This window comes from Cytobacillus gottheilii, from assembly GCF_900166665.1.
Lineage (GTDB): Bacteria > Bacillota > Bacilli > Bacillales > Cytobacillaceae > Cytobacillus > Cytobacillus gottheilii_A.
Genome location: NZ_LT800494.1, coordinates 984947 through 1042359 on the forward strand (window position 1 = coordinate 984947; position 57413 = coordinate 1042359).

General features: G+C 39.6%; 54 protein-coding genes, 15 tRNA genes, 1 riboswitch and 1 other annotated feature (1 of these 71 cut by a window edge). Of the genes, 50 read left to right on the forward strand and 19 right to left on the reverse strand.

The window, feature by feature from the left end; all coding sequences use genetic code 11:
• Positions 1-29: 29 nt before the first annotated feature.
• From B7E07_RS04850 to B7E07_RS04920, 15 genes are all read left to right on the forward strand, one after another.
• A tRNA-Leu gene (locus B7E07_RS04850) sits at positions 30-118 on the forward strand.
• A 15-nt stretch (positions 119-133) separates the two neighbouring features.
• A tRNA-Arg gene (locus tag B7E07_RS04855) sits at positions 134-210 on the forward strand.
• A gap of 7 nt (positions 211-217) precedes the next feature.
• A tRNA-Pro gene (locus tag B7E07_RS04860) sits at positions 218-294 on the forward strand.
• Between the two features lie 20 nt (positions 295-314).
• Positions 315-390, forward strand: a tRNA-Ala gene (locus tag B7E07_RS04865).
• Between the two features lie 24 nt (positions 391-414).
• Positions 415-491, forward strand: a tRNA-Met gene (locus B7E07_RS04870).
• A gap of 13 nt (positions 492-504) precedes the next feature.
• Positions 505-581 (forward strand) — tRNA-Ile (locus B7E07_RS04875).
• Positions 582-593: 12 nt separating this feature from the next.
• Positions 594-686: transfer RNA gene (locus B7E07_RS04880), tRNA-Ser, on the forward strand.
• A 183-nt stretch (positions 687-869) separates the two neighbouring features.
• Positions 870-943 (forward strand) — tRNA-Met (locus B7E07_RS04885).
• 3 nt (positions 944-946) lie between these two features.
• Positions 947-1023: transfer RNA gene (locus B7E07_RS04890), tRNA-Asp, on the forward strand.
• Between the two features lie 118 nt (positions 1024-1141).
• Positions 1142-1217 (forward strand) — tRNA-Phe (locus tag B7E07_RS04895).
• Positions 1218-1238: 21 nt separating this feature from the next.
• Positions 1239-1312, forward strand: a tRNA-Gly gene (locus B7E07_RS04900).
• A 7-nt stretch (positions 1313-1319) separates the two neighbouring features.
• Positions 1320-1396, forward strand: a tRNA-Ile gene (locus B7E07_RS04905).
• Between the two features lie 9 nt (positions 1397-1405).
• A tRNA-Asn gene (locus B7E07_RS04910) sits at positions 1406-1480 on the forward strand.
• 3 nt (positions 1481-1483) lie between these two features.
• Positions 1484-1574, forward strand: a tRNA-Ser gene (locus tag B7E07_RS04915).
• Between the two features lie 4 nt (positions 1575-1578).
• Positions 1579-1650: transfer RNA gene (locus B7E07_RS04920), tRNA-Glu, on the forward strand.
• A 69-nt stretch (positions 1651-1719) separates the two neighbouring features.
• On the opposite strand, the gene B7E07_RS04925 is transcribed toward B7E07_RS04920, so the two are convergent.
• A complete protein-coding gene (locus tag B7E07_RS04925; RefSeq protein ID WP_080844319.1) occupies positions 1720-1917 on the reverse strand; it encodes a hypothetical protein in 198 nt (65 codons plus the stop codon).
• A gap of 255 nt (positions 1918-2172) precedes the next feature.
• Between B7E07_RS04925 and glgB the strand changes: the two genes are divergently transcribed.
• From glgB to B7E07_RS04955, 6 genes are all read left to right on the forward strand, one after another.
• On the forward strand, positions 2173-4110 hold the full coding sequence (gene glgB / locus B7E07_RS04930) for a 1,4-alpha-glucan branching enzyme (RefSeq protein ID WP_080844320.1): 1938 nt from the start codon (positions 2173-2175) through the stop codon (positions 4108-4110).
• Entirely contained in the window at positions 4052-5191 is a 1140-nt protein-coding gene (locus tag B7E07_RS04935; RefSeq protein ID WP_080849108.1) for a glucose-1-phosphate adenylyltransferase, read from the forward strand. The genes glgB and B7E07_RS04935 overlap by 59 nt, the downstream gene beginning before the upstream one ends.
• A gap of 34 nt (positions 5192-5225) precedes the next feature.
• Positions 5226-6257 carry a GlgC family sugar phosphate nucleotidyltransferase gene (locus B7E07_RS04940; RefSeq protein WP_139785573.1) on the forward strand — a complete coding sequence of 344 codons (1032 nt, stop codon included), beginning with the start codon at positions 5226-5228 and terminating at the stop codon, positions 6255-6257.
• The gene (gene glgA, locus B7E07_RS04945; RefSeq protein WP_080844321.1) at positions 6254-7705 is read left to right on the forward strand and encodes a glycogen synthase GlgA; all 1452 of its coding nucleotides are present in this window, start codon (positions 6254-6256) and stop codon (positions 7703-7705) included. The genes B7E07_RS04940 and glgA overlap by 4 nt, the downstream gene beginning before the upstream one ends.
• Complete coding sequence (locus B7E07_RS04950) at positions 7695-10103, forward strand: glycogen/starch/alpha-glucan phosphorylase (protein WP_080844322.1); 2409 nt, start codon at positions 7695-7697, stop codon at positions 10101-10103. Before glgA ends, B7E07_RS04950 begins: the two co-directional genes overlap by 11 nt.
• Positions 10104-10366: 263 nt before the next feature.
• Positions 10367-10579: a hypothetical protein gene (locus B7E07_RS04955; RefSeq protein ID WP_080844323.1), complete on the forward strand. Its 213-nt coding sequence runs from the start codon at positions 10367-10369 to the stop codon at positions 10577-10579.
• A 74-nt stretch (positions 10580-10653) separates the two neighbouring features.
• On the opposite strand, the gene B7E07_RS04960 is transcribed toward B7E07_RS04955, so the two are convergent.
• Positions 10654-11412 carry a TraR/DksA C4-type zinc finger protein gene (locus B7E07_RS04960; protein WP_080844324.1) on the reverse strand — a complete coding sequence of 253 codons (759 nt, stop codon included), beginning with the start codon at positions 11410-11412 and terminating at the stop codon, positions 10654-10656.
• Between the two features lie 179 nt (positions 11413-11591).
• Positions 11592-12524, reverse strand: a complete 933-nt coding sequence (locus B7E07_RS04965; RefSeq protein WP_080844325.1) for a 1,4-dihydroxy-2-naphthoate polyprenyltransferase — start codon at positions 12522-12524, stop codon at positions 11592-11594.
• A 369-nt stretch (positions 12525-12893) separates the two neighbouring features.
• Here B7E07_RS04965 and B7E07_RS04970 point away from each other — a divergent pair, with 369 nt between their 5' ends.
• From B7E07_RS04970 to B7E07_RS04990, 5 genes are all read left to right on the forward strand, one after another.
• Positions 12894-14300: an isochorismate synthase gene (locus B7E07_RS04970; RefSeq protein WP_080844326.1), complete on the forward strand. Its 1407-nt coding sequence runs from the start codon at positions 12894-12896 to the stop codon at positions 14298-14300.
• Positions 14297-16051, forward strand: coding sequence for a 2-succinyl-5-enolpyruvyl-6-hydroxy-3-cyclohexene-1-carboxylic-acid synthase (menD, locus tag B7E07_RS04975; RefSeq protein ID WP_080844327.1), 1755 nt, complete (start codon positions 14297-14299; stop codon positions 16049-16051). The genes B7E07_RS04970 and menD overlap by 4 nt, the downstream gene beginning before the upstream one ends.
• Complete coding sequence (gene menH / locus B7E07_RS04980) at positions 16048-16866, forward strand: 2-succinyl-6-hydroxy-2,4-cyclohexadiene-1-carboxylate synthase (RefSeq protein ID WP_080844328.1); 819 nt, start codon at positions 16048-16050, stop codon at positions 16864-16866. The genes menD and menH overlap by 4 nt, the downstream gene beginning before the upstream one ends.
• A gap of 75 nt (positions 16867-16941) precedes the next feature.
• The gene (menB, locus tag B7E07_RS04985) at positions 16942-17763 is read left to right on the forward strand and encodes a 1,4-dihydroxy-2-naphthoyl-CoA synthase (protein WP_080844329.1); all 822 of its coding nucleotides are present in this window, start codon (positions 16942-16944) and stop codon (positions 17761-17763) included.
• Positions 17764-18097: 334 nt separating this feature from the next.
• Complete coding sequence (locus B7E07_RS04990) at positions 18098-19579, forward strand: o-succinylbenzoate--CoA ligase (RefSeq protein ID WP_080844330.1); 1482 nt, start codon at positions 18098-18100, stop codon at positions 19577-19579.
• A gap of 522 nt (positions 19580-20101) precedes the next feature.
• Here B7E07_RS04990 and B7E07_RS04995 read toward each other — a convergent pair.
• On the reverse strand, positions 20102-20746 hold the full coding sequence (locus B7E07_RS04995) for a pentapeptide repeat-containing protein (protein ID WP_080844331.1): 645 nt from the start codon (positions 20744-20746) through the stop codon (positions 20102-20104).
• A 512-nt stretch (positions 20747-21258) separates the two neighbouring features.
• Positions 21259-22245: a metal ABC transporter solute-binding protein, Zn/Mn family gene (locus B7E07_RS05000; RefSeq protein WP_080844332.1), complete on the reverse strand. Its 987-nt coding sequence runs from the start codon at positions 22243-22245 to the stop codon at positions 21259-21261.
• Positions 22246-22547: 302 nt separating this feature from the next.
• Here B7E07_RS05000 and B7E07_RS05005 point away from each other — a divergent pair, with 302 nt between their 5' ends.
• Positions 22548-23111 (forward strand): beta-class carbonic anhydrase, encoded by a 564-nt coding sequence (locus B7E07_RS05005; RefSeq protein ID WP_080844333.1) that lies wholly within the window; start codon positions 22548-22550, stop codon positions 23109-23111.
• Here the strand turns inward: B7E07_RS05005 and yidD are convergent.
• A complete protein-coding gene (gene yidD / locus B7E07_RS05010) occupies positions 23089-23352 on the reverse strand; it encodes a membrane protein insertion efficiency factor YidD (protein ID WP_373886043.1) in 264 nt (87 codons plus the stop codon). The genes B7E07_RS05005 and yidD overlap by 23 nt on opposite strands.
• A 191-nt stretch (positions 23353-23543) precedes the next feature.
• Between yidD and B7E07_RS05015 the strand changes: the two genes are divergently transcribed.
• Positions 23544-24017 (forward strand): S-ribosylhomocysteine lyase, encoded by a 474-nt coding sequence (locus tag B7E07_RS05015; protein ID WP_080844334.1) that lies wholly within the window; start codon positions 23544-23546, stop codon positions 24015-24017.
• 75 nt (positions 24018-24092) lie between these two features.
• Here B7E07_RS05015 and cls read toward each other — a convergent pair whose 3' ends face one another.
• Together cls and ytzI are read right to left on the reverse strand one after the other, a co-directional pair.
• Entirely contained in the window at positions 24093-25541 is a 1449-nt protein-coding gene (gene cls, locus B7E07_RS05020) for a cardiolipin synthase (protein WP_080844335.1), read from the reverse strand.
• 21 nt (positions 25542-25562) lie between these two features.
• Entirely contained in the window at positions 25563-25736 is a 174-nt protein-coding gene (gene ytzI, locus B7E07_RS05025; protein ID WP_257391399.1) for a YtzI protein, read from the reverse strand.
• 135 nt (positions 25737-25871) lie between these two features.
• Here ytzI and B7E07_RS05030 point away from each other — a divergent pair, with 135 nt between their 5' ends.
• Positions 25872-26309 (forward strand): Dps family protein, encoded by a 438-nt coding sequence (locus B7E07_RS05030; protein WP_080844336.1) that lies wholly within the window; start codon positions 25872-25874, stop codon positions 26307-26309.
• 459 nt (positions 26310-26768) lie between these two features.
• On the opposite strand, the gene B7E07_RS05035 is transcribed toward B7E07_RS05030, so the two are convergent.
• Positions 26769-27026: a DUF6154 family protein gene (locus B7E07_RS05035; RefSeq protein WP_080844337.1), complete on the reverse strand. Its 258-nt coding sequence runs from the start codon at positions 27024-27026 to the stop codon at positions 26769-26771.
• A gap of 189 nt (positions 27027-27215) precedes the next feature.
• Here B7E07_RS05035 and B7E07_RS05040 point away from each other — a divergent pair, with 189 nt between their 5' ends.
• Positions 27216-27539, forward strand: coding sequence for a hydrolase (locus B7E07_RS05040; protein WP_080844338.1), 324 nt, complete (start codon positions 27216-27218; stop codon positions 27537-27539).
• A gap of 56 nt (positions 27540-27595) precedes the next feature.
• On the opposite strand, the gene B7E07_RS05045 is transcribed toward B7E07_RS05040, so the two are convergent.
• A complete protein-coding gene (locus tag B7E07_RS05045; RefSeq protein WP_257391400.1) occupies positions 27596-28456 on the reverse strand; it encodes a DUF6612 family protein in 861 nt (286 codons plus the stop codon).
• Positions 28457-28653: 197 nt separating this feature from the next.
• Between B7E07_RS05045 and ytkD the strand changes: the two genes are divergently transcribed.
• Complete coding sequence (gene ytkD, locus B7E07_RS05050; RefSeq protein ID WP_080844339.1) at positions 28654-29121, forward strand: RNA deprotection pyrophosphohydrolase; 468 nt, start codon at positions 28654-28656, stop codon at positions 29119-29121.
• 100 nt (positions 29122-29221) lie between these two features.
• Here the strand turns inward: ytkD and B7E07_RS05055 are convergent, their stop codons facing one another.
• The 3 genes from B7E07_RS05055 to B7E07_RS05065 all read right to left on the reverse strand — a co-directional run bounded on the left by B7E07_RS05055 (position 29222) and on the right by B7E07_RS05065 (position 31938).
• A complete protein-coding gene (locus tag B7E07_RS05055) occupies positions 29222-30016 on the reverse strand; it encodes an ABC transporter permease (RefSeq protein ID WP_139785700.1) in 795 nt (264 codons plus the stop codon).
• Positions 30006-30785 (reverse strand): ABC transporter ATP-binding protein, encoded by a 780-nt coding sequence (locus tag B7E07_RS05060; RefSeq protein ID WP_080844341.1) that lies wholly within the window; start codon positions 30783-30785, stop codon positions 30006-30008. The genes B7E07_RS05055 and B7E07_RS05060 overlap by 11 nt, the downstream gene beginning before the upstream one ends.
• A 157-nt stretch (positions 30786-30942) precedes the next feature.
• Complete coding sequence (locus B7E07_RS05065) at positions 30943-31938, reverse strand: ABC transporter substrate-binding protein (RefSeq protein ID WP_080844342.1); 996 nt, start codon at positions 31936-31938, stop codon at positions 30943-30945.
• Positions 31939-32062: 124 nt separating this feature from the next.
• Between B7E07_RS05065 and B7E07_RS05070 the strand changes: the two genes are divergently transcribed.
• Together B7E07_RS05070 and B7E07_RS05075 are read left to right on the forward strand one after the other, a co-directional pair.
• On the forward strand, positions 32063-32842 hold the full coding sequence (locus B7E07_RS05070; protein ID WP_080844343.1) for an alpha/beta hydrolase family protein: 780 nt from the start codon (positions 32063-32065) through the stop codon (positions 32840-32842).
• A gap of 40 nt (positions 32843-32882) precedes the next feature.
• Positions 32883-33125: a DUF2584 domain-containing protein gene (locus B7E07_RS05075; RefSeq protein ID WP_080844344.1), complete on the forward strand. Its 243-nt coding sequence runs from the start codon at positions 32883-32885 to the stop codon at positions 33123-33125.
• A 119-nt stretch (positions 33126-33244) separates the two neighbouring features.
• Here the strand turns inward: B7E07_RS05075 and pckA are convergent, their stop codons facing one another.
• On the reverse strand, positions 33245-34831 hold the full coding sequence (pckA, locus tag B7E07_RS05080) for a phosphoenolpyruvate carboxykinase (ATP) (protein ID WP_080844345.1): 1587 nt from the start codon (positions 34829-34831) through the stop codon (positions 33245-33247).
• Between the two features lie 212 nt (positions 34832-35043).
• On the opposite strand from pckA, the gene B7E07_RS05085 reads away from it, so the two are divergent.
• From B7E07_RS05085 to asnB, 3 genes are all read left to right on the forward strand, one after another.
• Entirely contained in the window at positions 35044-35418 is a 375-nt protein-coding gene (locus tag B7E07_RS05085; RefSeq protein WP_080844346.1) for a thiol-disulfide oxidoreductase DCC family protein, read from the forward strand.
• Between the two features lie 99 nt (positions 35419-35517).
• Positions 35518-35633, forward strand: a riboswitch (SAM riboswitch).
• Positions 35634-35877: 244 nt separating this feature from the next.
• Positions 35878-37077, forward strand: a complete 1200-nt coding sequence (gene metK / locus B7E07_RS05090) for a methionine adenosyltransferase (RefSeq protein ID WP_080844347.1) — start codon at positions 35878-35880, stop codon at positions 37075-37077.
• Positions 37078-37869: 792 nt separating this feature from the next.
• Positions 37870-39765 (forward strand): asparagine synthase (glutamine-hydrolyzing), encoded by a 1896-nt coding sequence (gene asnB / locus B7E07_RS05095; RefSeq protein ID WP_080844348.1) that lies wholly within the window; start codon positions 37870-37872, stop codon positions 39763-39765.
• Between the two features lie 32 nt (positions 39766-39797).
• Here the strand turns inward: asnB and B7E07_RS05100 are convergent, their stop codons facing one another.
• Together B7E07_RS05100 and B7E07_RS05105 are read right to left on the reverse strand one after the other, a co-directional pair.
• Positions 39798-40664 (reverse strand): C39 family peptidase, encoded by an 867-nt coding sequence (locus tag B7E07_RS05100; RefSeq protein WP_080844349.1) that lies wholly within the window; start codon positions 40662-40664, stop codon positions 39798-39800.
• A 227-nt stretch (positions 40665-40891) separates the two neighbouring features.
• Positions 40892-41404: a gamma carbonic anhydrase gene (locus B7E07_RS05105; protein WP_080844350.1), complete on the reverse strand. Its 513-nt coding sequence runs from the start codon at positions 41402-41404 to the stop codon at positions 40892-40894.
• 161 nt (positions 41405-41565) lie between these two features.
• Between B7E07_RS05105 and B7E07_RS05110 the strand changes: the two genes are divergently transcribed.
• Positions 41566-42372 carry an alpha/beta hydrolase gene (locus B7E07_RS05110; RefSeq protein ID WP_080844351.1) on the forward strand — a complete coding sequence of 269 codons (807 nt, stop codon included), beginning with the start codon at positions 41566-41568 and terminating at the stop codon, positions 42370-42372.
• 29 nt (positions 42373-42401) lie between these two features.
• Positions 42402-43502 carry a tetraprenyl-beta-curcumene synthase family protein gene (locus B7E07_RS05115; RefSeq protein WP_080844352.1) on the forward strand — a complete coding sequence of 367 codons (1101 nt, stop codon included), beginning with the start codon at positions 42402-42404 and terminating at the stop codon, positions 43500-43502.
• Positions 43503-43564: 62 nt separating this feature from the next.
• Here the strand turns inward: B7E07_RS05115 and B7E07_RS05120 are convergent, their stop codons facing one another.
• Both B7E07_RS05120 and B7E07_RS05125 read right to left on the reverse strand, forming a co-directional pair.
• Positions 43565-44149, reverse strand: coding sequence for a tRNA 5-(aminomethyl)-2-thiouridylate-methyltransferase MnmM (locus B7E07_RS05120; protein ID WP_080844353.1), 585 nt, complete (start codon positions 44147-44149; stop codon positions 43565-43567).
• On the reverse strand, positions 44146-45111 hold the full coding sequence (locus B7E07_RS05125) for a tRNA modification radical SAM protein MnmL/YtqA (RefSeq protein WP_080844354.1): 966 nt from the start codon (positions 45109-45111) through the stop codon (positions 44146-44148). The genes B7E07_RS05120 and B7E07_RS05125 overlap by 4 nt, the downstream gene beginning before the upstream one ends.
• Before the next feature lie 347 nt (positions 45112-45458).
• Here B7E07_RS05125 and B7E07_RS05130 point away from each other — a divergent pair, with 347 nt between their 5' ends.
• From B7E07_RS05130 to B7E07_RS05185, 11 genes are all read left to right on the forward strand, one after another.
• Positions 45459-45722: a YtzC family protein gene (locus tag B7E07_RS05130; protein WP_080844355.1), complete on the forward strand. Its 264-nt coding sequence runs from the start codon at positions 45459-45461 to the stop codon at positions 45720-45722.
• A 13-nt stretch (positions 45723-45735) separates the two neighbouring features.
• Positions 45736-45918 (forward strand): glycogen biosynthesis protein GlgD, encoded by a 183-nt coding sequence (locus B7E07_RS05135; RefSeq protein ID WP_080844356.1) that lies wholly within the window; start codon positions 45736-45738, stop codon positions 45916-45918.
• A gap of 418 nt (positions 45919-46336) precedes the next feature.
• Positions 46337-47065 (forward strand): MurR/RpiR family transcriptional regulator, encoded by a 729-nt coding sequence (locus tag B7E07_RS05140; protein WP_080844357.1) that lies wholly within the window; start codon positions 46337-46339, stop codon positions 47063-47065.
• Positions 47066-47188: 123 nt separating this feature from the next.
• Complete coding sequence (locus B7E07_RS05145) at positions 47189-48664, forward strand: glycoside hydrolase family 1 protein (protein WP_080844358.1); 1476 nt, start codon at positions 47189-47191, stop codon at positions 48662-48664.
• Positions 48661-48969 carry a PTS sugar transporter subunit IIB gene (locus B7E07_RS05150; protein ID WP_080844359.1) on the forward strand — a complete coding sequence of 103 codons (309 nt, stop codon included), beginning with the start codon at positions 48661-48663 and terminating at the stop codon, positions 48967-48969. Before B7E07_RS05145 ends, B7E07_RS05150 begins: the two co-directional genes overlap by 4 nt.
• Before the next feature lie 24 nt (positions 48970-48993).
• Positions 48994-50340 carry a PTS sugar transporter subunit IIC gene (locus tag B7E07_RS05155; RefSeq protein WP_080844360.1) on the forward strand — a complete coding sequence of 449 codons (1347 nt, stop codon included), beginning with the start codon at positions 48994-48996 and terminating at the stop codon, positions 50338-50340.
• A 74-nt stretch (positions 50341-50414) separates the two neighbouring features.
• Entirely contained in the window at positions 50415-50648 is a 234-nt protein-coding gene (locus tag B7E07_RS05160) for a hypothetical protein (RefSeq protein WP_080844361.1), read from the forward strand.
• Between the two features lie 14 nt (positions 50649-50662).
• A complete protein-coding gene (locus tag B7E07_RS05165; protein ID WP_218970400.1) occupies positions 50663-51574 on the forward strand; it encodes an ROK family protein in 912 nt (303 codons plus the stop codon).
• Positions 51562-51873 (forward strand): PTS lactose/cellobiose transporter subunit IIA, encoded by a 312-nt coding sequence (locus B7E07_RS05170; RefSeq protein WP_066442941.1) that lies wholly within the window; start codon positions 51562-51564, stop codon positions 51871-51873. The genes B7E07_RS05165 and B7E07_RS05170 overlap by 13 nt, the downstream gene beginning before the upstream one ends.
• A 12-nt stretch (positions 51874-51885) precedes the next feature.
• Positions 51886-53214: a 6-phospho-beta-glucosidase gene (locus tag B7E07_RS05175; protein ID WP_080844363.1), complete on the forward strand. Its 1329-nt coding sequence runs from the start codon at positions 51886-51888 to the stop codon at positions 53212-53214.
• Between the two features lie 708 nt (positions 53215-53922).
• On the forward strand, positions 53923-55101 hold the full coding sequence (locus B7E07_RS05185) for an MDR family MFS transporter (protein ID WP_080844365.1): 1179 nt from the start codon (positions 53923-53925) through the stop codon (positions 55099-55101).
• A gap of 80 nt (positions 55102-55181) precedes the next feature.
• Here B7E07_RS05185 and B7E07_RS05190 read toward each other — a convergent pair whose 3' ends face one another.
• Positions 55182-55517, reverse strand: coding sequence for a hypothetical protein (locus B7E07_RS05190; RefSeq protein WP_080844366.1), 336 nt, complete (start codon positions 55515-55517; stop codon positions 55182-55184).
• Between the two features lie 256 nt (positions 55518-55773).
• Positions 55774-56001 (forward strand) — a binding site (T-box leader).
• A gap of 198 nt (positions 56002-56199) precedes the next feature.
• Here B7E07_RS05190 and leuS point away from each other — a divergent pair.
• On the forward strand, positions 56200-57413 hold the 5' portion of the coding sequence (leuS, locus tag B7E07_RS05195) for a leucine--tRNA ligase (RefSeq protein ID WP_080844367.1). Its footprint extends 1204 nt past the window's final position; 1214 of the gene's 2418 nt are visible here — the first part of the coding sequence; the start codon lies at positions 56200-56202; the stop codon falls past the right edge of the window.

A 57413-nucleotide genomic window follows, 5' to 3' on the forward strand; every position in this document is an offset into this window, starting at 1 on the left:
CGAATCCCGTCTTCCGCTCCAAGTATTTTGCCGGGGTGGCGGAACTGGCAGACGCACAGGACTTAAAATCCTGCGGTAGGTGACTACCGTACCGGTTCGATTCCGGTCCTCGGCACCAGTAACATTTTAATATGCGCCCGTAGCTCAATTGGATAGAGCGTCTGACTACGGATCAGAAGGTTATGGGTTCGACTCCTTTCGGGCGCGCCATATATTTCGGGGAGTAGCTCAGCTTGGTAGAGCACTTGGTTTGGGACCAAGGGGTCGCAGGTTCGAATCCTGTCTTCCCGACCATTCATTTAAATACCCAATATGGGGCCTTAGCTCAGCTGGGAGAGCGCCTGCCTTGCACGCAGGAGGTCAGCGGTTCGATCCCGCTAGGCTCCACCATAAAATATCCTTTATATTTATTTTGGCGGTGTAGCTCAGCTGGCTAGAGCGTACGGTTCATACCCGTGAGGTCGGGGGTTCGATCCCCTCCGCCGCTACCAAAATAATATAAATGGACCTTTAGCTCAGTTGGTTAGAGCAGACGGCTCATAACCGTCCGGTCGTAGGTTCGAGTCCTACAAGGTCCACCATTTTCGAAATGCGGAGGAATACCCAAGTCCGGCTGAAGGGATCGGTCTTGAAAACCGACAGGCGGGTTAAACCGCGCGGGGGTTCGAATCCCTCTTCCTCCGCCATAATTTTATATGTGGCAATACAAGATTTTTAATTATTATTATCGCGGGGTGGAGCAACGAGCAAAACATCGTTGAAATCACTGCGAGTTGTACCGATTGATCTACTTCTTGAATTCACTTTCTGAAATCGGGACAGTCATTTGGTAACATTGGGCATAAAAAAAATTATGCAAATATTATTATCGCGGGGTGGAGCAGTCCGGTAGCTCGTCGGGCTCATAACCCGAAGGTCACAGGTTCAAATCCTGTCCCCGCAATTTGGTCCGGTAGTTCAGTTGGTTAGAATGCCTGCCTGTCACGCAGGAGGTCGCGGGTTCGAGTCCCGTCCGGACCGCCATTTTAAATATAGTATGGCTCAGTAGCTCAGTCGGTAGAGCAGATTGCTCACATCACTGAATATGCTGCTTAAGCAAAGGACTTACTATTTAAGAGTTTAGGAAGAAAAATATAAGTATGGCTCAGTAGCTCAGTCGGTAGAGCAAAGGACTGAAAATCCTTGTGTCGGCGGTTCGATTCCGTCCTGAGCCACCATTTGAATATATTAAAACATATGCGGGTGTAGTTTAGTGGTAAAACCTCAGCCTTCCAAGCTGATGATGAGGGTTCGATTCCCTTCACCCGCTCCAATTGTATGGGCCTATAGCTCAGCTGGTTAGAGCGCACGCCTGATAAGCGTGAGGTCGATGGTTCGAGTCCATTTAGGCCCACCATACAATTATTCCGCAGTAGCTCAGTGGTAGAGCATTCGGCTGTTAACCGAACGGTCGTAGGTTCGAGTCCTACCTGCGGAGCCATATGGGGAAGTACTCAAGAGGCTGAAGAGGCGCCCCTGCTAAGGGTGTAGGTCGCGTAAGCGGCGCGAGGGTTCAAATCCCTCCTTCTCCGCCATATTGGCCCCTTGGTCAAGCGGTTAAGACACCGCCCTTTCACGGCGGTAACACGGGTTCGAATCCCGTAGGGGTCATATTGTTATAAAAAGCTGTCAACTTATGTTGACAGCTTTTTTGTGCGTAAAGGAAATATAAATAAGGGTTCAATCTATATTTTCCTCTTTTTTTACTAGTTTTTGCCCTGGGTTATTTAAATCAATCTCCGACGTTACACCCGTGTATGGTCCCCTAAACATATCCCCGGTCGCCATTATTTTTCCATCTGGTGCATCAAAGATAGGAATTTTGGTTTGATTTTTATTTGCTTCGTGTAAAAGATATTCTTCTTCTTGATTGCTCATCAACGGTCACGCTCCTTTCAATCTCTTCTATTTATTATGTAATGAATAACAAAATTTATCCTCCAAGAAAGGACACCCTTGTACGAAACTGACTATTTATAAAAAAGTTCAGTTGCATTTTGATGAAAGCTGCCGAAAAATGCTCTAAATTGTCAAAAAATTATGATAGATAATAGCAAGGGTTTTGGCGTTTCTTATCGAATACATCTTTTAAGAGGATACGTGACTTAGAAAAAGGCAGAGGTGATAAAAAGCATGAATACAGTATATCCTACCGATTATGAATTGCATTTGTTTCATGAAGGTACATTGTTTGAAGCCTATAAGCTTTTTGGTTCGCATCTGCTTGAAAGTGAGGAGGGAATTCAAACTAGATTTTGTGTGTGGGCTCCAAATGCAGCGGAAGTAAGACTAGTGGGGGATTTTAATCATTGGAACGGTGAAAATCATCCGCTTGAAAAGGTAAATAATGAAGGTGTTTGGTATACCCTTCTTGAAATGAATTTAGAGGGTCAGCTTTACAAATATGAAATTGTTACAAAGGAGGGAAATGTAATATTAAAGTCAGACCCGTACGCATATTTTTCAGAGCTGCGTCCCAAAACAGCATCAATAGTATACGGGTTAAATGATTATGCATGGAATGATGTGAAATGGCTTCAAAAAAGAGAAAAAAGCAATTCACTGGCAAAGCCCATTGTTATTTATGAAGTCCATCTAGGAACTTGGAAAAAGAAAAATGGAAAATATTTAAGTTATCAGGAATTAGCATTAGAACTCATACCATATATTAAAGAACATGGTTTTACTCATATTGAAATTTTACCGCTAGTTGAGCATCCGCTCGATATTTCATGGGGATACCAAGGTACAGGTTATTATGCAGCAACTAGCAGGTATGGGTCGCCTAAAGATTTAATGTATTTCATTGATCAATGTCATCAGCATGATATCGGAGTCATACTGGATTGGGTTCCTGGGCACTTCTGTAAAGACGCACATGGTTTATACAGGTTTGATGGTGACAATGTATATGAATATGAAACGGAAGCCGATCGTGAAAATCATGTTTGGGGGACCGCAAATTTTAATCTTGCTAAAAATGAAGTTCAAAGTTTTTTGATTTCGAATGCTATTTTCTGGCTTGAGAAATATCATATTGACGGATTTCGCGTTGATGCTGTGTCCAATATTATTTACTGGCCAAATCGCCAGAGAACGGAGGAAAATCCTTTTGGAACAGCATTTTTGCGTAAATTGAATGAACAGGTGGAATTGTACGATCCCAGTGTACTAATGATTGCAGAAGATTCAACTGACTGGCCGCAAGTAACCGCTCCAGTTCATTACGGGGGGTTAGGGTTCAGTTATAAGTGGAATATGGGCTGGATGAATGACGTGCTTTCTTACATGGAAACTCATGCAGCTGATCGAAAGTATAAGCATGAGAAGATGACCTTTTCTCTTATGTACGCTTTCTCGGAAAATTTTATATTACCTTTTTCACATGATGAGGTCGTGCATGGTAAGAAGTCTTTATTGGATAAAATGCCGGGAGACTATTGGCAGAAGTTTGCACAAATGCGGCTGCTTTTGGCTTTTATGTTTGCCCATCCGGGGAAAAAACTTCTATTTATGGGGTTTGAGCTTGCGATGTTTTCAGAATGGAAGGATCAGGAGCAATTGGATTGGCATTTGCTGCAATATGATATGCACAAAAAAATGAACGGATATGTGAAAGAGCTTGTTAAATTGTATAAAAGGTCAAAGCAGCTGTACGAGGTTGAGCATCGTCATGAGGGTTTTGAATGGATTGATGCAGATAATGCTGAGCAATCAATCTTCTCTTTTATTAGAAAAGCTGAGAATCCAGAGGAGTGTTATATTGTTGTTTGTAATTTTACAGAGCGATCTTATGAGGATTATTTAATTGGAGTTCCATATGGCGGGGAATATCGTGAAATCTTCAATAGTGATTTGGAGGATTATGGAGGATCAAATCAAATCAATAAGAAATTGCTCAAGGCCATTGAAGTTTCTTTTCATGGAAAGCAATGGGGTATTCAAATGACAATTCCTCCTTTTGGGGTTTCCATTTTAAGACATGTAAAAAAAAGAAAGGGGAGAAAAGGAAATGGGAAAGAAAAACTGCGTAGCCATGTTGTTAGCAGGGGGACAGGGGAGCAGGCTTAATTCATTAACAAAAAACTTGGCAAAGCCGGCTGTCCCTTTTGGAGGAAAATACAGAATTATTGATTTTGCTCTCAGCAACTGTACAAATTCAGGTATTGATACAGTTGGTGTTTTAACACAATATCAGCCTCTTATTCTGAATTCATACATTGGCATTGGCAGTGCATGGGACTTGGATCGAAAAGATGGCGGTGTAACCGTTCTGCCGCCGTATAGTGAGTCATCAGAGGTGAAGTGGTATACAGGTACAGCAAGTGCTATTTACCAGAATTTAAATTACTTAGAGCAATATGATCCCGAGTATGTCCTCATTTTATCTGGTGATCACATTTATAAAATGGATTATGATCATATGCTTGAATTTCATAAGAGCAAAGGTGCAGATGCAACCATTTCCGTTATTGAAGTCCCATGGCATGAGGCACCTCGATTTGGCATCATGAACACGAATAAAGAAATGAATATTATTGAATTTGATGAAAAGCCTGCGAATCCCAAAAACAATTTGGCATCAATGGGGATCTATATTTTCAACTGGAATGTTTTAAAAAGATTATTAAGAGAAGATGATCTAAATCATAATTCCAGTCATGATTTCGGCAAAGACATCATTCCTCATATGCTTAAGGAGCAATGTAAATTATTTGCCTATCCCTTTAAAGGATATTGGAAGGATGTTGGTACAGTCGAAAGCCTGTGGGAGGCCAATATGGATCTGCTGGAAGAAAACAGCGAGTTAAACCTTTTTGATTATGATTGGCGGATATACTCTGTTAATTCAAATCATCCTCCACAATACATTTCACCTGATGCTGCTGTCTCTCAGTCCTTAATCAACGAAGGCTGTGTGATTGAAGGCGATATCCATAAATCTGTTCTATTTCAAGGAGTCTCTGTCGGCAATGGAACGATCATTAAGGAGTCTGTTGTGATGCCCGGGGCAATTGTAGGCAGAAATGTTTTAATTGAAAAAGCGATTGTACCGCCTGATATCGTCATTCCAGATGGTGCAGTAATCAGATCGCTGGATGGCAAGATTGTTCTAGTGACAGAGGATATGCTCGAATTGCTTGCAAACTAATCTTATAGGCAGAACAAAAGAAGGAGGGATTCATGTGAATAATATGTTACTTGGCGTTATTGATGCTACTACCTACCATGATGGGCTTGAGGAGTTATCTCTTCACCGCTCTTTAGCTGCGATTCCCTTCGCAGGGCGTTACCGTCTAATTGACTTCATTCTTTCAAATATGGTGAACTCAGGAATTGTCAGTGTTGCAATATTCCCCAAATACCAATATCGTTCTCTTATGGACCATCTGGGGTCAGGAAAGAATTGGGATTTAAACCGTAAACGGGATGGTCTTTTCTTCTTCCCTTCCCCTAATTTAGACAGTCACAATAATGGCATCGGATCATTTATCCATTTCGCTGCTAATATGGATTACTTTTACAGAAGCAGACAAGAATATGCTCTTATTTCTAACTGCTTTACAGTCTTTAATATGGACTTTAAGCCCGTTCTTGATCGTCATATCAATACCGGATGTGATATTACAGTCATTTATAAAGAAGAGCAATCATTAGACGTGTTTTTAGTAAAAAAATCCCTATTAATTGAGCTGATCAATTCAAGAGATGAAACAGGCTACACCTGTATGTGTGACGTTGTGGCAGATCTACAGCAAAACAACTATACACTTTGTTCGTATGAATATACAGGATCATTTGTAGCGATTGATTCAATTGAAACTTATTTTCAAGCAAATATGCAGCTCCTGCAGCCTCAAACATGGAAAAACCTCTTTTTAAAGGATCAGCCTATTTATACAAAAGTCAAAGATGAACCGCCAACTAGGTATTTATCAGGAAGCTCTGTACGCAATTCCATCATTGCGAATGGCTGCCGGATTGAAGGAACGGTAGAAAACAGCATTATTTCCCGCGGTGTTGTCATTGGCAAAGGAACTGTTGTAAAAAACAGCATTATTATGCAAAAGTGTGAGATAGGCGAAAACTGTGTATTAGAGAATAGCATTTTAGATAAAGATGTAAAGGTACAACCAAATACCAGCCTGATCGGAACAGAAGCGAATCCATTTGTCGTCCGAAAAGGTACGGTACAAGGAGCGCTGATGAATTCGTGAATGTATTATTTGTCGTGTCAGAGTGTGTGCCTTTTGTAAAATCAGGAGGCCTTGCCGATGTAGCAGGCTCACTGCCTAATGAATTAATTAAGCAAGGAACAGATGTAAGAGTGATTCTTCCGAAATATGGAATAATCCATCAGCAGTATAAAGAAAAAATGAGTCCTTTAAAGCAGTTCGAAGTGAAAGTGGGCTGGAGAAACCAATACTGCGGCATAGAACAGTTAGTGATAAAAGATATCACCTATTATTTCGTGGATAATGAGTATTATTTTAATAGAGAGCATCTATATGGATATGGTGACGATGGTGAACGGTTTGCTTATTTCAATCAAGCTGTTCTTGAAAGTTTTGAACACATTGACTTTTTTCCGGATGTTATTCATTGCCATGACTGGCATACCGCGATGATTCCCTATTTACTAAGAGTAAAGCATCAGCATAGAAAAGGTTATCAGCATATTAAATCGGTATTTACCATCCATAATCTGCAGTTTCAAGGTATCTTCACTAAAGAGGCTGTTGGCGACTTATTTGAACTAAATCAAAAGCATTATAATAGCGATGAACTGGAATTCTACGGCGCTATGAATTTTATGAAAGGCGCTTTAGTGGCAGCGGACTCCATTACGACAGTAAGTGAAGCGTATAAAGAAGAAATCCAAACTGAATATTACGGAGAAAAGCTGCACGGACTATTAAAGAAAAGAGCTAATAATCTAGAAGGCATTTTAAATGGAATTGATGATGAATTTTATAACCCTGCAGCAGATCCAGCATTAAAGCAATCTTTTCATGTAAGTGATAGACGTGGGAAGAAAGAAAATAAGCTGGATCTTCAGCAGAAATTTGGATTGGTAGAAGATATTGAGATCCCTATTATTGCAATGGTTACTAGACTGACAAAGCAAAAGGGTCTAGATCTGATAACCTGTATTTTTCATGAATTAATGCAGGAAGATATTCAATTTATTTTGCTGGGCACAGGCGATGAGCCATTCGAGCAGTTTTTCCGGTCGATGGAGGGACAATACCCGCAAAAATGTAAGGCTTATATTGGATTTGATGAAAGTATTGCTCATCAGATCTATGCGGGTGCAGATTTATTTCTGATGCCATCTCAATTTGAACCATGTGGACTTGGTCAAATGATTGCGATGCGATATGGAGCAGTTCCAATTGTACGTGAAACCGGGGGGTTAAAAGATACAGTTCTATCTTATGATCCAGAAACTGGTAAAGGAAACGGCTTTACGTTTGCCAATTTTAATGCTCATGATATGCTCTATACGATTCGAAGAGCTTTGGGCTTTTTTCAGAATGAAAATGATTTGGACCAAGTGATGACCAATGCGATGAAGAAGGATTTTAGCTGGGCGCAGTCTGCTTTTCAATATAATAGATTGTACGCAAGTCTTATTACTAGGAGTGAAACTCATGTTTTCTGATAAGGATGCATTTAAGGAAGCTTTTTTAAAAAAGCTTGAGATGACTTGCGGTAAAAGTTTTGGAGAAAGCACTGAAAAAGATCGTTATTTTGCTTTAGGGCAGCTGGTTCGCGAGCATATCAGCACAGAATGGATCAACACTAATGAACGCTATCGGATTGATAAGGAAAAACAAGTGTATTATCTCTCAATTGAGTTCCTGCTTGGCAGACTGCTTCGGCAAAACTTAATGAATTTAGGCATTGAGAACATAGTAGAAGAAGGGTTACAAGATTTAGGGATCGACTTGAAGAATCTTGAGGAGATAGAGGTAGATGCCGGTTTAGGCAATGGTGGACTTGGACGTCTGGCGGCTTGCTTCCTTGATTCGCTTGCATCATTAAATTTGGCAGGTCATGGCTTTGGTATTCGCTATAAGCATGGCCTGTTTGAGCAAAAGATTGTCGATGGATATCAAGTGGAATTGCCGGAGCAATGGCTTCGCAATGGGCATGTATGGGAAGTAAGAAAGCCAGATTTGGCGATTGAGGTGCCCTTTTGGGGACATGTTGAAAGCTGGACAAAAGAAAACGGTTCTCTCGCTTTCCGTCACTTAAATCCTGAACTCATTACTGCTGTCCCTTATGATATGCCTGTTGCCGGATATCAGACAGATACAATCAATACGTTAAGGCTGTGGAGTGCTGAACCAGCGCCTTATCCTGTGAATAAAGATATATTAAATTACAAACGTGAAACAGAACAGGTTTCTGAATTTTTATATCCGGATGACACACATGATGAAGGAAAAATATTGAGATTAAAACAGCAATATTTTCTGGTGTGTGCAAGCTTAAAATCTATTGTTCAATCCTATCGCAGGCAGCATAGTAGTTTAAGAGAATTTCATGAATATGTCAGCATTCATATTAATGACACTCATCCTGTACTGGCAATCCCAGAGCTGATGAGAATACTGCTGGATGAAGAGGGGATGAACTGGGATGAGGCTTGGAATATTACGGTTAATACCATTTCATATACGAACCATACGACACTTGCAGAAGCATTAGAAAAATGGCCGATTCGTATTTTCCAGCCGCTTTTGCCGCGGATTTACATGATCGTCAATGAGATCAATGAACGCTTTTGTCAGGATCTATGGCAGGAATATGAAGGCGATTGGTCTCGAATTGAAAACATGGCCATTATTGCACATGGTCAAGTGAAAATGGCTCATTTAGCCATTTGCGGCAGTCATAGTGTTAATGGTGTTGCAGCTTTGCATACGGAGATTCTCAAATTAAGAGAAATGAATCAGTTTTATCAATACTATCCTGATAAATTTAATAACAAGACGAATGGAATTACCCATAGAAGATGGCTGATCAAATCTAATCCACTGTTAACCAATCTGATAAATGACAGCATTGGCACCGAATGGATTAGACGGCCGGAGGAACTCCATAAGCTAATGGATTATGAAGAGGATTCAGTTTTTCTGGAACAGCTTGCAGCTATTAAAAAGAAAAACAAAGAGCGTCTGGCAGAAGTGATCAGGAAGCAGGCAGGGCTCCATATTGATCCTTCATCCATTTTTGATGTTCAAGTAAAAAGGCTTCATGCTTATAAAAGACAGCTTTTAAATATCCTTCACGTCATGTACTTATACAATCAATTAAAAGAGAATAGTAGTTTCAGTATGTCGCCAAGAACCTTTATTTTTGGAGCAAAAGCATCTCCAGGCTACTATTATGCTAAAAAAATCATTAAATTAATAAACTCTGTTGCCGCAAAAGTGAATAATGACCCGCAAACACGAGATCAGCTGAAGGTCGTTTTCCTGGAAAATTATCGAGTATCATTAGCTGAGCTGGTGTTTCCCGCAGCAGATATTAGTGAGCAGATCTCTACAGCAACAAAGGAAGCTTCTGGCACAGGCAATATGAAATTTATGATGAATGGTGCAATTACTGTTGGAACGCTGGATGGAGCGAATATTGAAATTAAAGAAAAGGCTGGGGAGGAAAACATTTTCATTTTTGGCCTTACAGCTGAGGAAGTCTTGAAATACGAACGTCAAGGCGGCTACAATTCGATGGAATATTATCATCATGATGAGCGGATTAGAAAAGTCCTTGCTCAGTTAACAAATGGATTTTTCCCAGACACAGCTGGAGAATTTGAGGCCATCGCCAGCTCCTTATTAATGGAAAATGATCAATATTATGTACTCAGAGATTTTGATTCTTATGCCAAAATTCAGCATAGAGCGGGGTTAGCATATACAGACCAACATCGCTGGCAGAAAATGAGTTTGAATAACATTGCGACGTCCGGCTTTTTCTCAAGTGATCGGACGATTAAGGAATATGCAGACGAGATCTGGGGAATTCGTTCGGCACAAATTAGAGTATAGAACTTCAAATCCGGCAAATTGTAAACTGTCGAATATCTGTAACATATCATTTATTGGAGCGGAAGAGAGGGTTTTTTCTCTTCCGCTCTCTACTTTGCTACTTGGAATGAATATAAAATTACATTTTAAACTGATTCTATATTGAAGCATAAAAGGAAAAGTGCGGACATACCCATGGGATGAGAGGAAGTATGAAATTATTACCACTATAAAAATTCATATTTTATGGTAATAATGGATACAAGAGAAAAGGGGGTAGCATCATGTTTGAAATGGAAAAAGGCTCAATGGAAGAGGTACTGCTACACTTGCAAAATATTGGCCTGCAGTTGAACGAATACGAAAAAAGCAATGCTGTCATTCCTGTGAAAAGCTACAAAGAATTATTAGAATTCAGTATTAATATTGCAAGAAGAACGAACGATGTGTCGGAAACTATAGATGAAATAATTGGCGATCTTGAATCAAGTGTATAAATAATAAAAAGCGATACCATTTAGAGAGAAATGGCATCGCTTTTCTAATTTATAAACATGATTACAATGACTTGTTACTTGTCGTTATCATCATTTACATATCCATCAGATTTATGATATGGCACATCCCCAAAAGGTGCATCTATGTCTTCAGAATCAAGCATAGCCTCATATTCTTCATGCTTTTTGGAGGGATAAATCTTTCGTGATTTTCCTTCCATATCATTGCCTATAAAGGTTTCATAATCTTCAGTGAATCCTTCATCATCATGACCTTCATTATATAAAGAGTTGTAATCTTCATAATCACCCCTTAAATCTGAAGGTGTTTCTGAAGTGCCATACCGTGCAACCTCTTGGAAACTGTCCTCGTTATCAACAACTTCTCTAAATTGTTTATGCTGAAACGTATTTCCATGAGCAGGTTCCAGTACTTCTTCTTCAACAGGTCGATCACCTTTAATGTTTTGTTCAGGACTATTTTCTTTACTATAAAGTGTATAAGGGATGGCTTCTAACCTCTCGTAAGGAATATCGGCTCCCGATATTTTGCACTTTCCGTATGTCCCATCCTCCATTGCTTGTAATGCTGCATTAATTTTGTTCAGTTGAGAATCAATGTGCTCTTCTAAAGCGAAGTCTTTTTCTCTTTCGTAAAGCTCAGAACCCATATCAGCGGGGTGGTTATCATAAATAGAAAGTTCCCCAACTGTCTCACGGGCATTAACACCCTCTAAACTGCCATCTTTATTATCATGCAGCTGGGCTTCAAGCGATTGCTTTTCCTCCAGCAATAGACTTTTCAAATGATTTAGTTGTGTATTTGTAAGCATTTTATGACACATCCTCTTTTGAACTTTGAATTCTGGTTCTTTTTATTATGAACTGTACATGCACTTTTTATTGTCTTATCTTAAAAATACCCGTTTTTAATAAAATTAACCATGCCTTGCATATAGGCGATTTTTTGAACAGAAAAAAACCCTTTGCCATTGGAGGCAAAGGGTTTTAATTATAAGAGGTATCCTAAAAATAAGCCAATTGATAATAAGAAACCAAAGATGGTATTTGTTTGTGCAGTAGCTTTCATTGCTGGCATCATTGTAATCGGAATCGATTTTCCTATAAACCCTTTAGTTGCTTTAATCGCTTTTGGTGTACTTAAAATAACGAGCGCGAGCCATGGAGAGCTAACACCAGTAAAAATTAAGATAAACACCCATGCATAAGAAACAATAAACATACCGGCAAGCAGGTTCACTGCGCCTTTTCTGCCGATCAGGATGGCTAATGTCTTGCGGCCAAAATCTTTATCTCCATCAAAGTCACGAATATTATTGGCCAGCAATATGGCACCGACAAGCAGCAAGATTGGGAACGACACAAGAACACTTGTTAACGAAACCGTACCAGTTTGGATATAAAATGATATGAGGATAATCATCATCCCCATAAAAAAGCCGGCAAACAATTCTCCAAAAGGTGTATAAGCAATAGGCAGGGGTCCGCCCGTATACAAATAACCGACAGCCATGCATACTAACCCAACAGCCGCAAGCCACCAGCTTGTCTGCATGCAAATATAGACGCCAAGGAGCATAGAAATTCCGTATAAGCCTAAAGCAATCTGCATGACGGTCTTTGGTTTAATGCCTTCTCGAACGATGGCTCCACCTATTCCGACAGACTCCTCTGTATCAAGACCTCTTTTATAATCATAATATTCATTAAACATATTGGTAGCTGCTTGAATGAGCAAGCTTGCGAGCAGCATGGCTAAAAATAGTCCCACATGTATGTCAGTATCACTGATCGCTAATGCTGTTCCGATGAGTACCGGCACAAATGCAGCTGTTAATGTATGTGGTCTTGTTAACTGCCACCATACTTTCCAGCCTTTTGCCCCATTGGCAGGCTTCATGCTCGTCTGCACTTCAGGTTGCATAAACACACTCTCCCTATCCCTTTTATAATATATACGTATCAGCTGTTAATGATATATAGGTTGTAAAACGATATTATTAACATTACAATCATAAGTTTAGGAAATGTTCTCTAGAGTGTCAATCTAATTTTATAAGAAGGACAGGCGTTAATTTCCAATAAGCTGTATATAACACAATAAGCATATCTAAGAGCAAGCTTTTCTGTACATGAGCCATATTCTATAGCTATAGTGAATGTTGCTCTTTTTTATTAGACATATGGTATGATAATACTGCAGAAGATCCGCAATCATTGACATGTCAAGCGATTGAGGTGTATCTTTAAGGAATGAAGAATAGCCGCTAAAGCAGCTATTGGAGGGATTTTTTTGGTTACGATTCATGACACGGAACTAAAAGAAGGGATCCATGAAGCGATTGAAAAGGCAAAAGCTTTATCAAAGCCCATTTTAGTAAGCGAAGTAAAAAAAATAAATGAAATAGATCCTATCCTTTTCTTTCATGCCGGAAAAGCCCGTTATGAAGGAGAACGTTTTTTTTGGAAAGAAGGTTCCGGTAATGAAGCTTTTGCCGGAATAGGAATATGCGGACAAATTCAGTCGGATCAGGCAGCTGACCGCTTTTTTCTTGTGAAAAAAGAATGGGAAGCATTATTAGAAGATATGGTTATTTATAATGCCTTTTCAAATAAAGGCGCAGGTCCATTATTATTCGGGGGATTTTCCTTCGATCCACATAAAGAAAAGACTGTACTCTGGTCTAAGTTTTCACATTCTCTTTTTCATCTTCCTCTATTTATGTATAGTGTCGTTGATGGCGAAGCATATTTAACAACCAATGTAATTTGTACACAGCATGATGATCATACTTTATTTGAAAAAATAGAGGCAAACCGCCAAGCTCTTTTGAAGGATCTAGAAACTCACATTACCAATGGAACAAACATCCTTATAAAAGAAGAAGAAATAAATCCAGGAGCTTGGAAGGAAACTGTTGAGAGCGTTGTCAATGACATGAAGAAGGACCTTTATCAAAAGGTTGTGCTCGCTAGAGAAGAAAGGCTTACATTCTCACAGAAAATTTCGATCGAAGACGTGCTGGGGAATTTATTAGCAAGACAAAAAGATAGTTTTATTTTTGCGTTTGAAGCAAGCGGTGACTGCTTTATTGGAGCGACGCCTGAACGTTTAGTACGAAAAGAGGACAAGACATTATTTTCTACTTGTCTTGCGGGTTCAATCCGCAGAGGAGTAACAGAACAAGAAGATCAGCAACTCGGTAAAGAGCTGCTTCAAGATCCAAAGAATACGGTTGAGCACCATTATGTCGTTGAAATGATTACAGCCGCTATGAAGGAAACATGCGAGTCGGTGACCATTCCCGATAAGCCTGTATTAATGAAGCTAAAAGATATACAACATCTCTATACCCCTGTTACAGGTGTAGCCAATCCAGATACTACATTACTCACGCTTGTGGAACGATTGCATCCTACACCAGCGCTTGGCGGTGTCCCAACTGAATCGGCAATGGAAGTAATTCGTGAGAGAGAAGAACTGGACCGTGGGTTTTACGCTGCCCCAATTGGCTGGATGGATTACAGAGGGGATGGCGAGTTCGCTGTTGCTTTACGTTCAGGATTAATTCAGGGTGATGAAGCATCCATATTTGCCGGATGTGGAGTTGTACAGCATTCCGATCCAGTAAGTGAATATGAGGAAACAAAAATTAAATTCCGGCCAATGCGGTCTGCTCTTGGAGGGATGAAACAATGAGTCATCAAGCAGCCATGACATCCTATATTGCTGCGTTTGTTGCAGAGCTTGTTAAAAATGGGGTTGAGAATGCAGTAGTTAGTCCTGGTTCCAGGTCAACCCCAATGGCAATGGTAATGGCCGAACACCCAGATTTAAACATCCACATTCATGTGGATGAACGGTCTGCTGCCTTTTTTGCATTAGGACTGGCAAAAGCATCAAAACAGCCTGTTGTTTTATTATGCACTTCTGGAACGGCAGCAGCGAATTACTTCCCGGCAATTGTTGAAGCTTTCTATTCAAGAGTTCCTCTGATCGTGCTGACAGCAGACAGGCCCCATGAACTGCGGGATGTTGGGGCACCACAGGCGATTGATCAAATCCGCTTATATGGTCATCATGTTAAATGGTTCGTTGAGATGGCACCGCCTGAAAGTTCAGAGGAAATGATCCGGTATGCAAGGACCGTTTGCGCCCGAGCTGCTGCAACTGCGAAAAGAGCGCCGTCTGGACCTGTTCATTTGAATTTCCCTTTTAGAGAGCCATTAATTCCTCTCTTAGATCAAGAGGATTTATTTTTATCCCATGAGCGTGAGGAGCGATATGTGAAGGTTCAAACAGGTGAGTATACTCTGTCAGAAGATGAATTTGCTGAAATCGCCGAAACAATCTCCAAAACGGAGAATGGGATCATTATTTGCGGACCGCTGGAAGAAGAGATGTTTGCAGGAGAAGTGGTGAAGCTTGCTCAAAAGCTGAAGTTCCCTATCCTGGCAGATCCGTTATCCCAGCTGCGCAGCGGAAATCATGATGGAACATATATCATCGATACATATGATACGATTCTGAAGAATAAAAAGGCAATGCAGGAGCTGAAGCCTGAGGTTGTTATCCGTTTTGGAGCAATGCCTGTTTCAAAACCTCTGTCCATCTTTTTAAAAGAGCATGCCCATGCGCGCCAATTTATCATTGATGGAGGTGCCGGCTGGCGTGATCAGGGACTTGTATCAACAGATATGATTTACTGTCATGAACCCCTTTTCTGTTCAGCATTACTTCCTCTTTTGAAAGAGAGTAAAAATGATACGTACTTTTCACTTTGGAGATCATTAAATGAAATAACAAGAGAATGTCTGCAGAAAATTGATCAGACTGAATCTTTAAGCGAAGGGAAATTGTTTTCACAGCTTTCAAAGCTGCTGCCTGATGGGTCACTTCTATTTGTAGGGAACAGTATGCCAATCAGAGATCTGGACACATTCTTCCATTATAATCAGAAGTCGTTTAAGGTTATGGCAAACAGAGGTGCCAATGGAATTGACGGGGTTGTTTCAACAGCTTTAGGTGCAGCTTCCATTACACAGCCTGCATATTTAATTGTCGGCGATCTAACCTTTTTCCATGACCTTAATGGTCTCATTGCTTCTAAGTTATATGATATTAATTTAACTGTTTTACTCATTAATAATAATGGCGGCGGAATCTTTTCTTTCCTCCCTCAATCTGAGCATCCAAAAAACTTTGAGAGACTCTTTGGAACTCCGCTAGACATTCAATTTGAGCACAGTATTCGCATGTTTGGCGGGCATTACAACCTTATTGAAGATTGGTCTCACCTTTCTTCCTCTCTACCGCGAAGTTTGGAGAATAAGGGCTTGAACGTTCTGGAAATTACGACAAAGCGTGACGAAAATGTACAAGAGCATCGAGACTTGACGAATGCTGTTTCCCGGGAAATAAGTCGATTCTTGGAAGGCGAATACCGATGAATTTTGTTATAGACGGCATTCGCTACCATGTCGATTGCTGGGGAAGTGGAAAACCACTGGTCTTATTGCATGGCTTCACTGGCGATAGTGCGGGGTGGAGAGAGTTTTATCCTTTTTGGGCATCTACTAGATCTGTTTTTGCCATTGATATCATTGGTCATGGTCAGACATCGTCACCAGATGGTGTCAGTTTCTATACGATCGAAAAGGCAGCAGAGCATCTAAAAAAAATATTTCACCACTTAAATATTTCAAAGGCAGATGTACTCGGCTATTCAATGGGAGGACGGCTTGCCTTAACCTTTGCTTTGAAACATCAGCATTTGGTGGACCGTCTTATTTTGGAGAGTGCTACTCCTGGCCTTCGTACAGAAGAAGAAAGAATAATCCGGAGAGCAAATGATCTGAAATTAGCTCATATGATTTTGGAGAAAGGCGTTCATCACTTTGTGGATTATTGGGAGAATATCCCGATGTTTGACAGTCAAAAAGCTCTTCCAGAAGCTACGCGAAACCGTATTCGTGCACAGCGGCTGCATAACGATCCTAAAGGATTGAGCAACAGCTTGAAGGGGATGGGAACAGGCTCTCAGCCGTCTTGGTGGGAGGATTTAGCTAAGCTTTCACTTAATGTGCTCCTCATTACCGGAGAGTTAGACAAGAAATTCTGCGAAATAGCAGATATAATGACAGCAACCTTGCCAAATTGCGAGTGGCAGACGGTTAAAAAGTGCGGTCATGCAATTCATGTGGAGAAACCTGAAAAATTTGGTACAATAGTAGAGGAGTTTCTCTTTTCGCGCATGAAGAAATAGTCGAAAAGCAAAAATAACAGAGGATAAAAGAATGATTTGTCCTTTTACAGCTTTACATTAAAGGAGGCAACAGAAATGTCAGCAGTTGAATGGGTTGCAGGACGCCAATATGAGGAAGTCCTATACGAAACGTATAATGGGATTGCAAAGATTACGATCAATCGCCCACAAGTACATAATGCTTTCACTCCAAGAACGGTAATGGAGCTTATTGATGCATTTGCGTATGCACGTGATGATGAAAATGTTGGTGTTATTATTTTAACTGGTGCTGGAGATAAAGCATTCTGTTCCGGCGGAGACCAGAAAGTTCGCGGTCATGGCGGATATGTCGGTGACGACCAAATTCCACGTCTAAATGTTCTTGACCTGCAGCGCTTAATTCGTGTTATCCCTAAACCAGTTATTGCGATGGTAAAAGGGTATGCAATCGGCGGCGGCCATGTTCTGCATATTGTTTGTGATTTAACGATTGCAGCAGATAATGCAGTATTTGGTCAAACGGGCCCGAAAGTCGGCAGTTTTGATGCTGGTTATGGTTCCGGTTACCTTGCAAGAATTGTCGGTCACAAAAAAGCACGCGAAATTTGGTACTTATGCCGTCAATACAATGCACAGGAAGCAATGGATATGGGACTTGTCAATACAGTTGTTCCGCTTGAAAAGGTTGAGGAAGAGACTATTCAATGGTGTGAGGAAATTCTTGAGAAAAGCCCAACAGCGATCCGTTTCCTTAAAGCAGCATTTAATGCAGATACAGACGGTCTTGCTGGTATTCAGCAATTCGCTGGTGATGCAACGCTTCTTTATTACACAACCGACGAAGCTAAAGAAGGAAGAGACGCGTTTAAAGAAAAACGCAAACCGGACTTTGGACAATTTCCGCGTTTCCCTTAATGTCAAAAAAGAAGGCTTGATGGTGAAATCCATCAAGCTTTTTTGTACTATCAGATAGTATAACTGAGCGGCGCCGAAGAAGAATCGAAATGGTGCTTTAGTGCTTATTTTAGGAATGGAGTATAAATGCAGCTAAGCCTCTGTCTGCGTTCTTACAGGATTTGCAGTCGGCGAGTTTTTTGTATAGTTTTTACATATAAGGATTTTGAGGAATCCTGGCTATTTCCTGTTTTGTTTGAAATTTATGAGTGATTACCGCATGTTTTGTCATATGCCTAGTTTGCTTACTACTCTTAATAGATGATAATGTTGTCGAAGAAAGGAGCGTGCTGGAATGGGAGAGCAGCTCATGGAAAACTTTTTAATTAAGCGTGCTTTCTTAACACCTGATCGCACTGCGATTGAGTTTGAAGGAACGCAATTTTCATTTAAGGAAGTATATGACCGTGCCGTGGATTTTGCAGGCAGAATGGCAGGACAAGGCTTACAAAAGAATGATTTTGCTGCAGTTCTCTTAAAAAACAGTGCAGACAGTGCAATTATTTTATATGCACTTCAGCTGCTGGGAGTAAAAGCGGTGATCTTAAACAGCCGCCTTACTGCAAGTGAACTTTCCTGGCAGGTTCAAGATTCAGTGTCAGCCTATTTAATAACTGAGGATTCATTCATTTCCGTTGCTGAAGAGGTAAAAGAGAGCTGCCCGGCCGTTATTGTATTGCAGAAAGAAAAATTGCATACTCTTGCATATAGTGAAGCACCAATAGTAAGAGAAATCGACTTGAACGATGTTTGTACAGTCATGTATACATCAGGAACAACAGGGAATCCGAAAGGTGTACTGCAAACGTACGGAAATCATTGGTGGAGTGCTGCAGGATCAGCATTAAACCTTGGTCTGGCTGAAAATGATTCATGGTTATGTACAGTCCCACTATTTCATATTAGCGGATATTCTATTTTAATGCGCTCTGTTATTTACGGAATTAACATACATATCTTAGAGCGTTTTCAGGCTAGAGAAGTTATTGAAGTTATCGAAAAAAGGAATATAACGATCATGTCCGTTGTGAGTACGATGCTTACTCAGATACTGGAGGAATTGGGTCAGGAGCGGCTTCCCAAGCATTTTCGCTGCATGCTGCTGGGAGGAGGGCCAGCACCACTAAGTCTTCTTGAAAGCTGTAAGGAAAAATCAATACCTGTTTATCAAACATATGGAATGACGGAAACTTCATCACAGGTTGCTACATTATCACCTGAATATAGTCTCATAAAGCTGGGATCGGCAGGAAAACCGCTTTTCCCTGCACAAATGAAAATAATGAATAATGATGAAAAAGAAGCCAGCCCAGGTGAACCGGGGGAAATTATCGTTAAGGGTTTCAACGTTACGATAGGCTATTTAAACAGAGAGAAAGACACCCAAGAGAAAATTAAAAATGGCTGGCTTGCGACTGGTGATCTTGGCTATATGGATGATGATGGATTTTTGTTTGTTTTAGACCGGCGTTCGGATCTCATCATTTCTGGCGGGGAGAATGTGTATCCAGCCGAAATAGAAGGTGTCTTAACAGCTCATCCCGAGATAGCTGATGCAGGTGTTATTGCCATGGAAGACCAGCGGTGGGGTCAGGTGCCAATTGCTTTTATCCAAGCCTCCAGCAATACGTTGACAGAAGAAGATATTAAGAATTATTGCCTGGAGCGGCTGGCAAAATATAAAATCCCAAAGAAAATGTACTTTATTGAAGAGATTCCCCGAAATGCGGCTAAAAAGATTTTGAGAAGAGAACTTAGAAAACTAATAGACGCGTAGTGAATTGATGGGGAAATGGAATACTGAGGCTGGGACATAAGTAACTAACATACCTATTGAACCGAATGGTAAGGAAGATCATCTTTCTAATCATTCGGTTTTTTATTTATAATTATAAAATATATTTTATTTCATGAGTGAAATGGAGCGGAGGGCCCTCGACTCCTGCGGGCTGCAGAGCAAAGGGTGAGACCCCGCAGGAACGAAGTGACGAGGAGGCTCAACTTGCTCCCCGCGGAAAGCGAGGGTCCGCAGCGCAATGGAACGGTCTTGATTAAATACCGAAACTAAGATATTGAATATTCGTGTTTTAGAAATATTAATTTCGTTTTGTCCCAGCCTCAAAGAGAATTGCCTAAAATTGATTTATAGAAGAATAATGGAAAAAAGCATATTAAAAAGGGACTCAGGAAATACACCATGCAGATCCTGAGTCCCTTTTCCTGTTAAACAATCATCTCCATTTGCCGATAAAAAGGTTCCTTTTCACCTCAGAGAAGCGATCAAGATGATTAACAAGTGCTATTCATATTTAACGAGCATTCCAAAAGCACTCACAAATGCGGCTGCCTGTGTGCTTGTAATAATACAGCCTTTAAGCAATTCAGGTGTAATGACTAATTCATCAAATGTACTGGTAGTAAGGTCAATCCCATCTAATTCTGTGCCTGTAAAATTAACAGCTTCTATATCGCATTGCTGAAATTGGAGTTGAGATTGTTTCATTTCAAAGAAATCTCCCTGTCTTAAATCAGTATGAAGAAACTTCGTTTGCTTTAAATCTGCAAATCCAAATGAAATATAATTACAATGACAATTTTCAAAGACAACATTTCGCAAAGTGGCATCTGAAAAATTCACACCAGTCAGCTTGCAATCTTTGAAAATAGCTCTATGAATAACTGCGTTCGATAAATCCGCATTAGATAAATCACAGCTTTCAAAGATGGCATCTGTGAGATTTAACTGTGGCAGTTCTTCATCTGTAAATCTGACATTCTGAAATATAACTTGCTCAAAGGTAAGCCTGTCTGTGTTGAAAAAAGGGAAATCTGTATGAGAAAAGATAGAAGCATGAATGAAAAAATCGTCATCATCTTCTAATTTCTTAAATTCTGTAAGTCTCGCTGGCATTTTAGGGGGCTGTATAGAGGCTATTTTTTTCATGATATTCCTTCTTTCCAATTGATGCTATTATTATAACAAAAATAATAGGTATCCACATATTGGACAGGAAGTGATCCAAAGCATTGGCGTTTTACACCTCTTGCCATGGATTCTTTATGAAACAAAAAAAGATGCCTTATTGGCATCTTTTTTGTATTATTCAGATAAAAATTGTTCTTTTTTTACAGCAATTGAACTTAAACCGGCCGCAGCAGCAAATGCAATTCCAAGTGTGATAAATGTTGTGATCATTTTTATTTTCACTCCTGTTATTTGTTGTTATTATTATCTTTCCCCAAATATCAGCTAATAAACAAATATATAAAAAGAATTTATATTTTTAGCCCAAGGAGTAGGGATTCCTTAGCTCTAATCTGCGAGTTTTTTAAACTATTAACGAAAGATAACAGAAAGACCCGAACAATTAGGCAGATCATATCCGCTGTTTGTTCGGGGTAACATGAGCTAAAGTTCTTACGCTTAAGCCTATTCGTTGGATGCTACTAATCGTCTTATTGCAAGGCCTTTTCTAAATTATTGAGGTTTTCATTCATAAGCGAAAAATAATCGGATTTATTTTGAATATCTTGATCTGTTAATACACCTAAATTGTGAAGCGTTAATGCTTCAGCACCGATTTCTGATTGTATGACTTCAGTGAGTTTGGAGCTGACATTTTGTTCAAAGAATATATATTGAAGCTGATGTTCTTTTGCTTCTTCAATAATGCTTTGCAGCTGTTTTTGAGACGGCTCATTAGATGTACTTAGTCCTGAAACGCTAATTTGTTCAATTCCATAACGCTCTTCCCAATAACCATAAGCAGCATGTGAAACAAGGATTTCTTTTTTCGGTGCCGCTTCAATCGCAGCTGTAAATTGTTGATCTAGTAAATCTAAATCCTTTGAAAGAGTTTCATAGTTTTCTTCGAATACTTCTTTATGTTCAGACATTTCTTCAATTAGAGCATCTTTGATCGATTCTGCCATTTCTTTTGCATAAAGTGGGTTGAGCCATACATGTGGATCAATATCTCCGTGATTATGACCATCATGTGATTCGTGGTGATGATCATGATCATCATGCTCGTGATCGTGAGCATGCTCTTCATGCTTCTCTTCATCATCATGTTCTTGAGATTCAATTGAAACGTTTTCTCCTGCTGAAAGGAGTGTTACATCTTCGTTTTTAAGGGTATCCTTTGCTTTTTCTACAAAACCTTCAAGACCTAGACCGATATAAACAAAGAGGTCGGCATCAGCTAATGAGATCATATCTTTTTGAGACGGTTCGAATGTATGCTCATCTGTTCCCGGCGGGTAAATAGACTTCGTTTCTACATAATCACCGCCAATTTCCTGTGCGAAAAATTGAAGTGGATATACAGTTGTATAGATCATTGACTTTCCGTCTTTATCTTCTGCTGTTGTATTATTGCTTGCACAGCCAGTTATAATCAAGCTTAGCAGCATTATAAGTGTAAATATGGTTTTTTTCATAAAATCTCGTTTCTCCTTTATATTGAACATTAAACGAACTATTTCGTTACTTCGACTCTATTATTTACAAAAGGGCATCTTGGCAATCTCTTTAAGCTAATAGCTAGTTTAAGAAACCTTCACTCAATCTATCGTAGTTATTCCGATTTATATCTCGTAATGGTTACGATTTTAACTATGTAATCTTACAAAATCCCATACTTAAATGCAAGTGTTAAATTTGTCTAGAAAGGAAGGATTTTGTATGATGTGTATAAGTATTTATTTATTAAGCTGAAATTTTGACTCTGGAGGTATAGAGAATGAAACTACTAAATGAATTATTAGAGTATAATGGAGAGTTTGTTAAGGAAGAACGATTTAAGGACTTTTCAACGACCAAGTTCCCAAACAAACGAATGGTCATCATTACATGCATGGACACTAGGCTTGTTGAACTTTTGCCTAAAGCACTGAACTTAAAGAATGGTGATGTGAAAATTGTTAAAAATGCTGGTGCATTAGTGACACATCCATTTGGCAGCATTATGCGAAGTGTCCTTGTCGCGGTTTATCAGCTTCAGGCGGATGAGGTATTTGTTATCGGCCACCATGATTGCGGTATGAGCGGGATGAAAGCAGATGCAGTCATTGAAAGTATGAAAGAAAGAGGCATTTCAGAGGATGCGCTAGACTCACTGACTTATTCAGGAATTGATGTGAAAGATTGGCTAAATGGCTTCGAAAAAGTGGAAGATAGTGTTGCCCACAGTGTACATATGGTGAAAAAACATCCATTAATGCCTAAGGATGTACCTGTACATGGTTTAGTAATCCATCCGGATACAGGAAAACTAGATCTGGTTATTGATGGTTATCGGTCTTAATCTTTTTCTTTTTATCTGGCCATTCCTCAGGTACTAAATCAACACCCCCAGGGTGAAATGGATGGCATTTAAAGATGCGTTTAATAGCTAGCCAGCCGCCTTTTAAGGCTCCGAAGCGCTTTACAGATTCAATCCCGTAGTGAGAGCAGGTTGGATAGAAACGGCAAGTAGGAGGCTTTAAAGGCGATATAACGACCTGGTAAAAGCGGAAAAGTCCTAATAATATTTTTTTTAGAATCATATTTGATCATTTCCTTTATTTTCATTTCATCATGTATGTTAAAACGATATCATATAATAGTGCAATCGTCTAAATTATAGAATTTACGATTAAGTTGATGAAATTACTCGGAATTTATTGTATAATAAAAGCAGTACGTAAACAGCAGCTAGCTATCCATTTTTAGCTGCAGAAAATAAGGAGTGACTACAATGCCTTCAGTTGAAAGCTTTGAATTAGATCATAATGCCGTAAAAGCCCCGTATGTAAGACATTGCGGAGTTCATAAAGTAGGTTCAGACGGTGTTGTTAATAAATTTGATATCCGCTTCTGCCAGCCGAACAAACAGGCAATGAAGCCGGATGTTATTCATACATTAGAGCATTTACTTGCGTTTAATATTCGTACACATTCTGAGAAATACGATCATTTTGATATCATTGATATCTCGCCAATGGGCTGCCAGACGGGCTATTATTTAGTTGTCAGCGGAGAGCCAACTGTCGAGGAAATTATTGACCTGCTTGAAGCAACGCTAACAGACGCAATAGAAACAGTAGAGATTCCTGCTGCAAATGAAAAGCAGTGCGGTCAAGCTAAGCTTCATGACTTAGAAGGCGCCAAGCGTCTTATGAAATTCTGGCTTGGTCAATCAAAAGAAGACTTAAAGCAAGTGTTTGCATAAGCATAAAAAGGACGGAGTGCGCTGGGCATTCCGTCCTTTTTTGTTCATCTGTAAAGTTGAAATACTCTGCAGCTTCTACAATATCGGTGAGAGCAGCCTTGAAATGGATTCTTTAAACCGAATCCATAATGGACGGTGTAAATAATCTTCATATGTGAGCTCTTTTGAAAGGGCAACATCCTCAACAAAACTGTCTACTAGCTTGGTGGAAACGTTCTGATCATAAATAAAAGCATTTACCTCAAAATTAAGTCGGAAGCTTCGAACATCAATATTCGCTGTGCCAACTGATGAAATCTGTTCATCAACAATAATGGTTTTTGCGTGAATAAAGCCATTCTCATAGATGAAAATCTTAGCACCTGCTTTAAGCATTTCTCCAATATAAGAATATGTTGCCCAATAAACAAACATATGGTCAGGCTTATTAGGAATCATGATTCTCACATCAACGCCTGATAATGCGGCGACCTTCAGCGAATCAAGCACACTTGCATCTGGAATAAAATAAGGCGTCTGAATAAGTATGGATTCTTTAGCGGAAGAAATCATTTTTAAATAACCATTTTTAATTTGCTCCCATTCTGAATCTGGGCCACTTGTAACGATTTGCATGCCTACAGTTCCCGTATTTTCAAGTAGTGGAAAATAAGAAGGAGCATAATGAATATCATGCCGGTGCGACGCTTGGTTCCAATCAAGAATAAACCTTGTCTGAATCGGATATACAGCACTGCCCTCGATGCGTAAGTGCGTATCCCGCCAATATCCGAATTTTGGATTTAATCCTAAATATTCGTCTCCAACATTAAATCCGCCAACATAGCCTATTTTTCCATCGATAATGGCCAATTTACGGTGATTACGGTAATTTAATCGCAAATTGATAAAGTGAAATCTTGAAGGGAAAAAAGCTTCAACCTCACCGCCAGCTGCTCTTAGCTCTTTAAAAAAGCCCTTCGTTAAGCTTCTTGATCCTAGATCGTCGTATAGTACTCGTACCTTGACACCTTGTTTTGCTTTCGCAATCAGAAGTTTTAGCAGCCTTTTTCCGAGATTGTCCCTTTTTAGAATATAATACTGCAAATGAACATGATCCTTGGCAGCATCGATATCATTGAAAAGTGCAGCAAACTTGTCATCGCCATCTGTGTAAATTTTGACAGCATTATCTTGTGTTAAGACAGCATCGTTGTTGACCAAATGCATGTAAATAATGTCACGGCTATTTTGAATCACTTCATTATGAAATTCGAAGCTTTTTGTACTAATCCCAATAATTTGATCTGACAGCATTTTGTCAATTCCAATTTTTTTACGATCTTCCCATTGAAACATTTTTCTTCTCGTCAAATTTTGTCCAAATAAAAGATACATGATAAATCCGAGAAAAGGGATAAAGAATAAAACCATTAGCCATGCCCAGGTCGAAGCTGCATCTTTGCGCTCAAGAAAAATAACGATAATTGCAAGCACAATATTTAAAAAGAAAAGCACCCCAAGTAGGATGGAATAGATATCCATTTAGTGTAATTCCCTTCTGTATTATTGATCAGTTTGTCTTGGCTGATGGTCTGAAGAAGGATCAGAAACATTCTCATCCTGAAGCGGATCAACCGTATGTTTAAACGTGTATGCTTTTGACGTAGTCACTACACTTAAAATTAATACTGTAAATACAATTAGTATGGCAATAACCACAATGGCTATATACATCATCTGGATCGTCCCCCTTTACACATGCTATTCTACCATGAAATGAATCATTCATGATAAAATCAATCACCCTTCAAGCTAGTTATTCTCCGTTTTACTTTTGAAGAAATGGGTATTATAAAAAGGGAGGATGATACAATGAACGAAAATCTTATTAAATCTGTCAATCAGCAAGTCGCAAATTGGACAATTTTATATGTGAAATTGCACAATTACCACTGGTATATTAAGGGTCGTCACTTTTTCACATTGCATGAAAAATTTGAAGAACTATATAATGAAGCAAATGTGCATATTGACGAACTCGCAGAAAGAATATTAGCTTTAGAAGGAAAACCGGTTGCCACAATGAAGGATTGTTTAGAAACGTCTTCACTAAAAGAAGCAACAGGGACTGAAACAGATGACGAAATGGTAAAAAGCATCTGTAAAGATTTCGAAAAGATGGTGGACGAGCTTCAAGAAGCCATTGAACTGGCAGAAGAAGCAAACGATGAAGGAACTGGCGATATGCTTATTGCCGTTAAACAAAGCTTAAAGAAACATATTTGGATGCTGAAAGCATACTTAGGATAATGTTTATTAAAAGGCTGATTCAACAAGAGTTGAATCAGCCTTTTTAGACCTCAAAGAAGTATACATTTAGAGAGTTTAGTTAAACAAGCTCGTTCCACCTGCACTGCGGACTCTGTTTTTCGTGGATCATAGAGCTGTATCTCCTCGTCGAGCTGCCCTGTGGAATTTCACCTTCTCCTCAATTGCCCACAGGAGTTGAGAGTCCTCCGCTCTATTTCACTCATGTTTGAAAAGAATTACTAAATAAAAACAAAAAACCGAGAGATAAGAAAGATTTACTTCCTAACCATTCGGTTCTATGTTCTATGGTCGTGTTAAAACGTATGTCTCAGCCACATTTCCATTTAATAAAAATCCTTTTTGGAAGGTTTTCTCAACATTCTCTTAAAATTGCCAATCAAAACTCTAAGGAGTTTTGATTTAGTTTTGTTCCAGCTATTCTTTTCAGCTTTATGTAAATCAATGTATATTGCGCTGATGCACAGGCAGTACTCTTTTTTGCCCGTAGTCTTCACTTGCGAATTTTCCCTTTAAGCTCTCAATTAAATAAATCCCCATTAAATTGTTCAGCTCTTGGTTGTCTAGATCATGAATGATGCCAAGTAAATCTTCCCGATTCATTTCCTCCAGGAAAGCAAAGGCGAGCATGTCAATGTCTTCCTCATCTCCTGTGAGCTTATCACGGTAAAGCTCATACAGTTCATCTATTAGCTTCATGTCTATTCACCTCCGTTTCCTTTAATATGTTTTTACCCTTAAAAAGATTAATATATGCGCTTTTAAAGTGTAAGTCTTACGTTAGTATATGTATTAACTTTTCGTTTGATCGTATTTTTCAAATTATTTTCATGAAATGATGACCCGCGATTCATACTAAGAGAAAATGTTTGGATAGGAGCGGTAAAAATGATGGATGAAAAAAAGACATATTATATTGGATTGGCAAACGGTGAAATTTCGCAGAGCTCTACAAGCTCGCCCTGGGATTTTAAAATTGAGGCAAATGACGAAGAGATTATCACCCTCAGGGAATATTTTGATCAAAACTATTCTACTGAATGGCAAAACTTCTACCGGGCACATGTGCCATATGTACAATACCATTATGATCAGGAAAATGATGCCTATGATTCAACATTACAGAAAATTTACGCCTTTATTTATAAACATGGAGATCATACGGCAAAAGAACATATTGAAAGTATGGGGATTCTTCCGGAGCAGAAATGAAGCGCAGGGCAATAAAAAAGCCCCGGCATTCTCTAGGAATGCCGGGGCTTCGTTATTTATAGTGCCATATCTACCGCTGAATCAAGAACTTCCTGCGGTACTGTAATGCTTTCAATATTATTGAAGTCTGTGTATTCGCCATTCACCGTTTGAACAACATTAACGGTATCGCCTTCAACGCCCATTTCCATATCCATCGTCATATTAAGAACATTTGGATAGAATGTTTCTTTATCAACTAGTATTTCATACTGTACGCTGTTGATGTTTAGTCCTTCGAATGCTTCTTCACCAGCACCAGCTGCCAACTCAGGCGGTAGATTTTCCATAGCTGTTTCTTTAATAAATTCGTTAAATTTATCACCGCTGGCATCTAATTTTAAGATATAATTTTGATCATCCTGCTCAAATGTGAAATCATCCGCAAACTCCTGCAGATTATTCAATTCTGCTCCAGGGTTTGTTTGCTGATCAGATAACTGAAGAAGCTGATCAGACATCTCTTGAGGGAATTTCATCCATTGTGCACTTGCTGTGTCATAAATAAAAATCCCATCTTCAGTAAAATAGCTCTCTGTTTCCATTGATTCACCTGCAAGGCTCATCGTCATATTCTGATAAAACGCTAAAGGCTCAGCTGTTACATCCATACTAATATCAGAGTTTGTTTGCATGCTTTCTTCACCAAGACTAATATCCTGGACTAAATTCATATCAACACTAAAGCTTTTCAATTCTTCAGAAGCAGCTGCTGATTTCTCGAATACCTCTTCAAGCGTTAACTCAGAAACTTTTTCTTGATCTTGCTCTTGTTCCTGATCTTCACTGCCTACTGGGTCTGCTGTCTGCCCACAGCCTGCTAAAAACAGCATAAAGGCTGTGATAAAGCTAATAAGTATAAACGGCTTTTTATTCAATGAATACAACTCCTTTTCTTTTTTCAATTAAACTATACGATGTTTTTCCCAAAAAAGATTCAAAATTGTTAAAAATGTTCCATTTTTCCTATGTAGATATGAAATTATTTTTCTATTACCCAAGATGGATATGTATTAAGCACTAAATTTAAAATCGTGATAAAATAATTAAAAATTTAAGTAAAGTAGTGATTTTAATGGTGCATTTTCAAGAAGAAAAGGGTGAGGTGCTGCGCTGGTCTTTTTCAAAAGGCAGTTTTCATCAGCCTGCATCCCATGTGTTAGTCATCACCATTTATAATAATCAATGGCTGCTGACAAAACATAAAGAAAGAGGCTTGGAGTTTCCCGGAGGTAAAGCAGAAAAGGGAGAAACCATTGAAGAAGCAGCGGTTAGAGAAGTATGGGAGGAGACGGGAGGAAGGATTGAAAACCTAATATTTCTTGGGGAATATGAACTCAATTTAAATGGAACTTCTTATGTAAAAGCAGTTTTTTTCGCTGAATTAGCGGATTTGTCCGTATTGGAATCTTACTTGGAAACAAACGGTCCTGTGTTAATGGAGGGAGATATTCTTCAAAAACGATGGGAATCTCAGTTCAGTTTTATTATGCAGGATGATATTGTAGAAATTTTCCTAAAAAGATGGAATTCTCTGCAATGATTAAGGATAATCCATTCTCATGATATGTAGAGGCCATTATCTCCAGCAGCCGGAATCGGTGCATGGAGAATGGCGGTCTCATCGGGTTATTGATACGTCATCAGTTATTTCTAATCAGCTTTTTCTCAAGCAATTCGACAAGCTGGTACATAACGGTTGCTAAAACAGCAATAACAAGCAGTGCAAGCATGACTAACGTAAAATTAAATACTTGGAATCCGTAAATAATCATATATCCTAATCCTTTGGATGCAACAAGAAATTCTCCGACAATGACCCCAACCCATGATAATCCAACATTTACTTTCAACGTTGAAATAATGACAGGAAATGAGGATGGAAGAATAGCCTCTTTAAAGATTTGCTTTCTTGTACCTCCAAAGGTTTGCATAACCTTCACATAGTTTGGATCAACTTCTCTAAAGGCGGTATAGACAACAATGGTCGTGATGATAACTGAAATGATGGCACCCATGGCGACAATGGATGTAAAGCTTGGTCCGAGTGCAACGATTAAAATAGGACCAAGCGCTACCTTAGGCATGGAATTTAAGATGACTAAATAAGGATCCAATATTTTTGAGAGCATCGGCGACCACCAGAGGATCGCTGCCAGCACAGTCCCTAGAAGTGTTCCTAAGATAAAGCCTAGTACTGTTTCTCCTAATGTATAGCTTAAATCAGCCAAAAGGCTGCCGTCTGCCATTTTATCAAGGAATAATGCCCACACTTTTGACGGTGAACTGAAAATGAGCGGATCGATCCACTGCAGTTGACTCGCAAGCTCCCAAAGAGCGAAGAAAACGATGAAGATAACGATTTGATAGAAGCGGACCCATCGCTTTTCTTTTTTTAGGGATTGAATGTATTGCGAATGCAAAATTTTAGTATTCATCTTTTGTTCCAAGGGATTCCAGCTCCTTCCATATCGTTTGGAAAATATCAGAATAAGCTGCATGATTCCGAGCCTCAAATGGGGTGCTATCTCTTAGTTCTTTTGGTATTATGAATGTTTTATGAATTTGCCCTGGTCCTGCAGAGAATAGGAATACACGGTCACTCATCGCAATCGCTTCTCCTATATCATGTGTGACTAAAATAGCTGTCTTTTTAAATGATTTTAGCGTGTTGGATACGAGATCCTCGAGCTTAAGTTTTGTCTGATAATCGAGTGCAGAAAAGGGTTCATCCAGCATAAGCAGTTTTGGCTCCGTTGCAAGTGTACGTACTAATGCTGCTCTTTGCCGCATGCCTCCTGATAATTGCTTCGGGAATTGTGACTGTACTCCTACAAGGCCCATTTCTTCAAGTAAACGAATGGTCGTTTCTCTGTTTTCTTCATTCAAGCGACCCGCAACCTTTAAACCAAGTAAAATATTTTCTTCAATTGTTTTCCAAGGAAAAAGATAGTCCTGCTGCAGCATATAGCCAATATCGTGCTGAAGAGACTGTACAGGCTGATTCTTCAGTGTTACATCTCCTTCCGTTGGAGATAGCAGTCCGGCGATGATTGAAAGCAACGTCGTTTTCCCGCATCCGCTTGGGCCAAGAAAGGAAACAAATTCCCCTTCTTCAACCATAAGCGAAACATCGGAGAGGGCCGTAACTGCACTGGTCTTTGTAAAATAGGTGTGATGTATTCGATCAATTTTTAAGAAATCCATCATCGGCCTCCTCTTTTTCTAAAATGTTATAGCCTTCTATTAAATTGTTTTATGCTTGTCGCGGCTGGGCAAGCCGCCTCCGCTTTTCTCGGTCTAGCTCCGGCGGCTAGCCGCTCGAGGTCATAAGTCGTTCCTGGGCAAGCCGCCTCCGCTTTTCTTATTCCATTACACTTTCTGCGAATTCGGTGTTAACAAGTTCTTCATAATCAATTCTTTTTGGAAGTTCTCCTGCTTCGTCCATAATATTTTGCAGGTTATCCCATTCTTCTGCATCAAGGATTGGATCTGTTGCAAAGGAACCCTGACTTTTATAGCGATCGACTGCCATTTCAATAATTTCGGTATCTGTATCCTCAAAGTAGCCGCTAATGGCTTCAGCTGTTTCTTTTGCGCTGTGCGAATCTACCCATTGCTGTGCTTTATAGATTGCTCTTGTAAATTTCTCAACGGTTTCGTTGTTCTCTTCCATAAAACTGTCTTTTGTCATAAAAGTCGTGTAAGGCAAATGTCCTGATTCAACCCCAAACGAAGCGACAATGTGGCCGATCCCTTCTTTTTCAAATACACTTGCAGTTGGCTCAAATAATTGAACAAATTCTCCTGTTCCTGAAGAAAAGGATGGTGCAATGTTTGCAAAGTCAATATTTTGGATAAGGTTTAAATCATTGTGTGGATCAATTCCATGCTTTTTTAATGTGAATTCACCAGCCATTTGCGGCATACCGCCTTTACGCTGGCCAAGGAATGTGCTGCCTTCTAACATCTCCCATGAGAAATTATCAATCTTTTCACGGGAAACTAAAAAAGTTCCGTCTGTTTGAGTGAGCTGCGCAAAATTAATGACCGGATCATTTGCTCCCTGAGCTGCAACGTAAATAGAAGTTTCAGAACCAACAAGTGCAACATCGATACTATCGGAGAGCAAAGCAGTCATTGTTTTATCTCCGCCTGCTGTTGTGGTAAGCTCGATATCAAGCCCCTCTTCTTCAAAAAAGCCTTTTTCAATGGCGACATATTGAGGTGCATAAAAAATGGAGCGCGTAACCTCGCCAATTTTCACTTTTTGCAGATCACTGCTTCCGCAGGCTGCCAGTGGAATAATAAGTACAAAAATAAGCAAAATAGAGAAACTGATTTTTAGAGATTTTTTCATAAGTAAATAATCCTCCTTTACAAACTAACTTGGTGTAAATGCCTAAAATATCGTATGAATAAGGGCGGAATGTGTGAATGCCTATAAAAGAAAAATTATTTGTTATCTGACGGAGCTGATTTAGATGAAACATTTACATTCTAAAATTCGTTTTCCATCTCCGCATCCAGAAGTCGATCTCTTTCTCGTCAGTTATTATGGTGATGGGCTGCTGATGAAGGGTTTGTTGGCAGTGCCTAAAGGAGATGGGCAGTATGAAGGATTTCTTTATTTAAGAGGTGGAATTAAAAGTGTAGGAAAGGTAAGACCAGCACGGATTACCCAATTTGCCTCAGAGGGCTTCATCATCTTTGCCCCTTTTTATAGAGGTAATCAAGGCGGTGAAGGGAATGAAGATTTTGCTGGAGAAGATAGAGGAGATGCGTTTGCAGCTTTTGAATTACTAGAATCTCATCCACTCGTTAAGAATGTGCATGTCTTTGGATTTTCCAGAGGTGGAGTGATGGCGCTATTAACGGCTATTCATTTTCCACAGACTGCCTCTGTTGTCACCTGGGGCGGTGTAAGTGATATGTCACTGACATATGTGGAACGAAAGGATCTCCGCAGAATGATGAAGAGGGTGATTGGCGGAACACCTGTGAAATTTCCTGATGAATACCGTTTTCGAACTCCTTTATATGAGTTGGAGAAAGTGTCAGCACCTATTTTAATCATCCACGGAGTCAAGGATCAAAATGTATCCATTGAACACTCATATAGGCTTGAAAAACGGTTAAATGAGCTTCAGAAATCAAATGAAAGCTGGTATTTTGAAGACTATACGCATTATTTCCCTCCGGTAATGAATAGAAAAATAGTCCGCGACTTAACTGCCTGGATGAAAAAACAAACCCAGCCATGATAAAATAAGGTGAATCAGTAATCTTGAAGGAGCGAAATCAATGGGAATGCCATTAGAGTTAAATACAATGATTGTGACAAAAGGGAAAGAAAAAAGATTGGATGAAAATAATTTTAAGCTGACGAAAGACGGCTATCGCCTTTATCCGCTAGACATCCCTCTTGAAGTAAAGAAGACAAAAGACGGTGAACTGAGCGGAACAGGAATCATCCAAACATTGACACTTGAAAATAATCAAACAACGATTACCTACAAACTGGTTGCCTTAAAAAGCACTAACTAAAAAACACCCCCAATCTTTTAATGGATTGGGGGTGTTTTCTTTACTCTTTCAAGAGAGAGTATATTAGCAGAATTGAAGAAAATTCGGCGGCTAATAAGCTTGCCAATTGGCTAGTTTCTTTATACAGCCGGTCCGCCTTTTTCAATAATGTCATTAGCTACATTATCAAACTTTTTAAAGTTATCACGGAATTTGGCTGCAAGTTCTTTTGCTTTTTTATAATAGGCCTCTTGGTCAGCCCACGTTTTATGAGGCTGAAGTACTTCATCAGGAACGCCGGTTACATGAAGCGGAACGTCCAAGCCAAAGATTTCATTCTTGATGGTTTCAACGTTGTTTAATTCGCCTTCCAAGGCTGCTTCAACCATTGCTCTGGTATATGCGAGTTTCATGCGGCTTCCAGTACCGTATTCTCCGCCAGTCCATCCTGTATTGACCAAATAAACCTTTGTATTATGTTCATCCATTTTTTTGCCGAGCATTTCAGCGTATTGTATTGCAGGCAGCGGCAGGAATGGCGAACCGAAGCATGTAGAGAATGTAGCTTGCGGTGACGTAACTCCCCGCTCTGTGCCAGCCAGCTTGGACGTATAGCCGCTCAAGAAATGATACATAGCCTGTTCTTTTGAAAGCTTAGAAATAGGAGGCAGTACGCCAAATGCATCAGCCGTCAGGAAGATAATTGTATTTGGATGCCCTGCGACACTTGGATCAACAATATTATTAATTGCCTGCAATTGATAGGCAGCCCTAGTATTCTCTGTCAGCGTGTTATCATCATAATCAGCGATTCTAGTTTCATGATCTAGCGCAACATTTTCCAGGACAGCTCCAAAACGAATGGCATTAAAAATCTGAGGTTCTTTTTCAGCTGCGAGATTAATGCATTTCGCATAGCAGCCGCCTTCAATATTAAATACGCCATTTGGTGACCAGCCGTGCTCATCATCTCCAATTAAACGGCGATTGTTATCAGCTGATAAGGTTGTTTTTCCAGTTCCGGATAATCCAAAAAATAAAGCAACATCGCCTTCTCTTCCGACATTGGCTGAGCAGTGCATTGGGAGGATCCCGTTTTCAGGAAGAATATAGTTCATAACCGAAAAAATTGATTTTTTCATCTCTCCAGCATATTCTGTACCGCCAATTAGCACTGTGCGTCGTTCAAAAGAAATAATGATAAAAGTTTCGGATGCTGTTCCGTCAATTTCAGGATCCGCTTTAAAGTTTGGTGCTGAAATAACAGTAAATTCAGACTTATGACCCGGCAATTCATCAGCCGACGGACGGATAAAAAGCTGATGTGCAAACAAGTTATGCCAAGCATATTCATTGATTACTTGAATGGGAAGGCGATGTTTTGAATCTGCACCAGCATATCCTTTAAAAACAAAAACTTCATCTTGATTCTTTAAATAGGACAGGACCTTATCATATAAACGGGAAAATGCTTCTTCAGAAATTGGCTGATTTACAGGGCCCCAATCAATTTTACCGATTGTAGAAGGTTCTTCAACAATGTACTTATCTTTTGGAGAGCGTCCCGTATATGTCCCGGTAGTGGCACGAACAGCACCAGTAGAGGTTAACACACCTTCGCCTCTCTTTAATACTTTTTCAACAAGCTGTGGGACAGAAAGCTGTGTGTGAATATGTTCGGAATTTAATAATTGTGATAATCCGTTCGACAGGCTAACAGAGTTCATCTGATGAATACCTTCCTTTTTTTAGAATTAGTAGTACAATTTATGAAAGTGATTACATCTCTCGAATAGTATAACACATTTATATGAATAGTCTATACTATTTGTGTGTGTTGTGAAAAAGAAATTCATAAAATGTGCAACCTCCTAAAGCATTTTTACATATTTACTAAAGGAATGTTAAAATAAAGAAAAGTACGAAATGAGCTGATTAAATGAAGATGACCGTTTTATATGATGGAACTTGTTCATTATGCAAGGAGTCGAAACGTGTATTCGAAAAGCTCGATTGGCGAGGCAAGGCAGCTTGGATGTCTCTTCAGGAATATGAAAAAATCTCTGATGGAACACATTTTAATAAAAAGGAATTACGTAAAGAAATTCATCTGATCACAAGCAATGGTAAAGTTGTAAAAGGATATTATGCTGTAAGACTAATAATGCTTCAGTGCCCGCCTGTTTTTGTGCTCGGCTTACTGATGTATCTCCCGCTTGTGCCCCTAATTGGCAACCCCATTTATAAATGGGTTGCTAAAAATAGACACAAGTTCTTTAGAAGGAAATGTGATGATGGAAGCTGTGCTTTGTAATAAATCCGAGTGGTTTAATGAGGAATTTACAATTAGTTTAGAAAAATAAATTGACATCCTTTAGACTTGTACGCTAATATTTACAGTTGAACGGATACTCTCTTATCCCGAGCTGGTGGAGGGACAGGCCCTATGAAACCCAGCAACCTGCTTATTTTTTTTATAAGGCAAAGGTGCTAACCTGAAGCAAGGATCCAGTCCTTGAACGATAAGAGTGAAAGGCGCGAATCGATTTGCTTTCAACCTTTTCACTTGTGAGAAGGTTTTTTATTTTGCAGTCAGACGCTTTTTATGGCGGCAGAATCAAGCGGAATGTACTTTTTGTTACCGCTGAATTTCGACCAATTATAATAAAATCGCCATGTTTATTTCATACTACTAAGGGAATGAGTTCCGTATCAATTTAAGATTCATTGTCATACAATAATCTTGCCAATTTGAAGTTAGGGAGGAACCCAGATGTCAACAAAACGCCGTTTGTTTACTTCTGAATCAGTAACTGAAGGTCATCCAGATAAAATTTGTGACCAGATTTCTGATGCTATTCTAGATGCAATTCTTTCAAAGGATGCAAATGCACGTGTTGCTGCAGAAACGTCTGTAACAACAGGGCTTGTATTAGTTGCTGGAGAAATTACAACTTCTACATATGTAGATATTCCAAAAATTGTTCGTGAAACAGTTAAAGAAATTGGCTATACACGTGCGAAATATGGATTTGATGCTGAGACATGCTCTGTTTTAACATCAATTGATGAACAGTCAGCTGATATTGCTATGGGTGTTGATCAGGCTCTTGAAGCGCGTGAAGGTCAGATGAGCGATGAAGAAATTGAAGCCATTGGAGCAGGAGACCAAGGTTTAATGTTCGGATTTGCTTGTAATGAAACAAAGGAGCTTATGCCGCTTCCAATTTCATTAGCTCATAAATTATCACGCCGTTTAACAGAAGTTCGCAAAGAGGAAATTCTTCCTTACCTGCGTCCTGACGGTAAAACACAGGTTACAGTTGAGTATGATGAAAATAACAAACCAGTTCGCATTGATACAATTGTTATCTCTACTCAGCACCATCCTGAAGTATCATTAGAGCAAATTCAGCGTAATTTAAAAGAATATGTCATTAACCCTGTTGTACCAAGTGAGTTAATTGACGAAAACACTAAGTATTTTATTAACCCAACTGGCCGTTTTGTAATCGGCGGACCTCAAGGGGACGCAGGTTTAACGGGACGTAAAATTATTGTTGATACGTACGGCGGCTATGCACGTCATGGCGGAGGCGCGTTCTCTGGTAAGGATCCAACTAAAGTGGACCGTTCTGCTGCTTATGCTGCTCGTTATGTTGCTAAAAACCTTGTTGCAGCTGGATTAGCTGATAAAGTTGAAGTTCAGCTTGCATACGCAATTGGTGTAGCGCAGCCTGTATCCATTTCTGTAGACACATTTGGAACAGGTAAGGTATCTGAGGATGTTCTTGTTGATGTTGTCCGAAACAACTTTGACTTGCGCCCAGCAGGCATTATCAATATGCTTGATCTGCGCCGTCCAATCTACAAGCAGACTGCTGCATACGGACATTTTGGCCGTACAGACTTAGACCTTCCTTGGGAGCGCACTGACAAAGCTGATGCTCTTCGTACAGAAGCTTTACAGTAAAAAATAGCACTTTTAGAAAGAAGCTAATCATTGGTTTACATGCCGATGGTTAGCTTTTTTGATTGCGGAGAGAGATTCAGCAAGGGCTTAGGTCTATGAAGTTATGAGAGGTGCATTAGGAATGAGGAAAGGAAAAAGGTGAACGTAAGAGGTTGATACGCAGGCCTTTATAATCTAGAGAAAGGAAACATTGGTGCGGAGAGGCGGGTAAGGGTGAAACATACCTTTGAAACCTTGAAAAAGGGAAATTGAGGAGTGGAAAAGGGAGAAATACACCTCTGAAATCCAGAAAAAGGAAAAAAGAGTCGCGTAAAACGCAGAAACACATCTCTGAAATCCAGAAAAAGGAAAACAGGGTCGCGTAAAACGCAGAAACACACCTCTTAAATCCAGAAAAAGGAAAACAAAGTCGCGTAAAACGCAGAAATACACCTCTAAAACCCATAAAGGAAAGCTAAGGGGCGAAGGAGGCTTAAAGCAGCGTCTTGTACAGTTTATCACTTGATTGAATCGTTAATTTAATGATCTCAGCCTGCAACCACATAAAAATGAAACATTTTCGCATTTTTTAACGTCAAAGAGTATATAGGTGTATCTGCAGATGGTTATCCTCTTCTGAATTCGTTAAAGCTAAGAAGGAGCCAGTTTTCTCATTTCCTCTCTTTTCCAATAGAAGTAACATGAATTTAATACATTAGGTAGTGCCATTTTCGGCTATTTAATGGTAGTATTAGAAGGTATTTTTATATGAAGAAAAACTCAAGACTGAACAGATAAGTGGGTGCTACATACATGTGTGGTTTTATTGGTTGCGTGCATAATCAGGCACAGCAATACCGTGAAGATGTGAAAGAACAATTTACAAAAATGAACAATGTGATTACACATAGAGGTCCAGATGATTCTGGCTATTATTACGATGATTATGTCCAATTCGGATTCCGCAGACTAAGTATTATTGATATTGAGAGCGGACATCAGCCATTGACTTATGAAAATGAGCGTTTCTGGATTATCTTTAATGGAGAGATTTACAACTATGTAGAGCTCCGTGAAGAATTAATTCAAGAAGGGCTGACATTTGTTACGCATTCTGATACGGAAGTGATTATTGCGTTGTTCAGCCATTACAAAGAAAAGGCCGTAGAAAAACTGCGCGGTATGTTTTCATTTGTTATTTGGGATAAGCAGGAAGAACGCCTTTATGGCGCAAGAGATCCGTTTGGAATTAAGCCTTTCTTTTATTTTGATGATGGTGAGAAAACATTCTTTGCTTCTGAAAAGAAGAGCATTATGCTTGCTCAGCAAAATGACGTCATTAACTATGAATCGCTTCAGCATTATTTAACTTATCAATTTGTACCTGAACCGTTTACGATGACAGATGGCATTAACAAGCTTGAGCCTGGTCATTATTTCACGAAAAAAATGGGCGAAAAGATGGAGATTAAGCGTTATTGGAAAGCATCTTTCAAACCTGTTCAAAAATCAGAAACTGATTTTATTAAAGAGATTAAGGATGTAATGTTCGATTCAGTAAAAATGCATATGAGAAGTGATGTGCCAGTTGGTTCCTTTTTATCTGGCGGTATTGACTCATCCATCATTGCGTCTATTGCTAAAGAATATCACCCATCCATTAAAACATTCTCGGTTGGTTTTGAGCATAACGGCTTTAGTGAGGTTGATGTTGCTCAGGAAACGGCTGAAAAGCTTGGTGTAGAAAATATCAGCTATATTATTACGCCGGAAGAATATATGAATGAAGTGCCAAAGATTATGTGGCATATGGATGATCCGCTTGCTGATCCGGCTTGTGTACCGCTTTACTTTGTTTCGCGTGAAGCACGTAAGCATGTCACAGTTGTCTTATCAGGTGAAGGGGCAGACGAATTGTTTGGCGGATATAATATTTATCGTGAGCCTCAATCATTAGAAATGTTCAACAAAATTCCTGCGGTCGGTAAATCTTTTCTTCGTTTGTTAGCGAAAATGATGCCAGAGGGCATGAAGGGAAAAAGCTTCATTGAACGCGGAGTAACACCAATGGAAGAGCGCTATATTGGAAATGCCAAGATGTTTACAGAACAGGAAAAGAAGAATCTCCTGCATGTGTATAACGATGGTTTGAAATATACAGACATCACGAAGCCGCTTTATGCGGAAAGCCGCGGATATGACCCGGTTGATACGATGCAGTATATCGATATTCATACTTGGATGCGCGGAGATATTCTTCTTAAAGCAGATAAAATGACGATGGCACATTCGCTTGAACTGCGCGTGCCTTTCCTTGATAAAGAAGTGTTTAAAGTAGCTTCTACTATTCCGACAAGCTTAAAAACGGCGAATGGCACTACTAAGTATATCCTTCGTAAGGCTGCTGAAGGTGTTGTGCCTGATCACGTCCTGAATAGGAAAAAACTTGGATTCCCTGTTCCAATTCGTCACTGGCTAAAAAATGAAATGAATGAATGGGCGAAAAACATTATTCGTGAAAGCCAAACAGATCATTTAATTCACAAGGATTATGTTTTAAGGCTTCTTGAAGATCATTGTCAAAACAAGGCAGATTACAGCCGTAAAATATGGACAGTGCTGATGTTTATGGTTTGGCATGCAGTCTATATTGAAAAGAAATACTCATTTGAAGAGGACGCGCTAAAAGCTAAACAGCTGCAGCATTAAGAAAAAGCCTGGGCATATGCCCAGGCTTTTCGTTATTCCGATAGATACGTAATTGCTTGGCTGCCCATTTGAACCCATGCTTCTGCAAATGAATCTAGGGGCGCTTTTTTATTTTTTTCACCTGTTAGCGGGTCGTTAAAATAGACATATGATTGATCGTAGCCTGTTAAAAGAACAGAGTGCTCTTTATAGGTAATATCAATTTTTCCGCTCGGTGTCTGCCAAGTTTCAAACATATTTTTAGGAAGCTTTTGATACGTTGTATTAGTGATCACCCATACAGGGCGATGATCGGATAAATGGACTTTCAGATCTTCGAAGTCAGACCCTGTAATATCCATAATTCTTCCGGGCAAATACTGTTCGGCTAATTTTTTTATTGGTTTATGATATACACCATAACCAGGATTGTCGTATGAATACATATCACCGACAAATCCATCATTTGGATGACCAAAAGAAATATGTCCGTTTTTATTTATATATGGAACATCCGTTTTTGCCACTTCTTTTGCCAGAGTAAGCTTGTCTGCTTTTACTCCAGCATGAGAAAGCAGCATGGCGAGACTAGTAACCTCGCAGCCGCGCGGGAGCTGGGGAAACTGGCTGAGCGCAGCCACATCAATTAATATTTTCTCTTTCAATTTAATGATTAATGGTTCTTCTTCCTCAGTTTCTATTGTTGAAGAAGACTGTACAGGTCCATCGAGCCAATCTCTGAAATTTTCCATCGCCAAAACAATTTTTTGCTTGCCAGAAAGAGAGGAAATAACCGTTGCAGCGATTAGAAAAAGCAGAAATAGAGATGGTTTATATAAACGTGAATGGGACCTTTTTGCCAGTAGGACAAGAATGCTCATCATGGTCAGAATAAGCAAAGATCCAATCAATAAACCCATTCCGCATCACCGCCTTTTAAAACAATCCTTTTAAAGCTATCTTTATTTATTATCGGTTTATTTCAATAAATGTGAACACAATCACACAATTAAGTAGGGATATATTTGCAAAATTTGGGGTAACTATAGGATACAGTTTCTTTATTCATAAGTAAGAAACCTTGAGAGCATTTGCCTTCAAGGCTTAATGTTTTTTTTGAAACAAACACAGCCTTGGAGATAGCACGTTATTTTTTCAAGGATTTATAGTATTGTCCTTTTTCAGCATATTCTCTAGAGATGCGCTCCATATCTTTTAGGTCATCTTCGTTTAGTTCACGTATGACTTTTGCTGGTCTTCCAAAAGCTAGAGTATTAGGCGGGATCACTTTTCCTTGAGGTACAAGGCTGCCTGCCCCTATAAATGCACCTTCGCCAATTTCAGCATCATCTAAAATAATAGAACCCATTCCAATTAAAGCTTTTTTTCGGATTTTACAGCTATGAAGAATGACACTGTGTCCAATTGTGGCATCATCTTCAATGATTAATGGACGTCTTGGACTTTGGTGCAATACAGAGTTGTCCTGAATATTAACACGTTTGCCGATAATGGTCGGAGAAACATCTCCGCGAATGACTGAATTGAACCAAATGCTGGAGTATTCGTCTATGCTCACGTCACCCGTAACAATAGTGTTATTTGCCAAATAGACTGTTTCATGAATGTTTGGGTGTTTTTCTTGATAAGGATAGATCATTATTAGACCTGCCTTTCGTTTATATGTCTTGCTCCTATTTTATCACAATGATTGAAATGAGACTGCATGAAGACTATACTGCGTAAAAGTTAAATCGTGAAGTGAAAAAGCTTCTAGGCTATAATAGTAATGAAAAGAAGTAGTCCGGGGAGGAATTGCAGATGTGGAAATGGGAAGCTGAAGGAGATGCAAAAGCTGTTATTGTGATGATTCATGGAGCAATGGAACATCATGGCCGTTATGGCTGGTTAATAGAAAAATGGCGCATGTCCGGTTTTCATGTCATCATGGGAGATCTGCCTGGACAAGGACTAACGACTAGATCGGGAAGAGGGCATATCACCTCCTTCGATGAATATATAAAAGAAGTAGAACAATGGGTTGATGCTGCTTATCAATTTGATTTGCCTGTTTTTCTATTAGGACATAGTATGGGCGGTCTTATTGCCATTCGGCTGATCCAAGAACAAAAAACGGATTTAGCAGGAATTATATTATCTTCACCTTCTTTAGGCTTGGTTCGCCAAACACCAAAAATGCTGCAGCTTGCATCTCTTGTTCTAAATAAGGTATTTCCTAGAATGATGGTTTCTTCAGGGATTACAGTTGAAATGGCAACAAGTAATCCTGACGTCAGAGAAGCTGACCTAAATGACTCTTTATATTTACAAAGGGTTTCAGTCAGATGGTATAGAGAATTTGTCTTAGCCATGAAGACAGCCTTCGAAAAAATTGAAAAGACCCAAGATATCCCTCTTCTCCTTATGCAGGGTGGAGATGACCGGATTGTCAATAAAACCGTTGTAAGAGATTGGTTTAACAAGGCTCCATTATCTGAGCAGCGTTTTAAAGAATGGCCAAGCTATTATCATGAGATTTTTAATGAAGAAGGCAGAGAAGAAGTATTTGAATACGCAAAAGACTTTGTGGAAAGTCAGCTGAAAGCGATCGGTTATATTATTGAATGACGATTTATTAGGAAAGGGGGTAAAGCTTCATGAGTGTTCCTTCCATGCCAATTAGTTTAATGACCAAAGTATATAGAAGAATCTTTCCTGTTGTACACGCTGAACTTAAGCAGTGGCGAATACGAGCAGAAGAAATTCCTAACCAGGAATTACGTAAGCAGGCCTTAGCGAGTATCGATAGCAAAACGTTCCATTGTGAGGGTGGATCCATCATGGCATTGATTGCTATGGAGAATTATAAAGATGCCATTCAATTTATCGTCGCCTATCAAACCATTAGTGATTACTTGGATAATTTATGTGATCGCAGTACATCACTTGATCCTGCTGACTTTTCTGCGTTGCATGAAGCAATGGAGGATGCTTTAAGCTTACACTCTGCTCCCAGGAATCGATACTATCGCTTTCGAGAAGACCAAAACGATGGCGGGTATTTAGAAGCTCTAGTTGCTTCTTGCAGAGAAACATTAAGCAAACTGCAGAATTATAATATGATTCAAAAACATTTGCTTGAATTAAGCAGATTTTATTGTGATTTGCAAATACATAAACATGTGACACCGGACGAACGGGTCCCGCGGCTCCAAAAATGGCATAGCCAAAATAAAGAGCAAATTCCAAACATGGAATGGTATGAGTTTTCAGCCTGCTCGGGCTCTACATTGGGGATTTTCTGTCTCGTATCTTATGCACTGAGAGAAGATTTTCTTCCGCAGTATGCTGATCATATACGTGAAGGGTATTTTCCATATATCCAAGGGCTTCATATTCTGCTTGATTACCTCATTGATCAGGAGGAAGATCGGGCAGGAGGAGATTTAAACTTTTGTTTTTACTATGAAAGTGAACAAATGCTTTTTAATCGTTTGAGGCATTTTGTTCAAGAGGCAGACAAGCAGACAAGCCTGCTTCCGCACAGCAGGTTTCATCATCTTATTAATAGAGGCCTGCTTGGTGTGTATTTGTCTGATGACAAGGTTCGAAAGCATACAAGTATTAAGAGAGTAGCAAAAAATATGATAAAAACAGGCGGAATGGTAAGCTATTTCTTTTATTGGAATGGAAGGATCTATCGAACATTGCAAAAGTGGCTGCCGCTTCATCATTTAAAACCTGTGCGGAATGAATAAGATAAATATCCTTGCATCAAAAGAGGCAATCCAATTAAACGGATTGCCTTAAATTATGAGGATTAGCTTAATTGATTTTTCTTTTCGATGGCTACAATAAATGGCGGCTGGTTCTTTTGATTTAAAAATTGATACAGCAGGACATTGGCCCTTGCTTGATCAATTTGTTTCACATAACGCATTAAATAATCACGCTCTACGGCTCCTTCAGGGTGTCCATGATAAATCACCAGAACAATGATCCCTTCAGGAGCAAGCATATCAAGCAGCTGCTCGATGGCGCTAATAGTAGTATCTGGCCGAGTGACGATCGATTTATCTCCACCTGGCAAGTAACCGAGATTAAAGACTGCGCCAGTAACCTTTCCGTAGTGGATAGGCGGGATGCAGCTGGAAAGGTTCTCATGCCCGCTATGGAACAGAGTAACACGATCAGCCAGATCATGCTGTGTCAGCTGTGACTTTGTGGAGAACAAAGCTTCATCCTGTATATCAAATCCATACACCCTTCCTGTTTCACCAACTAATCGTGCTAAAAATAAGGTATCATGTCCATTACCTAATGTGGCATCAATGGCAATATCCCCAGGTGAAATGGCTTGCTCCAGCAATGTCCTCGCGAAAGGCAGCACTCGTTCAAGCTTCATACTTTTACCTCCAGGTTAACAGGCTGATAAAATTTACCCTGCCAGCTATTTCTTCGTTTCAATTCAGCATCAATCGCATTTAATACCGACCATTTGTTTACACTCCACATGGGTCCAACCATCAAGTCAATCGGACCATCACCCGTAATGCGATGTACAATCATTTCCGCTGGTAAAATCTCTAATTGATCACATACTAAGCTTACATAATCGTCTTGGCTTAAAAACTTCAGTAACCCTTTTTCATATTGTTTAACCATGGGAGTTCCCTTTAACAGATGAAGTAAGTGGATTTTTATTCCTTGTACATCTAATTTGGCAACTTCCTGGGCTGTTTGCATCATCATTTCAGTTGATTCAAGCGGCAGACCATTGATGATATGCGAACAGACACGGATGCCATGCTTTCTTAGCTTTTCTACACCTTCCACATAACAGGCAAAGTCGTGAGCACGATTAATAATGGAAGCCGTTTTTTCATGAACCGTTTGCAGTCCAAGCTCAACCCATAGATACGTTCTTTCATTCAGCTCTGCCAAATATTCAACAACATCGTCTGGAAGGCAGTCGGGTCGTGTAGCAATGGAAAGGCCGACAACTCCTTCTTCTTGGAGAACCCGCTCGTACATATCCCTTAGAACAGCAACTGGTGCATGAGTATTCGTAAATGCCTGAAAATAAGCAAGGTATTTGCCGTCTTTCCATTTATGATGCATTTTCGTTTTTATATCGTGAAATTGCTTTGAGAGATCATCTGCCCGATTACCGGCAAAATCACCTGACCCGGCAGCACTGCAGAAGGTGCAGCCTCCAAATGCCACAGTGCCATCACGGTTAGGGCAATCAAACCCTCCATCTAAGGCAATTTTAAACACTTTATGTCCAAATTCATTTCGTAAATGATAGTTCCATGTATGATACCTTTTATCATCAGCAGCAAATGGAAATGGATTTCCATTCATATAAAGAATACCTCCTAATGCTGAGCGGATTGATTCATAAAAACTGGAGCAATCCAACAACGTTCTCCCAAACCAAAATCGTTTCAGCAAACTGCATTTTGTACAAACATAAGAATAATCTTATCATGAAGCAAACGGGTTATCCAATGCAATTGGAAGCAACTTTACAAGAAAACTGGCCAATTCGGCGGCCCACCCGAAAAAGGCATACTAGTTAGTATGCCGCTGAAATCATTTGCTTAATGCTAATTTATACTTTTTGAAAGTGTAAGTAAGAAGTCATGATATTGCACACAATAACGAGTGAAGCTAATGCTTCAGAGCGATGACTAGAGGAGGAGAATAGAATGGCAACTCGAGAATCTGTTGATACACTCCTGCAGCAATGTGAGGATGCAATTCGTTTTGCAGGCGATCAGCTCCAGGATGGACGTCTTCAGGAGCATTACAACGATGATGGATATTCAAATGCCCTTGAAGCGCTTGAAAATGCCTATAATGACTTAAGCCAGCTGGCTCATAGTGCAAATTCACAGCAGCGGGAACAGCTGCACCGCATGAGATTGCAGCTGCAGCAATTGCAAAACAAAATGATTATAAATCCCCACTAAGAGGTGAATAAAGATGGTCAAAAAACGCTCAAAACAAAATAACCCAGAACAAAAAACACGCAACGGCATCAATAATGCTGATTTAGAGCTTGGCCGTGATTTTGATATCATAAAACAATCAAAGAAAAACTACGAAAAAACAGGCGGGCAGCCAGTAAAATCGAAATTTCACCCGGAGCCTGAACAGTCGAGATAACGACTATATAACGTATGCGTGGAAAGGATCCTTCTGATGAAGGATCCTTTTCTTTTTGCTTTCTTTTTTTATGATTGGCTCTTTTCTAAAAGATTGTTGTTTTTGGATAAGTTTTCTATTTTCTAAAAGATTAGTTGATGGGAGCAGAAGGTGCGAGACTTCTGCGGGAGAAGGGGGACAGGTGAGACCCCGCAGGAGCGTAAGTGACGAGGAGGCTCAGCGCCAACCCGCGGAAAGAGAGCATCTGGAGCGGAAATCAACTTCTGCTCATTTAAGTTCACAGCAACAATGTTTACGAAAACAGCCTTATGATTAAAGGATTATAGATATAAAAATAGAATATAAAGGCAACCGCGCAGTATTTCCCTTATTGATGAAGGAAGAGTATACAAGTGTAAAAGATGAAAGGAGGATCCCTATGTTTTCAAACAAAATCATATCATCTTTCAACGAAATGGAATGTTCATTATACAAATATGTGATAGCAAATGCTGAAAAGGTCAGCTATATGAGGATTAGAGAATTGGCTGATGAGACCCATGTATCAACCTCTTCTATATTACGTTTTTGCAGAAAGCTGGATTGTGAGGGGTTTTCAGAATTTAAAGTCAAACTAAAGCTTTATATCGCGAAGAATCAGCCAGAAGAGTTAAAAAGCACCCAGCATGCCCTATCAGAGTTTGTTGAACGGACATTAAAAGGCAACTTTGAGGCTTATATTAAAGAAACGGCTTCCTTTATTTCTAAAGCAGAAAGTGTGATTTTCTTAGGTATTGGCAGCTCCGGAATAATGGCGGAATATGGATCACGCTATTTGTCTAGTCTTGGAAAGTTTTCTCTTTACATAAAAGATCCATTCTTCCCTATTCATTCAAAGTATTCAAATGACAGTGTCACCATTGCCCTCAGTGTTTCAGGAGAGACAATGGAGATCATTGATTTAATTAAGAAATTAAAAGAAGAAGGCAGTACGATCGTAAGCATTACTAATCATAAAGATTGCACAATTGCCAGAATCTCAGATTTAAACATTTCCTATTATGTTACAGAGGAATATCGCAGCAAATCGAATATAACCACACAAATTCCAGTGGTTTATTTACTTGAAACAATTGCAAAGGAAATTTATAAACAGGCAAATAGTTAAGAAACATCCTGTTCCATTTTTGTAACAAGTAACAATATATGATACAAAATACAAATTTTAAAATTTGTATTTACTCTTAAAATGAAAGCGTATACAATATTATATATAGAAAGAGGTGATTAAATGATCCATACAACTAAAAAACCTTTTCCAAGCAATTTTTTATGGGGCTCTGCATCAGCTGCTTATCAAGTTGAAGGTGCCTGGAATGCAGATGGCAAAGGACCTTCTGTCTGGGATATCTATACTAAGCTTGAAGGAACAACGTATGAGGGAACCAATGGTGACGTAGCGGTCGATCATTATTACCGTTACAAGGAAGATGTTGCTTTAATGGCAGAAATGGGTTTAAAAGCGTACAGATTCTCAGTTTCTTGGAGCCGTATATATCCAGAAGGATCAGGAGAGGTGAATGAGGCTGGTTTACAGTTTTATGATGATTTAATAAATGAACTGATTCAGCATGGGATTGAACCGATTTTAACGGTATATCATTGGGATGTTCCACAGGCACTTATGGATCGATATGGCGCATGGGAATCCAGAGAAATTATTGAAGACTTTAATGAGTATTGTATAACTCTATACAAAAGGTTCGGAGACAGAGTGAAGTATTGGGTGACATTAAATGAACAAAATGTATTTATTGGCTTAGGCTATCGCACTGGACTTCATCCTCCTGGAGTTAAGGATAATAAAAGAATGTATGAAGCAAATCATATTGCCAACCTTGCTAATGCGAAAGCGATTCAATCTTTTAGAAGGTATGTACCTGACGGAAAAGTAGGTCCGAGTTTTGCATTTGGTCCAACATATCCATACTCATGTCATCCAGATCATATTCTTGCCTATGAGAATGCAGAGGATCTGAATAATCATTGGTGGCTGGATGTCTACTGCAGGGGAACGTATCCAAAGGTTAGTATGAAGTATTTGCAAGAGGCAGGTGAAGCGCCAACGATAATGGATGGTGATATGGAGCTGCTTGCCTACGGAAGGCCAGACTTTATTGGTGTGAATTATTACCGTTCAGGCACCGTAGAGATGAACCCGATAGACGGCATTGGACTAGGGAGAATGAATACAACAGGAAAAAAAGGCACTACAGAAGAAAGTGGAGTGCCTGGGTTATATAAATCGAAAAGAAATCCTCATCTTGAAGCAACAAATTGGGATTGGGAAATTGACCCTGAAGGACTGCGCATCGGTCTTAGAAGGCTGACAAGCCGGTATGGACTGCCGATTTTAATTACCGAAAACGGTCTCGGTGAGTATGACACGCTGTTAGAAGGGGAATACGTCTTAGATGATTATCGGATTGACTATATAAAAGCACATGTGGAAGCCTGCCAAAATGCAATTAGCGATGGTGTGGACCTGCTGGGATATTGCACGTGGTCCTTTACAGATATTTTAAGCTGGCTGAATGGCTATAAGAAAAGATATGGCTTTGTGTATGTGAATCGTGATGAGCATAGTGAAAGAGATCTGCGCCGTATTAAAAAGAAAAGCTTTTATTGGTATAAACAAGTAATAGAGACGAATGGAAGTAAATTACAGAATATTCCGTCAAAAATATTGAAGGAGGAACATCAATGAAAAAAATATTATTAGTTTGTGCAGCTGGAATGTCCACCAGTTTGCTGGTTAACAAAATGAATGAAGCAGCCAGCGGCAAGGGTGTTGAAATAGATATCGTTGCTCTGCCTGTATCTGAATGTGAAAAAGCAGCAGCAGAGGTAGATGTTGTTCTGCTTGGTCCTCAGGTCAGGTATCAGAAATCTCAGGTGGACGCTATGGTAGGAGGGAGGGTACCGGTTGAAGTAATTGATATGAGAGCTTATGGAACCATGAATGGAGGAGCAGTACTTGAAAGAGCCTTGGAGCTGATAGATGGAAAATAAAAAAGAATATAGGGGGTAAAAATCATGGGATTCATGGATCGCTTTGAACGTGTGATGGAGAAGGCGCTTGTGCCAGTAGCAGCAAAACTGAACTCGCAGCGTCATATTGTGGCCATTCGGGATGCATTTATATTGGCATTTCCGATCACGCTTGCTGGATCATTAATTGTTCTTTTAAACTTTGCGGTGCTTGCACCTGATGGCTTTATTGCTAAAATGCTATTTTTGCATAAATTATTTCCTAATCTGGCAGATTTTCAGCAGGTTTTTGCACCTGTTTTAAATGGTTCAACTAGTATTCTATCTATTTTCATCGTCTTTCTGATAGCGAGGAATATAGCAATTGCTTTAAAGGCGGATGATTTATTGTGTGGACTGACGGCTTTATCTGTATTTTTTATTGTATATCCTGAATATATCATCGTGGATGGTGCGAGCCTGCTATCTACCCAATGGGTAGGTGCTCAAGGGTTATTCGTGGCAATGCTGATAGGATTGCTCGTTGGAGAAGTTTTCAGCAAGCTGTCAAAATGGAAGCGCCTGCAGATTAAAATGCCTGCTTCTGTGCCTCCAGCTATTTCAAGATCGTTTTTAGTATTATTCCCGATTGTACTTATAACCATTATGTTTACAATTGGAAACGCAATCATTTTGGCAATATTCCCAGATGGCATTCATCAATTAATTTACACATTAATTCAAACGCCATTGAAGGATTTGGGTACAAATATCGTCTCCTTAGTCATTTTAGCAATTGTCTCTAACTTGCTTTGGGTATTCGGGATTCATGGACCAAATACCATTGCTGCTATACGTGAAGGGATGTTTGCAGAAGCCGGTCTTGAAAATCTGGAGTTTGTTGCAGCAAACGGAACAGCATGGGGAGCTCCTTACCCTGTTACATGGGCGATAAATGATGCGTTTGCCAACTACGGCGGATCAGGGATGACGCTAGGGTTAATTATAGCCATCTTTATTGCTTCAAGAAGGAAAGACTATCGGGATATCGGAAAGCTTTCCATCGCTCCAGGTCTATTCAATATTAATGAACCGATCATTTTCGGGCTGCCGGTAGTATTGAATCCAATCTTAATTGTGCCATTTATCCTTGTGCCTGCCATTAATATCATCATCGGATATATAGCCATAACGACAGAGCTCATACCGCCGATCGCGTATTCGGTACCATGGACCACACCTGGACCGCTGATCGCCTTCTTTGGTACAGGAGGCAACTGGCTAGCACTAATTTTAGGATTTGTGTGCTTAGCAATTTCTACACTTATTTACCTGCCATTTGTTATTGCGGCAAATAAAGCAGCGAATGCTCAGAAATCAGTAGAAACAGATTCTAAAAATGTATCAATGTAATTTTCGGTAAATGATGGTGCTCTCGCCATTATCAGATGGCGGGAGCATTAAGGATATATAGGAAGGAGAGAACGATGGAAACCTATAATGTGCAAATGAACTGTGGGCAAATCTCGTATATTTGTGATTTTTTCAAAGCTTATCAGGATGATCAAGTTAAGACCGATCTGCAATCCTCTAATAGGGTCCAAGCGGTTTTTTCTGTTTCAACCGAACTAAAGAAGGATGACACAGAAAGACATTTGAAACAAGTATTCAAAGAGTCGAAGTTTGGTCCAGGGCTATATTATTCAATCAAGGTGCTGTAGAAGGAGTGATGGTTTTGTATGCAGCGTTTGATATAGGCGGTACAGAAGTAAAATATGCAAAGCTTTCAGAGAATGGTGATTTTCTTCATAGAGGAAGTTTCGCTACGGAAAGAGACAATGGTCAATTGATTTTAGATCACATGCTAGACGTGATTGCACAATATCAGAATTTAAAAGGAATTGCCATTAGTGCACCTGGATTTGTGAATGCTTACACAGGTTTTATAGAAAAAGGCGGAGCCATAACCGATTTTGATGGTTTTAATATGAAGGACTATTTAGAAGACAAAACGGGCATCGCAGTCAGCGTTGAAAATGATGTAAATTGTGCAGCACTTGCAGAGAAATGGAAGGGAAAAGCAGAAAACCTTGAACATTTCCTTTGTTTAACGATCGGTACTGGTATAGGCGGTGCAATTGTACTTGGAAATAAACTGTATCGAGGATCATCATTTGCTGCTGGAGAATTCGGCTATATGATTACCCATGGCATGCAGGAGAACTCGTTGGATAAAAGTACATTAAGTTCAACAGCTTCTGTGTATGGTTTAAGAAAAAGATATGCTGCCCAAAAAGGGATTTCAGTGAAGGACATTACAGGGGTGAAAATTTTTGAAGCAGCAGATCAAGGCGATCAGACTGCGATAAATGAGATTGAATCTTTTTACGATCATTTATCAACAGGTCTTTACAATTTATATTTTATGTTGAACCCCGAAAAGATCTTAATCGGCGGAGGGATCAGTTCACGTACAGAGTTATTGGATGAAATCCGTCAAAGAGTCTGTAAACTGAATGACTATATCGATGAAAATGTCATTGATATTTGTCATTTTAAAAATGAAGCAGGATTAATTGGTGCTTTATATCACCATCTAGAACAATATAAAACTGAAAAAAAGGATGAGACTGTATGGAAGGGTTAGAAGCTGCAGCGTTTCAAATTATCAGTAATGTCGGAACAGCAAAAAGTCTGATTATGGAGGCGCTCTTTGCTGCACGAGCAGGGAATTACCAGGAAGCAGAGGAGAAATTAACAGAATCCAAGCAATATATGAATGAAGGGCATCACGCTCATATGGATCTGATTCAACAGGAAGCATCGGGAGAAAAACTGCCATTTTCTCTGCTGCTGATGCATGCAGAGGACCAAATGATGAGTGCAGAAACGATCAGGGATTTAGTTTCAGAAATGATTCTTATGTATAAGGAAATGCGAAGCTAAGGAGGAGTTATCTTGAAAAAAGGAATTAAAATCGTAACGATTGGCGGAGGTTCAAGCTACACACCAGAGCTTATTGAAGGCTTTATTAAAAGATATGATGAACTGCCGGTAAGAGAGTTGTGGCTTGTTGATATTGAAAAAGGAAAAGAGAAGCTTAATATTGTCGGAAACTTAGCAAAAAGAATGGTAGAAAAAGCCGGTCTGCCGATTGACATTCACTTAACATTAGATCGTCGTGAAGCTTTAAAGGATGCAGACTTTGTCACCACCCAATTTAGGGTAGGGCTTTTGGAGGCTAGAGCAAAAGATGAGCGCATTCCTCTTAAATATGATGTCATCGGACAGGAAACCAATGGTCCTGGTGGCTTATTTAAAGGGCTGCGCACGATTCCAGTCGTGTTAGATATTTGCCGCGATATGGAAGAACTTTGTCCAAACGCCTGGCTTGTGAACTTTACCAATCCAGCGGGCATGGTGACAGAAGCAGTTCTTCGTTACAGCAATATTAAGAGAGTAGTAGGGCTGTGCAACGTTCCGATTGGGATGCGCATGGGCATAGCAAAGGCCATTGGGGTTGAGCCAGAGCGCGTTCAAGTAGATTTTGCAGGCTTGAATCACATGGTGTTTGGGCTGGATGTTTTTGTTGATGGAAAAAGTGTACTAGATGAAGTCATCGCTGCCCTCGGCAACCCAGAGAATGAGATGACTATGAAGAATATTGCCGGATTTGCATGGGATGCCGATTTTATTAAAGGTATGGGTGTCATTCCTTGCGGCTATCACCGCTATTACTACAAAACCGATGAAATGCTTCAGGAAGAAAAGGAAGCATCGTTTGAAAAAGGAACGAGAGCTGAAGTTGTTCAAAAGCTAGAAGCTGAGCTGTTTGAGCTCTATAAAAATCCAGATCTGTCTATCAAACCGCCTCAGCTGGAAAAGCGGGGCGGAGCTTACTACAGTGATGCAGCATGCAGTCTCATCAACTCGATTTATAATGATAAACGTGATATTCAGCCAGTCAACACCCGAAACAATGGTGCCATCGCCAGCATTCCAGATGATTCTGCGATTGAAATCAACTGTGTCATTACAAAAGAGGGGCCAAAACCGATTGGAATTGGTGATCTGCCAGTGCCAGTCAGAGGACTTGTTCAGCAGATAAAATCGTTTGAAAGAGTTGCTGCAGAAGCAGCTGTTACAGGAAATTACCATACAGCTTTAGTGGCAATGACCATCAATCCGTTAGTGCCATCAGATACGATTGCGAAGAAAATCCTTGATGAAATGCTCGAGGCACACAAGGACGACCTGCCTCAGTTTTTTTCGGGGATTAAATCTTAATATTGATTTGGTAAGGGCTTGAAGCAAAGGATGTAGATGCTTCAGGCTTTTTTTTGTGTGTTCTTTGGATTGTTCTTTGGGGAGAGGGAACCTTCTGAATTGGGAATATAGTGTCGTGATTTAGGAGATTTGTGACTTTTGAATACTGGATAATAGGAATTTTTGTCTCGTTTTCCGTGGTGATAGTGACTGTGTATTCCAAAAGATAGAAACAAGTGTGTTGTTTCATGAGTAATCACACCTTGGAAGTCTAAAATTTGGAAAACAGTTGCGCGCTACAGAGTTAAACACACCACGAAAGTCCAATAATTGGAAAACGTTGTCCTGATACCGAATTAAACACACCTCATAAGTCAAAGAATAGGAAAGCAGAGTCGCGGCTACCGGTTTAATCACACCTCATAAGCCCAAAAAACTGGAATCCAGTGTCACGTTTCCTTATTAATTCTTGATTTTATAGTCGAATAACTGAAATTAACTGGTCAAGTTGTCTCCCTAATTACCACTTCATTATTCAAGATCTAGAAAAAAATTTTAGTCAGTGTCCATAAAACGTCCAAGGTGTCTTCCTTTTTCTTGTAAAATTCCGAAAATAATGTAAGTAATAAAACCTATTGCAATACATATTAAAAAGACATAGAATTACTTTGGAATTCGAAATATAGCACGGTTTTTAATGAACATTTTATTGTATAAAGGGGGTTGCTTATGCCTCGGGTAGTATGGCTTTTGGTCATCGGAATGGCTGTGAATGTAACCGGTTCTTCTTTTTTATGGCCATTGAATACGATTTACATTCATGATCAGCTTGGTAAGTCTCTCTCAGTTGCTGGACTTGTGCTTATGTTAAATGCTGGTGCAAGTGTGGTCGGCAATCTTATCGGCGGAACGCTCTTTGATAAGATCGGCGGCTTTAAGTCTGTTCTTCTCGGAATAGGTATTACCGTTACGGCGTTAACAGGCCTATCCTTCTGGAATGATTTCTTTGCATATGTTGTCTTTTTAACGATTGTTGGATTTGGCTCGGGAATTGTATTTCCATCCATGTACGCAATGGCAGGGTCTGTGTGGAAGGAAGGCGGTCGAAAAGCGTTTAATGCTATTTATATAGCGCAAAATGCAGGTGTTGCGATTGGTTCTGCTTTAGGCGGACTTGTAGCGTCCTTTTCATTTGATTTAATATTTGCGGCCAATACGTTTATGTATATTATTTTCTTATGTATTGCAGTGTTCGGCTATAAAGGCATTAAAGCTGAAAATACACAATCCTCTGTAATCGCTGAAAGTGGAGCGATAAAGAATCATACGAAACTATATGCTCTTCTAACATTATGTATAGGCTATTTACTTTGCTGGGTGGGGTATGTGCAGTGGCAATCGACCATCTCAACATATACGCAGGAACTCAATATATCTTTAAGTCATTACAGTTTACTATGGACAGTAAATGGTGCTCTTATTGTGCTAGGGCAGCCGCTTATCAGTCCACTTGTTAAAAGAATCAACTCCTTAAAACTTCAAATAAATATTGGAATTATCATATTTATTGTGTCATTTGCTGTAGCCGCTGTTGCTCAGGAGTTTTCAGCATTTATGGCATCCATGGTGATTTTAACGATTGGTGAAATGCTGATCTGGCCTGCTGTTCCTACAATCGCCAATTCTCTTGCTCCAAAAGGCAGAGAAGGCTTCTACCAGGGAATTGTTAACAGCACTGCAACTGGCGGACGCATGATTGGCCCTCTCCTTGGCGGTTTGTTAGTGGACTTCTATGGTATATCCATGTTATTCATGGTGTTAATTGGGCTGCTTATCGTGTCGATCTTTACAACGCTAATATATGACAGGAAGCTGAAGGAAAATAAACAGCTTGCCCATGCATCATAAATGAAAAAAAGGACGCGGAATGATTATTCATTCCCGTCCTTTTTTGTATTCCATACATTTTTAACTTAATGATAAACCCATTAAACAGCTGAAGATTGACCTTCTATCAAAATTGTATGATGAAAAAAGCTTTTTAATAGTATCCAGCGTGCTGGGTACATTTTGATAAATGGCTGAATCGCTTCATATGAATGTACTAATAAATAGTCTAAAGGCTGTCTAGTTTGCTGAACATCATATAAAAGTGCGTGTGGGATAGTGTAATACGGATTGAGTTGATAAGGGTTTAATGTTTTTTCGTTTAAACGCTGTATTTTCATATAATTTGTTAGGCAATTGATCTGCAATTGTTTGCTTTCTGCCTTTGATAAACTTTGAATACTAAGATTTTCGTTGACTAGCATAATCGCATTCATATAGAATCACATCCTCACTACATGTTTGGCCTAAAATCTAGCCTGATATACGTTTGTGAGGTGAAGAGCGCAAAATTTTTATTAGCAAAAATTACTTTAATCTTTGCTCGTGCTGTTTCTAATACGCTCCATTACTAATGCTCTAACAGCAGTCACACTCTTAATCAGCAATGCATATCCTATGTACTATCTTTCTTCTGGAAAAGCCCGCTTGCATCCTGGCGGGAAATAAATTACAATGTCAATATATTTATATTGAACTGCTATGATGAGGAATAGTAATGATCGCATGCCTTGACCTATAGAGAGCTGACGGGTGGTGAAAGTCAGCCAGGCACATCATGAACTCGCCTTTTGAGCAGCAAGCATGAACTTTCAGTAATGCTTGCCGTATTCCGCGTTAAGGATGAATGAAGCGGGTGACTTTGTCACTAATGTGGGTGGTACCGCGGGAGTAATAATACATATATCTCTCGTCCCTTATTTTTAAGGGACGGGAGTTTTTTATTTTCCGCTGTTTTTCTAATTCGTATGTTTGAAAAACAGCTAATTGGAGCGAATAGCGCAAGACGCCAGTGACAGAAGCTCACCACCGTCCCGTGGAAAGCGAGTACCCTGAAGCGGAAATAACTATTTTTTGTTTTTATAGTTAGCAGTCATTATGATTTAGGAGGAAACAGACATGAACTTCAATCATCAGGAGATTGAAAAAAAGTGGCAGCAATATTGGGAAGAAAACAAAACATTTAAAACAAGTGAAGAAGAAGGCAAGCGTAAATTTTATGCGTTGGATATGTTCCCATATCCATCAGGCGCCGGCTTGCATGTTGGGCATCCAGAAGGATACACAGCTACAGATATCCTTTCTCGTATGAAAAGAATGCAAGGTTATAATGTGCTCCACCCAATGGGCTGGGACGCATTCGGATTGCCAGCAGAGCAATATGCCATTGATACGGGAAATGACCCGGCAGAATTTACTGAAAAAAATATCAATACATTTCGTCGTCAAATTAAGGCACTCGGCTTTTCTTATGACTGGGATCGCGAAATAAATACAACAGATCCTGATTACTATAAATGGACTCAATGGATTTTTATTAAGCTCTATGAAAAAGGGTTAGCTTACATCGATGAAGTAGCTGTAAACTGGTGCCCAGCACTAGGCACTGTTCTAGCCAATGAAGAAGTAATTGATGGGAAAAGTGAGCGCGGCGGTCATCCTGTTGAACGCAGACCGATGCGCCAATGGGTATTAAAAATTACGGAATATGCTGATCGCCTTCTTGACGATCTAGATGAGCTGGATTGGCCTGAAAGTCTAAAAGATATGCAGCGAAATTGGATTGGCCGTTCAGAAGGTGCTGAGGTGACTTTCAGCATTGATGGTCATGACGATACATTTACTGTGTTTACAACACGCCCTGATACACTATTTGGTGCAACATATGCCGTTTTAGCACCTGAACATGCATTAGTTGATTCAATTACAACAGAAGCTCAAAAAGCTGAAGTTCAGGCATATATTGAAAAAATTAAATCAAAGAGTGATCTTGAGCGTACGGATTTAGCGAAAGAGAAAACAGGTGTCTTTACTGGTGCTTATGCGGTCAACCCGGCAAGCGGAGAAAAAATGCCAATCTGGATCGCGGATTATGTTCTTGTCAGCTACGGAACTGGTGCGATCATGGCAGTACCTGCGCATGATGAGCGGGATTACGAATTCGCACAAGCGTTTGAATTGCCGATTGTAGAAGTTGTGGCAGGCGGAGATGTCAGCAAGGAAGCATATACTGGCGATGGCGAGCATGTGAACTCTGATTTCCTAAATGGTCTTAACAAAGAAGAAGCGATTACCAAAATGATTGCATGGCTTGAAGAAAAAGAGATTGGCAC

Excerpts from the sequence above, each read along its gene's own strand:
- B7E07_RS05140 (WP_080844357.1), top strand. The coding sequence starts at position 46,337 with ATGTTTTCAAACAAAATCATATCATCTTTCAACGAAATGGAATGTTCA.
- B7E07_RS05030 (WP_080844336.1), top strand. The coding sequence starts at position 25,872 with ATGAACGAAAATCTTATTAAATCTGTCAATCAGCAAGTCGCAAATTGG.
- B7E07_RS04950 (WP_080844322.1), top strand. The coding sequence starts at position 7,695 with ATGTTTTCTGATAAGGATGCATTTAAGGAAGCTTTTTTAAAAAAGCTT.
- B7E07_RS04935 (WP_080849108.1), top strand. The coding sequence starts at position 4,052 with ATGGGAAAGAAAAACTGCGTAGCCATGTTGTTAGCAGGGGGACAGGGG.
- B7E07_RS05105 (WP_080844350.1), bottom strand. The coding sequence starts at position 41,404 with ATGATCTATCCTTATCAAGAAAAACACCCAAACATTCATGAAACAGTC.
- B7E07_RS05100 (WP_080844349.1), bottom strand. The coding sequence starts at position 40,664 with ATGGGTTTATTGATTGGATCTTTGCTTATTCTGACCATGATGAGCATT.
- B7E07_RS04955 (WP_080844323.1), top strand. The coding sequence starts at position 10,367 with ATGTTTGAAATGGAAAAAGGCTCAATGGAAGAGGTACTGCTACACTTG.
- B7E07_RS04960 (WP_080844324.1), bottom strand. The coding sequence starts at position 11,412 with ATGCTTACAAATACACAACTAAATCATTTGAAAAGTCTATTGCTGGAG.
- B7E07_RS05035 (WP_080844337.1), bottom strand. The coding sequence starts at position 27,026 with ATGAAGCTAATAGATGAACTGTATGAGCTTTACCGTGATAAGCTCACA.
- B7E07_RS05130 (WP_080844355.1), top strand. The coding sequence starts at position 45,459 with ATGGCAACTCGAGAATCTGTTGATACACTCCTGCAGCAATGTGAGGAT.
- B7E07_RS05055 (WP_139785700.1), bottom strand. The coding sequence starts at position 30,016 with ATGAATACTAAAATTTTGCATTCGCAATACATTCAATCCCTAAAAAAA.
- B7E07_RS05070 (WP_080844343.1), top strand. The coding sequence starts at position 32,063 with ATGAAACATTTACATTCTAAAATTCGTTTTCCATCTCCGCATCCAGAA.
- B7E07_RS05170 (WP_066442941.1), top strand. The coding sequence starts at position 51,562 with ATGGAAGGGTTAGAAGCTGCAGCGTTTCAAATTATCAGTAATGTCGGA.
- B7E07_RS05000 (WP_080844332.1), bottom strand. The coding sequence starts at position 22,245 with ATGAAAAAAACCATATTTACACTTATAATGCTGCTAAGCTTGATTATA.
- menH (WP_080844328.1), top strand. The coding sequence starts at position 16,048 with ATGAATTTTGTTATAGACGGCATTCGCTACCATGTCGATTGCTGGGGA.
- B7E07_RS05160 (WP_080844361.1), top strand. The coding sequence starts at position 50,415 with ATGGAAACCTATAATGTGCAAATGAACTGTGGGCAAATCTCGTATATT.
- menB (WP_080844329.1), top strand. The coding sequence starts at position 16,942 with ATGTCAGCAGTTGAATGGGTTGCAGGACGCCAATATGAGGAAGTCCTA.
- pckA (WP_080844345.1), bottom strand. The coding sequence starts at position 34,831 with ATGAACTCTGTTAGCCTGTCGAACGGATTATCACAATTATTAAATTCC.
- B7E07_RS05155 (WP_080844360.1), top strand. The coding sequence starts at position 48,994 with ATGGGATTCATGGATCGCTTTGAACGTGTGATGGAGAAGGCGCTTGTG.
- B7E07_RS05145 (WP_080844358.1), top strand. The coding sequence starts at position 47,189 with ATGATCCATACAACTAAAAAACCTTTTCCAAGCAATTTTTTATGGGGC.
- B7E07_RS05185 (WP_080844365.1), top strand. The coding sequence starts at position 53,923 with ATGCCTCGGGTAGTATGGCTTTTGGTCATCGGAATGGCTGTGAATGTA.
- cls (WP_080844335.1), bottom strand. The coding sequence starts at position 25,541 with ATGGATATCTATTCCATCCTACTTGGGGTGCTTTTCTTTTTAAATATT.
- asnB (WP_080844348.1), top strand. The coding sequence starts at position 37,870 with ATGTGTGGTTTTATTGGTTGCGTGCATAATCAGGCACAGCAATACCGT.
- B7E07_RS05040 (WP_080844338.1), top strand. The coding sequence starts at position 27,216 with ATGATGGATGAAAAAAAGACATATTATATTGGATTGGCAAACGGTGAA.
- ytzI (WP_257391399.1), bottom strand. The coding sequence starts at position 25,736 with ATGATGTATATAGCCATTGTGGTTATTGCCATACTAATTGTATTTACA.
- B7E07_RS05005 (WP_080844333.1), top strand. The coding sequence starts at position 22,548 with ATGAAACTACTAAATGAATTATTAGAGTATAATGGAGAGTTTGTTAAG.
- B7E07_RS04925 (WP_080844319.1), bottom strand. The coding sequence starts at position 1,917 with ATGAGCAATCAAGAAGAAGAATATCTTTTACACGAAGCAAATAAAAAT.
- B7E07_RS05120 (WP_080844353.1), bottom strand. The coding sequence starts at position 44,149 with ATGAAGCTTGAACGAGTGCTGCCTTTCGCGAGGACATTGCTGGAGCAA.
- B7E07_RS05110 (WP_080844351.1), top strand. The coding sequence starts at position 41,566 with ATGTGGAAATGGGAAGCTGAAGGAGATGCAAAAGCTGTTATTGTGATG.
- B7E07_RS05015 (WP_080844334.1), top strand. The coding sequence starts at position 23,544 with ATGCCTTCAGTTGAAAGCTTTGAATTAGATCATAATGCCGTAAAAGCC.
- B7E07_RS05150 (WP_080844359.1), top strand. The coding sequence starts at position 48,661 with ATGAAAAAAATATTATTAGTTTGTGCAGCTGGAATGTCCACCAGTTTG.
- B7E07_RS04990 (WP_080844330.1), top strand. The coding sequence starts at position 18,098 with ATGGGAGAGCAGCTCATGGAAAACTTTTTAATTAAGCGTGCTTTCTTA.
- B7E07_RS05135 (WP_080844356.1), top strand. The coding sequence starts at position 45,736 with ATGGTCAAAAAACGCTCAAAACAAAATAACCCAGAACAAAAAACACGC.
- ytkD (WP_080844339.1), top strand. The coding sequence starts at position 28,654 with ATGGTGCATTTTCAAGAAGAAAAGGGTGAGGTGCTGCGCTGGTCTTTT.
- menD (WP_080844327.1), top strand. The coding sequence starts at position 14,297 with ATGAGTCATCAAGCAGCCATGACATCCTATATTGCTGCGTTTGTTGCA.
- B7E07_RS04965 (WP_080844325.1), bottom strand. The coding sequence starts at position 12,524 with ATGCAACCTGAAGTGCAGACGAGCATGAAGCCTGCCAATGGGGCAAAA.
- glgB (WP_080844320.1), top strand. The coding sequence starts at position 2,173 with ATGAATACAGTATATCCTACCGATTATGAATTGCATTTGTTTCATGAA.
- B7E07_RS05060 (WP_080844341.1), bottom strand. The coding sequence starts at position 30,785 with ATGGATTTCTTAAAAATTGATCGAATACATCACACCTATTTTACAAAG.
- B7E07_RS05085 (WP_080844346.1), top strand. The coding sequence starts at position 35,044 with ATGAAGATGACCGTTTTATATGATGGAACTTGTTCATTATGCAAGGAG.
- B7E07_RS04995 (WP_080844331.1), bottom strand. The coding sequence starts at position 20,746 with ATGAAAAAAATAGCCTCTATACAGCCCCCTAAAATGCCAGCGAGACTT.
- B7E07_RS05065 (WP_080844342.1), bottom strand. The coding sequence starts at position 31,938 with ATGAAAAAATCTCTAAAAATCAGTTTCTCTATTTTGCTTATTTTTGTA.
- B7E07_RS05075 (WP_080844344.1), top strand. The coding sequence starts at position 32,883 with ATGGGAATGCCATTAGAGTTAAATACAATGATTGTGACAAAAGGGAAA.
- B7E07_RS05125 (WP_080844354.1), bottom strand. The coding sequence starts at position 45,111 with ATGAATGGAAATCCATTTCCATTTGCTGCTGATGATAAAAGGTATCAT.
- B7E07_RS05190 (WP_080844366.1), bottom strand. The coding sequence starts at position 55,517 with ATGAATGCGATTATGCTAGTCAACGAAAATCTTAGTATTCAAAGTTTA.
- metK (WP_080844347.1), top strand. The coding sequence starts at position 35,878 with ATGTCAACAAAACGCCGTTTGTTTACTTCTGAATCAGTAACTGAAGGT.
- B7E07_RS05115 (WP_080844352.1), top strand. The coding sequence starts at position 42,402 with ATGAGTGTTCCTTCCATGCCAATTAGTTTAATGACCAAAGTATATAGA.
- yidD (WP_373886043.1), bottom strand. The coding sequence starts at position 23,352 with ATGATTCTAAAAAAAATATTATTAGGACTTTTCCGCTTTTACCAGGTC.